Source organism: Nonomuraea sp. NPDC050786, assembly GCF_040654115.1.
In the GTDB taxonomy this organism is placed as follows: Bacteria; Actinomycetota; Actinomycetes; order Streptosporangiales; family Streptosporangiaceae; genus Nonomuraea.
In genome coordinates, this window is record NZ_JBFAHJ010000010.1 from 1 (window position 1) to 57,671 (window position 57,671).

Sequence of the window (57,671 nt, forward strand, 5' to 3'; positions counted from 1 at the left end):
TTCGCCGCCCTCGGCGTCGACGTGCAGATCACCGAGCTGGACATCCAGGGCGCCTCCCCGCAGACCTACGCCGCCGTGGTGAACGACTGCCTGGCGGTGGCCCGTTGCGCCGGCATCACCACCTGGGGCGTGCGCGACAGCGACTCCTGGCGTTCGGGCGACACCCCGCTGCTCTTCGACGGCAACGGCAACAAGAAGCCGGCCTACACCTCCGTGCTCAACGCCCTCAACGCCGCCGACCCCAACCCCAACCCCACGCCCACGGTGACCCCGACGGTGCCCGGTGGCGCCGGGCAGATCAAGGGTGTGGCCTCCGGCCGCTGCCTGGACGTGCCCAACGCCAGCACCAACGACGGCACCCAGGTGCAGTTGTGGGACTGCAACGGCCAGTCCAACCAGCAGTGGAGCTCGACCTCCGCGGGCGAGCTCAGGGTCTACGGCAACAAGTGCCTGGACGCCGGCGGCACCGGGAACGGCGCGAAGGTGCAGATCTACGGCTGCTGGGGTGGCGACAACCAGAAGTGGCGCGTCAACTCCGACGGGACCATCGTCGGCGTGCAGTCCGGACGGTGCCTGGACGCCGCCGGCTCGGGCACCGGCAACGGCACCCAGATCCAGCTGTACGACTGCTGGGGCGGCAGCAACCAGAAATGGACCGTGAGCTGACGTTCCTCCAGTAAAGGCTCGTGACTTCGCCGCAACCGGCCACCGGTTGCGGCGAAGTCCGCGCGGGAGCCGGTTCAGACGCCCGTGATCGTCCACTGGTTGTTGGTGCTGCTGTTCGGCGTCCACATGCCCACGGTGGAGCCGGCGGTGCTGTTGCCCATGCCGTCGAGGGCCGTGCCGGTGCCGCGGTTGATGATCTGGTAGCGGCCGTTGGCGACGCTGTTGAGCCGCCACTGCTGGTTGTTGCTGCCACTCCACGCCGACTGCCTGGCGGCGGCGCCGTTGGAGGTGTTGCCGTAGCTGTCGATGACCATGCCGTTGGTGCGGTTGACGATGCGGTACCACCCGCCGCCCAGGTCCACGAGCTGCCACTGCAGGTTGTTGCTGCCGTCCCAGTTCCACTGCTTGAGGTTCGCCCCGGAGGCGACGTTCCCGCCGCTGTCGAGCACCAGGCCGGTGGTGCCGTTGGCGATCCGCATGTAGCTCGCCGGTGCGGGGCCGCCGGACCCGGTCATGCGGTACGTACGGCCGGCCTGGCCGGTCAGCCCGATGACGTCGCTCTCGGGCTTGGTGACGGTGACGGCCTCGCCGGTCGTGGCGTCGACCACCTGGTAGGTCCCGGCGAAGATGCGGTTGCGCACGTTGACCGTCCCGTCACGGTCGAACTTGACGAGGATCTCGGTCCCGCTCGAGCCCCACGTCGCGTCCACGGTGTAGCCGCCGCGCCCCCGAAGGCCCTGCACCTTCCCGCTCGCCCAGGCCGCCGGCAGCGCCGGCAGCACGTGCAGCTCGCCGTTCTGGCTCTGCAGCAGCATCTCGGCGATGCCGGACGTGGCGCCGAAGTTGCCGTCGATCTGGAACGGCGGGTGCAGGTCGAACATGTTCGGCGCGAGCCGGGCCGTGGTCACGAGGGCGCGGATCAGGTCGTGCGCCCGCGAGCCCTCCTCCATCCGCGCCCAGTAGTTGATCTTCCAGGCCAGTGACCAGCCCGTGCCGTCGTCACCGCGCAGTTCGAGCGTCCGTCGCGCGGCGGTGTACAGGGCGGGGGTGCCGCGCTTGGTGATCTGGTTGCTGGGGTGCAGGCCGTACAGGTGGGAGATGTGCCGGTGGTTCTGCTCGGTCTCGACCCAGTCGTACAGCCACTCCTGGATGTTGCCGCGTGAGCCGACCCGCATCGGCGGGAGCCGGTCCCGGGCGGCCAGGACCTGCGTACGGAAGGTCGCGTCCGTGCCCAGGAGCTCGCTCGCCTTGGCGCAGCCGTTGAACAGGTCCCGCAGGATCTGGTTGTCCATCGTGGGACCGGCGCAGACGCTGACGCCCGAGTGGTGGGTCAGCTCCGGGGAGTTCGACGGGTTCGTGACCAGGTATTTGAGGCTCGGCTCCTCCACGAGGGTCTCCAGGAAGAACTGCGCGGCCCCCTTCATGGCCGGGTAGTACTGCCGCAGGAAGTCGAGGTCGCCGGTGAAGAGGTAGTGCTCCCAGATCATGGTGGCCAGCCACGCGCCGCCGGTCTGCCACATGCCCCAGGTCGCGCCGTCGACGACCGAGCTGCCCCGCCAGCCGTCGGTGTTGTGGTGGGTCACCCAACCGCCGGCGTTGTACTGCACCCGGGCCGTGCGGGCGCCGCTGACCGTGAGGTCGTTGATCATCCTGAACACCGGCTCGTAGCACTCCGACAGGTTGGTCGTGTCGGCCGGCCAGTAGTTCATGGGCAGGTTGGCGTTGAGGGTGTACTTCGAGTCCCACGACGGGGTCAGCGAGTCGTTCCAGATGCCCTGCAGGTTGGCGGGCTGGGTGCCCGGCCGCGAGGAGGAGATCAGCAGGTAGCGGCCGAACTGGAACAGCAGCGCCGAGAACTGCGGGTCGTTGCTGCTCGCGTGCTGCGCGATCCGTACGTCGGTCGGCTGGTCGGCCGCCGCGGTGCGGCCGAGGTCGAGCGTGGTGCGCCCGAACAGCCGCTGGTAGTCGGCGACGTGCCGGCCGCGCAGGTCGTCGTAGGTCCTGGGGGCGGCGGCGTCGAGGTGGCGCCGGGCGATGCCCTGGTAGTCGCCGCTGACGTCCTTGTGGTTCACGTAGCTGGAGCCGATGGAGATCAGCACCGTCACGCTGTCGGCGGACCTCACCTGCAGCGTGCCGCCGGAGCTGCTGACAGTGCCGCCGTCGGCGACGGCTCGGGCCAGTGCCAGGAATTTGACCTTGCCGGCCAGGCCCCTCTGGTCGCCGGAGATGCCGTCGAGTCCCACCGTCGTGCCGTCCGGGCTGGAGCGCGTCGTCCGCTGCGGGCTGTCGAAGGTCGCGGAGAACGTGATCGAGCCGGGCTTGTCGGCGGTCAGCCGGATGGCGATCACTTGGTCGGGCGCGCTCGCGAGCACCTCGCGCCGGTACCGCACGCCGTTCTGCAGGTACGTCAATGTCGTGGTGGCCGTGGTCAGGTCCAGGAAACGGTTGTACTCCGAAACCCCGGACGCGCTGCCGAAAGTGAGCCGCAGGTTGCCCACCGGCTGGTAGGCCAGCTGAGCCGAAGGGTTGCCCAGCATGTTCTGGTCGATCAGGCTCTGGGCCTGGCTCCACTGGTTCTGGAAGACCAGCTGCCGGATCTGGCCCAGCGCCGCCGCGCCCTTGGTGTTGCTCTGGTCGTACGGCCCGCCGGCCCAGATGGTGTCCTCGTTGAGCTGCAGGCGCTCGGTGTCGACGTTGCCGAACACCATGGCGCCCAGGCGGCCGTTGCCGATCGGAAGCGCGCGCAGCCACTCCGTGCCGGCGCTTTCGTCGTACCACAGCGCCAGGTCGTTCGCGGCGCGCACCTCCGGAGGAGGTGCCGAAGCGGCCCGGGCCGCGGCCGTCCACTGCAACGGCAACAGCGCGGCGCCGGCACCGGCCGCGCCGAATCTCAGCACTTGTCTACGCGATAAATCAGCCATTTCGGTTCTCCAAGCGGGTGCGAGCATGAGCCCCTGGACCGGGTACGTGCCTACGTGCTCATGGCCGTCGCCGGGACGATGACTCGCCCCGGCGATGGCTCGTGGTCAGCGGATACGGGCTGTCAGACGCGGGTCCATTGCTGGTTGGCGCCGCCGTGGCAGGCCCAGATCTGCAGCCTGCTGCCGTTGGCGGTGCCGGCGCCGCTGACGTCCAGGCACTTGTTCGCGCCTACCGCCGTGATCGTGCCGTCGGCGTTGATGCGCCACTTCTGGTTGTTCTGGCCGTTGCAGTCCCAGATGATCACGCTGGTGCCGTCCGCCGTCCCGGCCCCGTTCACGTCCAGGCACTTGCCGCCGTAGACCCGCAGCTCTTGCGCGGCGGTCGAGGTCCACTGCTGGTTCGACTGGCCGTTGCAGTCCCAGATCTGCGCCTGCGCGCCATTGGACTGCGAGGCGCCGCTGACGTCCAGGCACCGGCCGGAGCCCACGCCCTTGATCGCGCCCGTCCCCGGCGTGACCGTGGGAGTCGGCGTCGGCGTCGGCGTCGGATTCGGGTCGCTGCCTCCGAACTGCGTGAAGAAGTTCCACACCACGGGCCTGGTCCAGGAGAGCTCGCCGGGCTCCAGGTCGCCGGGCCTTCCGTCCACGGGACCGGGGGTGTGGCCGGCGTCGAACGCCGCCCAGGCGACCGGATAGCCGGCCCGGCACCCCGAGTAGTAGGTGACGATGTGCGTCAGGCTGCCCTGTGCCGGCTCCGGCGGGTTCTGCGGCGTGCAGCCGTTGTTCCTGACGAACCTGTCACGCAGCGACCGGCCCGTGGAGATGTTGAGCACCGGGTCCCTGAGGCCGTGCAGTCCGATGTACGCGATGGGGTCGTTGCCGCCGCTGCACCCGCTGAGCTGCCCGCCGGAGTAGACCGCCACCGCGCGGAAGACTGTCGCCCTGCTGCACGCGAGCGAGTAGCTCATGCCGCCGCCGTAGCTGAAGCCCATGGCGAAGCGCTGGGAGGTGTCCACACAGAGGTCCGCCTCGATCCGGCGGAGCATGTCGTCGACGAAGGTGACGTCCTCACCGCCCGAGTTGGCCCAGCCGTTGTTGAAGCCCTGGGGCGCGACGAAGATCGTGGTGTTGTTCGACAATGCCCTGAGCCCGTAATAGGACCAGGGGTATCCACTGGTTCCGCCCGAGTCGACGTCGTTGGCGGTGCCGCCATTCCAGTGGAATCCGAAGATCAGCCGGTACGGGGTGGCATTGTTGTAATTGTCGGGAATTCTCAGGATATAGTTCCGATTTTTCCCGCTGGTGGTAATCGACTGCGGACCGCTTCTCAGCGTCGGGGTCTTGCCGCATCCCGCGGTGCCCGCCAGGGCGCTCTTCTGGGCGAGGGCCGGGGGCGCGCTGTCGCCCAGCGCCGTATGCACCGTGGCCAGGACGACGAGCAGTACAGCGGACGCGACAGCGGTGAAGAGGTACTTAAGCCTCGACATCACGCAATTTCCTTTGCCGTTCTCGTGGTGACACGCGTAAAGGGGGGATCCATTTCCAGGGCGTCGACAGCCGGCCGGTCGATTTCCCGAAGTGTTAGCGCTCACTCAACGCCGCCGTAATCGGATCTCCTTTCTTCCGGGCGGCTGGAGGCGATGGTGCAGCGGAGCAAATATGACCGTGACAAGACCTGTCAAGGCTCGGCCTGGTCGACGTCGGGAGGTCGCGCCTGAGACGACCCCATCGCTCCGGCGTCTGACCAGGAGAAGCGGCCGTGGTCACCACTCACAGCCGCGATGAAACTTTCACCGTCCTCGATCGAATCGGTTCCGAGGCCGCGAACGGGGGCTAACGCCGCAGCCGTACGGGGTCGGCCGTGCCGCTGCGGCGGACGATCCAGGCCTCGGTGATGTGCTGGAACATCGCCTCGGCGGCGCCTGCGGGATCGTGGGCGGCGATGCGTTCGTAGACGCGGCGGTGACCGAGGTTGGACGCCACGCAGAGCGCCCGCTCGGTGCGGCCCAGGTAGCGGGCGGTGTTGACGACCTGGCCTTCCAGCGACCGTACGACGCCGCGGGCGATGCGGTTGCCCGACGCCCGCATGATCGTGTCGTGGAAGGCGCGGTCGCTCTCGGCGTACGTGGCGGGATCGTCCACGAGCTCGTCCATCCGATCAACCAGTGCGCGCAGCTGCTCCACGGTGTCCGGCCCGGCCACGCGGGCGGCGACGTTGGCCATGTCGGACTCCAGCACGCGCCGGGTGACGACGAGGTCGTCGAGAATCGCCAGGCTCTCGTCCTCGGCGATGGTCGCGGCGAGGACCAGCTCGTCGAGCATGTCCCACATCGCCGGTGGGGTCACCATGGTGCCGGAGCCCTGGCGGACCCGTACCAGGCCCTTCTCCTGCAGGAGCTTCACCGCTTCGCGCACGACGGTGCGGCTCACGGAGAAGGCCTCGCACAGCGCGGGCTCGGGGGGCAGCGGGGTGCCTGGCGGGTGCACGCCGCGCACGATGCGCTCCACCAGCTCGGCTGTCACCGCTCCGGCGAGACTGGCCGGGCGTCGAACCCAGGCCGGTGGCGCCGGGACACTGCCGGCCGTTTCCTGCGATGCCGTCATATCGCCTCCGGTGACCTGGCAAGTGGCCGCGCCACCGCGCCAGTATACGGGAGATCCATTGACGTTATACGTCATACGAATTACGTTTGCCCGGAGACGTCGGGGTCCAGCGGCCGCTCCCGGGAGGCGCGCAGCAAATGAAGCATCGAGCGTTATGGTCGGCCTTGGTGGTCGTGTCACTGGCCGTGGCCGGCTGCGGGGGCGCGGCCAGGACGGACTCTCCCTCCGGAGGATCGCAGCAGAAGCAGCAGAAACTCGTGGTCTGGGACTGGAAGTCCAGTGAGCCGGCCGCCGGCCCCTACATCGAGAAGGCGAAGGCCGACTTCGCCAAGCGGCATCCGGGCGTCACCGTCGAGTTCGTCGCCCAGCCGTTCGACCAGTACTACACCCTGCTCGGCACGGCGATCCAGGCCGGCAAGGGGCCGGACGTCATGCTCTTCAACGGGGGAGGGCAGATCCGCGACCGGGTCGGCGCGCTCCTTCCGCTGGACCAGTACGTGGCCGAGGACAAGAGCCGGCTGGCGGGCTGGGACGCGTTCGGCAAGGACGGCAAGATCTACGCCGCGCCGGTGACCCTGCAGGGGCACCCGATCTACTACAACAAGACGCTCTACGAGAAGGCCGGCCTCGACCCGGCGAACCCGCCGAAGACCTGGAACGACTTCCTCAGCGGCTGCGCCGCCATCAAGAAGGCGACCGGGGCCACCTGCTTCGCGCTCGGCAACAAGGAGGGCTTCGGCATCCAGTTCTTCCTGTCGGGCCTCGGATCCGGCGTCCTGACGCCTCAGGAGTACGACGCCTGGATCGCCGGGAAGCGCGACTGGACCTCTCCTCACGTGAAGCGGATCTTCCAGCTCTGGAAAGAAGCCGGCGACAAGGGGCTGAACAACGACGGCGCCAACTCCACCGCCATGTTCACCGACATCTTCAGAGTCTTCGAGACCGGTAAGGCCGCTCACATCATCGGGCTGATGTCGGACGTCGGGCACTGGAAGGACTTCGGCGAGTTCCTGCCGCCCGACAAGATCGGCGTCATGCTGGCCCCCGTCGTCACCGGCGGAGCCACCCCGAGCCTTCCGTACGACGGCGGCATCGGCTACGCGGTCGCCAAGTGGACGAAGGACCCCGCACTGGCCGCCGATCTGGTGCGCTCCCTGACCTCGACCGACGCCTTGACGGCCTTCTACGCCAAGGCCGGCGCGATCGCGGCCGACACGACGATCGACGTCTCGCAGGCCGGCCCGGCCGCCACCACGATCGTCTCCGAGATCAAGACCGGCAAGCCCGCCCTGCACGTGGCGCTCTCCTCCAAGACCCTGGACCTGATGGGAAGGCTCTCCCAGCAGCTCCTGAGCGGGTCGACCACCGTGGACAAGGCGGTGGAGCAGCTGGCCGCCTCCGACCGGGCGGGCTGACCGCGTGCCGATCGGAAGTCCATCGTCGTTGGTCCGCCCGGCCGGCTCCGGGCGGGCCGGGGGAGCGACCGGCACGCACCGGGGCACCCGTACCACGCGTGGGGCGCGGGCCGAGCGCCTCGCGCCCTACGTCCTGGTGGCCCCGGCCGTACTGATCATCGTGGTGCTGCGCCTGTGGCCGCTGGTCCTGGGCGTCAACTTCTCCTTCACAGGTGACGGCGAGCTTAACGGAGTCCCCGTCGGCCTGAGCAACTATCTGGAACTGGCCGGCGACCCGCTGTTCCGCACCGCGCTGCGGAACGTCGGGCTGCTGGTGCTGCTGCTTCCGGTGGCGGTGGCGATCCCGGGACTGCTCGCCACCTTCATCTATCTGCGCGTGCCGGGGCACCGGGTCTACCGCAGCGTCTATTTCTTCCCGGCCGTGCTCTCACCGGTGATCGTCGGCGCGATCTTCAACCTCATGCTCGGGTACGACGGCCCGGTGAACGTCGTCCTCGGGGCCATCGGCGCCGGCCCCGTCGACTGGCTCGGTGATCCGGACATCGCCATGTTCTCGGTGGTCGGCGTGCACATATGGGCGACGTTCGGGATGGCCCTGGTGGTGTTCCTCGCCGGTTTCAGCACCCTGGACGCCTCGCTGCTGGACGCCGCCCGCGTGGACGGCGCGTCGCTCGGCCGGACCGTCTGGCACGTGATCATCCCCGCCCTGACGCGCACCATCCAGTTCGTCTTCGTGACCACGATGATCGGGATGCTGACGTCCATGTTCGGCCTGCTCTTCGTCATGACCAACGGAGGCCCGGAGGGCGCGACCTACCTGCCGGAGTACTACATCTGGCACCAGCAGGGACAGATGAACCGGCCGGCGCTCGCCTCGGCCGCCTCGACGGTGCTCTTCGTCGTCATGCTCGTGGTGGGACTCCTGCAGATCACCCTGCTCCGCCGCGCGGGGAGGCAGGACTGATGCCCGGCAGACGCCTGGCCAGGTGGGCGGCCGCTGTCCCGATGGCCGGTCTCGCGCTGGCGACGATCTATCCTCTCGTCTTCACCGCCAACGTCGCGATGAAGACCCGCCGCGACTACGTCCTCGACAGGTTCTCCCCGGCGCACTCCTTGCGCTTGGAGAACCTCGCCGAGGCGTGGGCCGGCGCCGGGATGGCGCGCTACTTCGTCAACTCGTTCGTCGTCGTGGCGTTCGCCGTGGCCCTGCTGCTGCTGTTCGGGTCGATGGCGGGCTTCGCGCTCAGCCGGCTGCGCTTCCGCGGTTCTTCGCTGATCTTCCTGGGCTGTCTGGCGGGGCTCTTCATCCCGTTCCAAGTGATCATGGTGCCGCTCACCAAAGTCATGGCCGACGGCGGGCTCATCGACACCTATCCGGGGCTGATCCTGGCCTATGTCGCGCAGTTCCTCCCGTTCACCGTCTTCCTGATGACCAGCCACTACCGGACCATTCCGGCGGAGATCGTGGACGCGGCCAGGATCGACGGGAACACGGTGTACGGCGTGTACCGGCGGATCATGCTCCCGCTGGGCGTCCCCGCACTGCTGTCGGTCGGCATCCTGGACGCCCTGTTCTGCTGGAACGACGTGCTCATCTCCCTGCTCATGATGCCGTCGCCCGAGCATCGCACCCTTATGATCGGGGTCAACGCGCTGCGCGGACAGTACTCCGACGACATCCCCACCTTCGCCTCGGGGGTTCTGATCGCCGCGGTACCCGTGCTGATGATCTATCTGTTCCTCCAGCGCCAGATCGCCGACGGCGTCACGGCCGGTTCCACGAAGGGCTGACATGCGGATCACGGGGTATCGCACCATGACGACGGTCCAGGAATGGGGCCGTCCCGTCGGTGACGCCAACGGCGTCTTCGCCGACGGAGCCGTCTCGGTGCCAGTCGTCATGGTGGACACCGACGCGGGGATCACCGGCATCGGCCTCGGGCCGCACGTGGAGATCGAGGCCGTCTTCGCCGCGATCGAGGGCGAGGATCCGCGCGGCGTGACGGCGCTCTACGACCGCATGCTGCGGCGGACCTTCAAGGCGGGCCACGCCGGCGCCGTGTTCGGCACGATCGGCGCACTCGACACCGCCCTGTGGGACATCAAGGCGCAGGCGGCCGGTGAACCGCTCTGGCGGCTGCTCGGCGGGCGCGACCGGCGGGTGCCCGCCTATGCCTCGGGCCTCGACATCGGCCTGACCGACGACGAACTCGTCTCGGTCTACCAGGTCTACGCCCAGCACGGTCTGCGCGCGGCCAAGATCAAGGGCGGCCTCGACATCGAACGCGACCGGCGCCGCCTGACGCTGGTGCGGGATGTCCTGACCGAGGCCGGGCACGGATCGCGGCCGGGCCTGATGCTCGACGTGAACGAGGCCTGGACCCGCAAGCAGGCGGTCCGGCACGTCTGCGAGCTCGAACGCGCGCTGGATCTCACCTGGATCGAGGAGCCGGTCCGGCGGTGGGACGCCGAGGGCCTGGCCGCCGTCGGTCGCGGGATCCGCGCCTCCGTCGCCACGGGCGAGAACCTCACCGGGCTCGAGCAGTTCCGTCCGCTGCTGGCCGCGGGGGCCGTCGACATCGTGCAGACGGCCGTGGTCTGGGGGGTGACGCACTTCCTCCGGGTGTCCGCGCTGGCGCACGCCCATGACCTGCCGGTCAGCCCGATCGGCAGCACGCCGGTCGCGCTGCTGCACGCCGCCACGTCGGTGCCGAACCACCTGGCCAGCGAGTTGCAGGACCTGCGCCCGCCGCTCGGACTCTCGCTCGACCTGTACGTCGAGGACGGCGCGTTCATCCTCGGGGACTCGCCGGGCCTCGGCATCACGGTCGACGAGCCCGCCATCAACGCCTTCACCCGCCGGCCGGACGCGAGGGCCGCGGAGGGCCCCCACATCCGGCCGGAGCACGCCGGACGGCGGCTGCTGGCGGTCGCCGGTGGCCTCCAGCAGGCCTGATGTCATGCGTGCGGGTTCGCCATAGGTCCGTATAACAGGGTCAGCGGTAGCCGGCGGCGATGATGTTGGCCTGGACGGCGTTCTCCGTGGCGTCGGTGGGGTAGCCGGCGACCATGGCTCCTTCGTAGAAGGTTCCGGCGCTGAGATTGGCGCCGCCGTCGGGCTTGCAGCAGTCGCCGCCGCTGCCCAGGATGATGGCCCCCTGCTTCTTCATGGGGCTGTAGCCGTTGGGGAGCGACCCGTCATACAGGGTGTACAGGCTGCCGGACTGGGCGTTGCTGCCCTTCATGGCGAACCGGCTCGTGCCGTTGTTCTTCAGCGTGGCGGTGACGAACTTGTGGGGGAAGGCCCGCTGGTTGGGGTTCCACGACTGGCTGCCGCCGGGGTAGAGCCCCCATTCGAGGTCGGCCTGGACCCACGGGCCGCCTCCCTGGCAGCCGCCGAACCAGCACTGGGTGCTGAAGTTGATGGCGTCCATGGCGCCGGCGGCGTCGGCCTTCCTGGTCGTCTCGCTGTTGCCGTAGTCGAAGCAGCAGCCGCCGTTGACGTGGGTGCCGCTGGTGACCATGTACATGCCCTCGGGCGCGCTGCCGGTGGGCACGCCGGTCAGGTGGCCGTCCCGCCAGTAGCTGTTGCCGGGATTGATGTAGAGCGAGTACGCCTTGCCGCCGCCGACGGTGAGCGACTCGGTGGTCGCGACCGCGGGCCTGCTCTGCGGGGAGCCGGGGACCACGCTGGAGCCCTGGTACCACAGGTCGTTGCCGCGTCCGGACTGGTCGTACACGACGGTGATGACGCACGTGGCGCCGGCGCAGAAGGAGTCCTGGGCCGCGGCGTCGGCGACACCGCCCGCGCTCAGCACGCCGATGTTCCTGGTCGTGCTGTCGGAGGAGCGCCTGACCTGGTAGAGGTTGCCGCTGTAGGAGCCGTAGAGCGCACGGGTCGTGCTGTGCGCGGCCACGCACGGCGTGCCGCCGGAGGCGTAGATGTCGCACGGGCGCGCGCCGGGCGGCTGCGGGGTCGGGGTCGTGGTCGGGGTCGGCGTCGGGGTGGGCTCGGCTCCGGTGCTCCATTTCTGGTTGGTGCCGCCGTGGCAGGTCCAGATCTGCACCTTGGTGCCGTTGGCGGTGCCGGCGCCGCTGACGTCCAGGCACTTGTTCGCGCCGACCGCGGTGATCGTGCCGTCGGCGTTGAGCCGCCACTTCTGGTTGTTCTGGCCGTTGCAGTCCCAGATGATCACGCTGGTGCCGTCGGCGGCGCCGGCGCCGTAGACGTCCAGGCACTTGCCGCCGTAGACCCGCAGCTCACTCGCGGTGGTGGAGGTCCACTGCTGGTTGGGCTGGCCGTTGCAGTCCCAGATCTGCGCCTGCGCGCCGTTGGACTGCGACGCGCCGCTCACGTCCAGGCACCGCCCCGACCCCGCGCCCACCAGGGGCGCGGTCGCCGCCGAGGCCGGCGCCGACCAGGTCAGGGCGGTGGCCACGAGCGTTGCCAGCGCCGCCACCACAGATGCGATCAGGGCCGTCCGGGAGCGCCGTTCACGCCTCGCACGGCCCGGTAAGGGAACGGATGAAGGCTGCATTGTCGTACTCCTTGGAGGTAGGGCGAGACGGAGGCAGCCGCGCTCGGAGACCGGTGCGAATCGATTCGCCAACGCACGGCATCAACTGAGGAGGGGAAGACAGCGGTGTCGAGCGAAGCACATACGACGTGCGGACCGCCTGTCAAGGCTCCGCCCTCTCCGGCTGCCTGCCGGAAGTCCTGCCCGGCGGCACTCATCGGCGGTGCTCGTGGTCCGGCTCGATGAAACGTTCATCCGCCGCCGGCTCGGCTGATCAAGCCCGTCGGTTCCCTGCTGAACGAACCGGTTCGGAGGGCGGGATCACTGGGACGAGAAGAGGCGCTGCTGGATCTCTCTCCGGTAGTCGTCCAGGGTGTTGTCGATGTGTGTGGCCGCGGCCTGGGCGGCCGCTTCCGGGTCGCCCGCGCGGATGGCCCGGTAGATGGCGTCGTGCTCGTCGACGGCCTTGGCGGCGTGCCCGCCCACCGAGCCGCGCAGCCCGATGAGGCTGGACTGCGCCTGCAACCTGCGGGCCTCCCGCACCGCGACCTGGAGGAACATGTTGTGCGAGGCCGTGGCGATGGCGGTGTGGAAGGTGTCGTCGCCCTCGTTGAACAGGTCTTCCTGCCCGGTCTCGAAGCCGTGGCGGCACAGGCCGGCCGCCTCCTCGATGGCCCTCAGCTCCGCGGGGGTGGCGCGGCGGGCGGCCAGCCGGCTGGTCTCCATCTCCTGCGCCCGGCGGAACTCGAACAGCATGTAGACGTGGTCGAGGTCGGTCGGCAGGAAGAAGGAGGCCCAGCGGCCGGTGCCGAACATCCCCTCGTCGTCGGCCACGTACAGGCCGCGGCCCTTCTGGGCGCGAACCCGGCCGAGCGCGGACAGGATCTTCACCGCCTCGCGGACGACGGTGCGGCTGGTGCCCAGTTGCCGGGCCAGCTCCAGCTCGGTCGGCATGCGGTCGCCCGGACGCAGGCCGAGCCGGACGATGTACTCCAGTACCTGCTCGGCGGCCACCTCGTAGCCCGGCCGGTATCCGCTCTCGCGCGGGGTGTCGGTCACCGTGCGTCCTCCTCGCCGTTCCCCTGCAAAGTATGACGGATGAGGGGTTCTCCCAATGCTCGGGCGTCGTGCCGATTAGTACGACATATATGAACGGTTCATTCGAGGGGCGATCGGCGCGGCCTACGAGATGACGGATATATCCGCTGATGAAGGCGGAAAATCGGCTAACTATGGCCGAGTTGCGGGTGTGCAAATGGTGAAATAAGCGGGCTTAAGGTCTTGACGGCGATCAATGCTCACCACGTAATTAGAAGCGATGACCCTCGGAAGGACGTCACCTGCCTGAGCCGCAGGGCGTGACCTGGCCCCACCCGCACCCCCCAAAGGAACCACCGTGCAGTCATCTTCGCCCGTCACGGCGCTGAGACCGTTTCTGATCGGCATCGTCGCCGCGGCGCTGGCCGCGGCGTTCGCACTCGTCGCCCCTGCCACCCCGGCCCTCGCCGCCACCACGACCCTGTACGCGTCACCCGCCGGCACCGGCACCGACTGCACGTCCGCCCAGCCCTGCTCGCTGGCCGCGGCGCAGACGGCGGTGCGTTCGCTGAACGGCGCGATGTCCGGTGACATCGTCGTGGAGCTGGCCGACGGGGCCTACCGGCTCTCCACGCCGTTCCGCCTGACCGCCGCCGACTCAGGCAGCAACGGCTACTCCGTCAAATGGCAGGCCGCGGCGGGCGCCCATCCCGTCATCACCGGAGCCAGGGCGGTCACCGGATGGACCGTGGCCGATTCCGGGAAGAACATCTGGCGCGCCGACGTCGGCACCGGGATCGACACCCGGCAGCTGTACGTCAACGGCGCCCTCGCCACGCGGGCGCGCACGACCGTGAACCGGTCCGACTTCACCGCGACCACCACCGGCCTGAGGTTCGGCAACAGCGCGCTGAACTATCTGAACAACCTGGCCAACCAGAACCGGGTCGAGATGGAGAGCGTGGGCTCGTTCACGGACCGTTACGTGACGGTGCAGAGCATCAGCGGGAACTTCATCACGATGCAGCAGCCCGGCTGGAACAACAACACCTTCGGGTACGACACCTTCACGAAGCCGCACCGGGCGGGTCCGCTCTACCTGGAGAACGCGTACGAGTTCCTGGACGCGCCGGGGGAGTGGTACATCAACCCCGGGACCGGCGTCCTGTACTACATCCCGGCGGCCGGGCAGAACATGAGCAGCGTCAGCGTCGAGCTGCCGCTGCTCCAGTCCCTGGTGAACGTCGGAGGCACCTACGACGCGCCCGCCCACCACATCACGTTCAGCGGGATCACGTTCACCGGCACGACCTGGCTCGGCCCCAGCAGCAACCAGGGCTACGCGGACCAGCAGACCGGCGCGTACATCGCGGGCAACTGGAACTGGCCCGCCGACAGGCTGACCTCCTGCCAGGAGGGCTGCCAGCAGTTCGAGGCCGCGCGGCCCAACTGGTATCAGATGCCGGCAGCCGTCCAGGTGTCCGCGGCCCACCACATCACCTTCACCGACTCCCAGTTCGTCAACCTCGGCCAGACGGCCGTGGGCATCGGCAACGACGCCAACGCGCACGCCAGCGGGGTCGGCCTGGGCGCGAGCGACATCACGGTCACCCGGTCCGAGATCGCCCGCAGCTCGGCCGGCGGCATCGTGGCCGGCGGCGTGCGCGCCGACGCGCACCACCCCAGTGACCAGCGGATGGTCAACCGGAACATCATCGTCAGCAACAACCGCATCCATGACCTCGGCCTGGACTACCGGGGCATCGTCTCGGTCCTGACCACCTACGTCACCGGCACCGACGTGTCGCACAACGAGGTCTACAACCTGCCGTACACCGGCATGTCGATCGGATTCGGCTGGGGCGCCAACGAGCCGGGCGGCAGCAACAACTACGCCAACCGCGGCCTGTACAACTACCAGCCGCGCTACACCACTGCCACCACCGCGTCCGGCAACCGGCTCACCGGCAACTACGTGCATGACGTCATGCAGCAGATGACCGACGGGGGCTGTATCTACACGCTGTCGTGGAACCCGAACGCGGTGATCAGCGGCAACCACTGCCTGCGGACCAACGGCTGGTTCGGGATCTACTTCGACGAGGGCTCCAAGTACTACACCGTCACGGGCAACGTGCTCAACAACACCGGCACCTGGGCCACCGCCAACTACTGGGGTGGCGAGAACATGGGGAACTTCACCGTCACCGGCAACTGGTCGACCAACGGCAGCACCAACGTGACCAACGGCGACCGCGGCAATGTGGTGAACAACAACGTCACCGTCACCAACGGCGCCTGGCCGGCGGGCGCCCAGGCCGTGATGGCCTCCGCCGGTCCCCAGGGCCAGCCTTCTGGGAGCACGAGCGCGATCAAGGGCGTGGGCTCCGGCCGGTGCCTGGACGTCAGCGGCGCTTCGCAGTCCAACGGCGCGCAGGCGCAGATCTGGGACTGCAACGGCCAGTCCAACCAGCAGTGGACCTCGACCGGTTCGGGTGAGCTGCGGGTCTACGGCGGCAAGTGCCTGGATGTGAACGGGGCCGGGACGGCGGACGGCACCAGTGTGATCATCTGGGACTGCAACGGCCAGAGCAACCAGCAGTGGCGGCTCAACGCCGACGGCACCATCACCGCCGTCGGAGCGAACAAGTGCCTGGACGTCAGCGGCGCAGGCACCGCCAACGGCAGCAAGGTGCAGATCTGGACCTGCACCGGCGGCACCAACCAGAAGTGGGCCCGCGTCTGACGACGTGCCCCCGGTACCCACTTGCAGGAGGGAACACGCATGTTCCGACGTCCATGGCTCACCTTGCTCACCACGATGGCGCTGGTCATCCCGGGAGCGATCGCGCTCGAGGCCGCCCCGGCGAACGCCATCGTCATCCCGGCGTCCGACTACCAGCAGGTGTCTCTCGCGTCAGGAGGCGCGGAGCTGGGTGAGGCGATGTCGCTGGCCGTGATGCCGAACCGGTCGGTGGTGCACACGGCGCGCGACGGCACGGTGCGCGTCACCGATGTCAACGGCAACACCAAGGTGGCCGGCAAACTCAACGTCTACAGTCACGACGAGGAGGGTCTGCAGGGTGTCGCGGTGGACCCCGACTTCGCGACTAACCGGTACATATGGCTCTACTACTCGCCGCGGCTGAGCACGCCGAACGGTGATGCGCCGAGCACCGGCACGCAGGCCCAGTTCGACCAGTGGAAGGGCGAGCTGTACCTGTCCCGGTTCACCCTCAAGTCGGACGACACCCTCGACCTGGCCAGCGAGAAGGTGGTCCTGCGGGTCCAGAACGACCGCGGCCTCTGCTGTCACGTGGGCGGGGACCTCGACTTCGACGCCGCCGGAAACCTCTATCTGACCACCGGCGACGACAGCAACCCGTTCGAGTCGAGCGGGTACGCCCCGCTGGACGAGCGGACCAACCGCAACCCGCAGTACGACGTCCAGCGCACCGCCGCCAACACCAACGACCTGCGCGGCAAGCTCCTGCGCATCAAGCCGCAGCCCGACGGCACCTACACGATCCCCAGCGGCAACCTGTTCCCGCCGGGGACGGCGAAGACCCGGCCGGAGATCTACGCGATGGGCTTACGCAACCCGTTCCGGATGAGCGTCGACAAGGCGACCGGCATCGTCTACCTCGGCGACTACGGGCCGGACGCGGGTGTCACCGACCCCAACCGGGGGCCGAGCGGGCAGGTGGAGTTCGACCGCATCACCGGTCCGGGCAACTACGGATGGCCGTACTGCACGGGCACGAACACCACCAGCGAGACCTACAACGAATGGAACTTCGCCACCAACAGCACCGGTCCGAAGTACAACTGCGCGGGCGGCCCCACCAACAACTCCTTCCGTAACACCGGCTTGACCACGCTGCCTCCGGCGAAGCCGGCGTGGATCAAGTACGCAGGCGACTCGGGAAGCCCGCCGGAGTTCGGCTCCGGGTCGGAGTCGCCGATGGGCGGTCCGGTCTACCGTTACGACCCCAACCTGAACTCGGCCGTCAAGTTCCCGCAGACGCTCGACGGGCGGTTCTTCGCCGGCGAGTACGGCCGGCGCTGGATCAAGGCGATCGAGGTCAAGGCGGACGGCGGCTACGGGGAGATCTCGGCGTTCCCCTGGTCGGGGACGCAGGTGATGGACATGGCCTTCGGCCCTGACGGGGCCCTGTACGTCCTCGACTACGGCACCGGTAACAACAACCAGGCGCTGTACCGCATCGAGTACATCGGCACCGCCAACCGCAACCCGATCGCCAAGGCGTCCGCCGACAAGACCTCCGGACCGGCTCCGCTCACGGTGAACTTCTCCTCGGCGGGCAGCTCCGACCCCGAGGGCGGCGCGCTGACGTACTCGTGGAACTTCGGCGACGGCACCACCTCCACGGCGGCGAACCCGAGCAAGACCTACACCACGGACGGCAGCTACACGGCGACGCTCACGGTCCGGGACCCGCAGGGTCTCACCGGCACGGCGAACGTGATCGTGAACGTCGGCAACACCGCCCCGACGGTCAACCTCACCACCCCTGCCAACGGGCAGCTCTTCTCCTTCGGCGACACCGTGCCCTTCCAGGTCACCGTCAGCGACCCGGAGGACGGCACGATCGACTGCGCCGGGGTCACCGTCGCCTACTTCCTCGGCCACGACAGCCACCGCCACCAGATCACCTCAACGACCGGCTGCTCGGGCTCCATCGCGGTGCCGGTCGACGGTGAGCATGACGCCGCGGCCAACATCTACGGCGTCTTCGAGGCCTCCTACACCGACAAGGGCGGCCTGACCTCCACGAGCGCCCGCACGCTCCAGCCGCGGCACCGGCAGGCCGAGCACTTCGGCGCCCAGCAGGGCATCCAGACGGCCGACCACACCACGGCGGAGGGCGGCAAGACGGTCGGCTTCACCGACGACGGCGACTGGATCTCCTTCCAGCCGTACAACCTGGGCAACGCGACGCGGATCACCGCCCGGGTGTCGTCGGCCGGCGCGGGCGGCCGGATCGAGGTGCGGGCAGGCTCGGCGACGGGCACGCTGCTGGGAACGGTGAACGTGGCGAGCACCGGCAGCTGGGACACCTTCGCCGACGTCTCGGCGAGCCTCAGCGGCGCGCCGGCCGGCACGACGACGCTCTACCTGGTCTTCCGCGGCCCGACCGGACAGGGCTACCTGTTCGACCTGGACGCCTTCACCTTCGACACCGGCACCCCGCCCTCGGGGAGCACGAGCGCGATCAAGGGCGTGGGCTCGGGCCGGTGCCTGGATGTCAGCGGCGCCTCGCAGTCCAATGGCGCGCAGGCGCAGATCTGGGACTGCAACGGGCAGTCGAACCAGCAGTGGACGTCGACTGCCGCAACTGAGCTGCGGGTGTACGGCAACAAGTGCCTGGACGTGAACGGGGCCGGGACGGCGGACGGCACCAGCGTGATCATCTGGGACTGCAACGGCCAGAACAACCAGAAGTGGCGCATCAACGCCGACGGCACGATCACGGCGGTAGGCGCGAACAAGTGCCTGGACGTCAGCGCCACCGCCAACGGCACCAAGGCGCGCATCTGGACCTGCAACGGAGGGTCCAACCAGCGCTGGACCCGAGTCTGAAGGGACACCCATGCTGCGACATCTGACCCCCGCCGCGCTCGGGCGCACCGCGGGGAGCGACCGCAAGAGATCCGTGCTGAGACGCCTGTCGGCCACGGTGGCGGCGATCACCGCCGCCGCGACGGTGATCCCCGCCATCCCCGCCCAGGCCGCCGCCTTCAAGGTGCTGGTGTTCTCCAAGACGGCCGGGTTCCGCCACGACTCGATCCCCAACGGGATCCAGGCCATCCGCGACCTGGGGGCGGCCAACGACTTCGCCGTCGACGCCACCGAGGACTCGAACGCCTTCAGCACCGCCAACCTGGCCCAGTACAAGGCGGTGGTGTTCCTCAGCACCACCGGTGACGTGCTGAACGACACCCAGCAGGCCGCCTTCCAGACGTACGTGGACGGCGGGGGCGGTTACGTGGGGGTGCATTCGGCCGCGGACACCGAGTACAACTGGCCGTACTACGGGCAGCTGATGGGGGCCTGGTTCAACAACCACCCGGCGATCCAGCAGGCCACCGTACGGACCGAGGACCGGGCGAACGCCGCGACCGCCCACCTGGGGGCGACCTGGTCACGTACCGACGAGTGGTACAACTACCGCACCAACCCCCGCCCGAACGTCCGGGTGCTGCAGAGCCTGGACGAGGGGAGCTACAGCGGCGGCAACATGGGCGACCACCCGATCACCTGGTGCCACCCCCAGTCCTCCGGCCGCGCCTTCTACACCGGCCTGGGGCACACCCAGGAGTCGTACGCCGATCCGAACTTCCGCACGCTGCTGCTCGGCGGAATCCGGTACGCGGCCAAGGCCGTCAACGCCGACTGCCGCCCGGAGACCGGATACACGACGTTGTACAACGGCTCGACGGCGGGCTGGTCGCAGGCCGGGCCGGGGTCGTTCGCCAACAGCGACGCCACGCTGACCTCCCAGGGCGGCATGGGCATGCTGTGGTACAGCGCCAAGGAGCTCCACTCCTACTCCCTCAAGCTCGACTGGAAGCTGACCGGCGACTCCAACTCCGGCGTGATCGTCGGGTTCCCGGCCACCAGTGACCCCGACGCGGCGCTCAACACCGGATATGAGGTGCAGATCGACGCGACCGACACCCCGGACAAGACGACCGGGGCGATCTACGGGTTCAAGAGCGCCGACATCGCCGCCCGCGACGCGGCGCTGAACCCGCCGGGTCAGTGGAACACCTATGAGCTGCTGGTGGAGGGCGAGCGGCTGCAGGTGTTCCTGAACGGCACCAGGATCAATGATTTCACCAACACCGATCCGGTCCGCTCGCTCCAGCAGGGCTACATCGGCATCCAGAACCACGGCCCCGGCGACGTGGTGTCGTTCCGCAACGTGCGCATCAAGGAACTGGGCACCCCGCCCACCGATAGCACGAGCGCGATCAAGGGCGTGGGCTCCGGCCGGTGCCTGGATGTCAGCGGCGCCTCGCAGTCCAATGGCGCGCAGGCGCAGATCTGGGACTGCAACGGCCAGAACAACCAGAAGTGGACCTCGACCGCCGCAACTGAGCTGCGGGTCTACGGCGGCAAGTGCCTGGATGTGAACGGGGCCGGGACGGCGGACGGCACCGGTGTGATCATCTGGGACTGCAACGGCCAGAACAACCAGAAGTGGCGCATCAACGCCGACGGCACGATCACGGCGGTAGGCGCGAACAAGTGCCTGGAGGTCAGCGGCACCGCCAACGGCACCAAGGCGCGCATCTGGACCTGCAACGGAGGGTCCAACCAGCGCTGGAGCCGCGTCTGAGGCCACCTGACAGCGATCAACAGGTGGCCGCGGTCACGGCCCCGGGGCGCTGAACACGAGGTTGCGGCGCAACCGTTCGGCGCACCACCGGAAGTGCCCGTCGCTCTCGCCCATGCCGAACAGATCGTACGTCGTGAGGGCATATACGGCCTGGTAGGCGGTGAGGGCGGCGGGCGCGTGGCCGAGTTCTCGTGCGAAGAGCCGGGTGAGCTCCGCGGTGTGCTCCTCGGCGTACGGGCCGTACATGTCCCAGACGGCCGCGGTGACGGCCGCCTCGAAGGCCGGATCGCCGGCGGTCGTGTAGAAGCCGAAGTCGAGCACGGCGACGGGCCGGCCGGCGTCGTCGATGTGGATGTTGGGCGGCACGAGGTCACCGTGGATCGCCGTGACCGGGGCATCCGGGAGCGACCGCAAGGCGTCCAGCGTGCGTTCGACTCCCGCGCCGAAGTCCGGCACCCGTGTCGCCAGCGCGGCGCCGTTCCGGCCCACGGCTCGGACGACCACGGCGGCGAGCGCGTCCTGGAAGCGGTCGTGACCCTGCCAGAGCGGGCGGTCGTCGCCCTGGACGGCCAGCCGGCGCATGGCGTCCGTACCTGGCACCGAGGCGAGGCCACGCAGGACGGCGAGGAGTGCGTTCCTGTGGCGAACGGGGAGCTCGCGCCCGTAATTTTCGTGCGCGGAGTCGCCCTGTATGGGGACGCCCGGCAGCTCACGCTCGTACGTCACCACGACATCCTCGTGCTCGTGGATCTCGAAGATCTCGGGGGTGGCGAAGGGCAGCCGGTGTCGTGCGATGTCGGCGTACACCTGGCGGGTGAGCTCGGTCGGCGGCCGGCCGGTCCACACCTTGGCGACCTGGCCGTCGCCAAGCCGGTAGACGACGCCCTCGACGCCGGCGCCGATGCGGTGGGCACCTGGGTGTCCGCGCTCCGCGAAGTACGCGGGCCACGGATCGGCGACGCCGTCCGTCTCGGCCTTCAGCGAGATCTCCATATGCGCATTAGATCACCAGCTGTGCCGGTCCCGCCGCCCGCGTCAGCGCTGGGACTCCTCGCGGATCGGGTGCTCCTCGCCCCACACGAGCATCGCGTACAGGATGCCGCTCAGGCTCCGGCCCTGCTCGGTCAGCTCGTAGACGACCCGGGGCGGCACCTCCGCGTAGACCGTGCGGGTGAGGATCTGCTGGTTCTCCAGGGCGCGCAGCCGGTCGGTGAGCGTCTTGGCGCTGGGGTCGCCCATGGCCGAGCGCAGCTCGCCGAACCGCTTGGGGCCGGTCAGCAGCTCCCGGATGATCAGGGTCGCCCACTTGCCGTCGAGAACCTTCAGCGTGCGCTCCACACCGCACGGACGCCGGCCCGCCTCTGCCAAGCGAGAGAGCACGTCAACGCCATTGGTTTCCATCGGAAAACTATATTCCATCCTAGGTACTGCTTCATTTGAGAAACTAAAGTCCCGCTCCATGAACACCTTCACCGTCGTCGTCCATGGAGCAACCGGCACCCAGGGCGCCCCCATCGTCCGGCGTCTCCTGGCCGCCGGCCACCACGTCCGCGCCGCCGTCCGCGACACCTCCACGCCCGCCCTGCCCGCGGGCATTGAACCCGTCTTCGCGGACCTGTCCGTTCCCGCGTCCCTCACCGAGGCCTACGCCGGAGCCGACGCCGTCGTCGTGCAACTGCCGCTGGTTTTCGCCGCCCACGCGGCCGTGCCGCAGGCGGAGGCGATACTTGCCGCGCTGAAGGGCGGGGTGGTGCCCAGGGCGGTGTTCAACAGCGGCGGCCCGCCGGTGCTCGAGGCCACGGGGGTGCCGTTCCTGGACGCCCGAGCCCTGCTGGCCGCCGAACTGCCGCGAGTCGTGGACGCCGCGACCGTCGTCGGACCGGCGTTCACCTATATGGAGAACCTGATGGCTCCCTGGTCGCTCCCGCACCTGGCCGCCGGGGAGATCGCCTACCCGCTGCCCGCGGACCTGCCGGTGCCCTGGCTGGCGCTCGACGACCTGGCCGGCACCATCGCCGCGCTGATCACCGAAACTGTTCCGTCGCCGCCGCGGATCGTGGCCGGTCCGCAGACTCTTACCGGTCACCAGGTCGCCGCGGAGCTCGCCGCCGCACTCGGGCACGAGGTGCGATGGCGTACGGTCGAGCCGGGCGACTACGAGCGGATGCTGGCCCCGTTCCTCGGCGCCGAGGCCGCCGCGGGCATCGCCGCCGCCTACACTCCGCCCCCGCCGGGCACGCCTGCGTCTCCCGCGCCGGACCCGGTGATGACCGAGACCGGGACGACGACCCTGCGCGAGTGGGCCACGCGGCAGGACCGGCGCCCCTGAGGAACCGGGCCTCAGCGCAGGCCGGTACGGCCGGAAGACGGCGTGGCCGCCCGGCCGGCCACCGGCACGCGGTCAGCGGCCTCTCCTGGCCAGGCCGGCCAGGAGGTCCTTGACCTCGGTCGCCTCGTAGGAGTCACGGTCGAAGGGGCCGATGATCAGCGGGCCGTCGTCGGGGTCGTCGGGCAGCCGGCCGTGGCTGCCCCGCACCGGCGCCGGATCGAGCGGCACCACCCGCATCGTGTAGCGGAAGCCCAGCTTCTTCCTGGCCAGCGCCGCCGCCGCGCGGAGCTTGACGAACGGATCCCGCGGGTCCATGAAGAGCTCGGCGGGGTCGTAGCCGGGTTTGCGGTGGATGTCCACGAGCCTGGCGAAATCCGGGGCGCGGTCGTCGGAGAGCCAGTAGTAGTAGGTGAACCAGGCGTCGGGTTCGGCCACCGCGACGAGCTCACCGGCGCGTTCGTGGTCGAGGCCGTACTTCGCCTTCCCCGCCTGGTCGAGCACCTCGTCCACGCCGGGCAGCTCGGCGATGACGGCGCGGGTGCGGTCGAGGTCGGCGGGGTCGCGGACGTACACGTGGGCCACCTGGTGGTCGGCGACGGCGAAGGCCCGGGACGTCCACGGGTCGAGGTACTCCATCCCGGCCTGGGTGTGGACCTCCAGGAGGCCCGCGCTGCGCAGCGCCCGGTTGATGTCCACCGGGCGGGACGCCGGGGTGATGCCGTATTCGGAGAGCACGACCACCTCGGCCTCCTCGGCCAGGAGCGGAGCCAGCGCGGCGTCGACGGCCCGGGCCGCCGCGATCGCCTCGGGACCGTCGGGGCCGTACCGCTGGAGGTCGTAGTCGAGGTGAGGCACGTAGACCAGCAGCAGGTCCGGCCGCTCGCGGGCCAGGATGCGGCGGGCCGCGGCGATGATCCATTCGGAGGAGGCGATCCCCGCGTTGGGGCCCCAGTAGGTGAACAGGGGGAACGGCCCCAGCGCCGCCTCGAGGTCGTCGTGGAGTGCGGGCGGGCGCGTGTAGCAGTCGGGCGACTTGCGGCCGTCGGCGTGGTAGACGGGGCGCGGGGTGACAAGCAGGTCGGTCGGCGCGCCCATCGCGTACCACCAGCAGACGTTGGCGGTACGCAGGCCGGGCGCGGCGGTCCACAGCTGGTCGCCCTGGATGAGCGCGTTGTGCTGGCGCCACAGGAGCACCTCGCCGAGATCCCGGAAGTACCACCCGTTGCCGACGATCCCGTGGTCGCGGGGCATGGCACCGGTCAGCAGGGTGGCCTGCATCGAGCAGGTGACGGCCGGGAGCACGGGCCGCAGCGCGGCGGCCGCGCCCGCCTTCGCCATGTTCGCCACGTTCGGCATGTGCGCGAGCAGGCGCGGGGTGAGCCCGACGACATTGATCACGATCAGCGGTGCCATCACGTCTCCTTCAGCCCGAGGGCGGCGAGCTGCCCCCGCATCCAGTCGAGCTCGGCGGCGATGCCTTCGGCGATGTCGGCCGGCGCGCCGGGGAGCACGTTCCACGTGTAGGTCTCGACCTCGACGTGCCGGGTCAGCGGCCGTTCCCCGCCGAGGAGCACGGCCAGCAGGTCACGCAGGTAGGGGGCGCTGGTGGAGAGCGGTGGGGGCGGCGCGCCGTGCAGCGGGACGTGGAAGTGCACGCGCCAGCTCTCGTCCGCGGGCAGGCCACCGGCCAGGGCCTCGCCCAGGTCGTCGGCGTATCCGGTGGCGGAGCGCGTCTGGTGGAGGAAACGGGCCTCGTCGAACGCGGCCAGCGCCCCGTGCGCCTCCGGCGGGGCCACCAGGGCGCACGACGCCTGGAGCTTCACGATCGGCAGCCCGCTGCGAATGCCCGCATCGGGTTCCTCGAAACCCACGGCCATGTGACAGGCGTCCAGGCAGAGGCCGAGGTGGTCATGGTCCACGCCGCCCAGCAGGGCGCTCGCCTGGGGCGTCGTCTCGACGACGCAGCCGGGCTCCGGCTCGAAGCCCAGCCGGATCACCTTGCCGGTACGGCCGGCCAGCGCGCGCAGCCCCTGGGCGGCCACGTCGAGATTGGCCATGACCGCCGCCGCCTTCTCGCTCGTCCACCCGGTCCGCCAGGCGAGGGGGAGGGTCGAGATCGTGCCCTCGGTGACGTCGTCCGGCAGCAGCGCGGCGAGGATCTCGGCGAGCCCGAGCGTGTGGCGCAGCCGCTCCGCGTCGGCCCAGTCAGGGGTGTAGACGCGGTACTTCACGATCTCGTCGTGGAAGCCACGGTAGGGGAACCCGTTGAGGGTCACGACCTCCAGGCCGAGCGCGCACAGCCGCTCGCGCAGCGCGGCGAGCTCCGCGGGCCGGGCGAGGAGGTCGGCGGCGGCGTGCCGGGACAGCCACAGCCCGAGCCCGAGCCGTTCGACGCCGAGCAGGCGCCTGACCCGCGCGGCGACGCCGGACAGCTGAGCGTGGATGCCGGGGAGATCCTCGGCGGCGTGGACGTTGGTGCAGTAGGACAGGTGCACTGTCGAGCCGTCCGGATGGCGCAGCCGCATGGTCAGCCCCGCTTGATCGTGTTGCCGGCGTAGTCGGGGCCGGCTTCCGAGCCGGTCTCGAGGTCGAGGCGGCCGCTCTGGCCGTAGAACGCGACCGGGTTGCGCCACAGCACCTGATCCACGTCGTCCGCGTCGAAGCCGGCCGCGAGCATGGCGTCGGCCACCTCGCGCGTCTTGAGCGGGTCGCTCCGTCCCCAGTCGGCGGCCGAGTTCACCAGCATCCTTTCGGTGCCGTACTCGCTGAGCAGGGCCACCATCCGGTCCGGGTCCATCTTGGTGTCGGGGTAGATGGAGAACCCCATCCAGCAGCCCGAGTCCGCGACCATGCCGACGGTCATCTCGTTGAGGTGGTCGATGAGCACCCGCCCGGGGGGTAGCCCGGCGGCCCGGACCACGTCGAGCGTCCGGCGGGTGCCCGCGGCCTTGTCCCGGTGCGGAGTGTGCACGAGCACCGGAAGGTCATTCTCCTGCGCCAGGGCGAGCTGGGCCTCGAAGACCCGCTCCTCCGCCGCCGTCATCGAGTCGTAGCCGACCTCGCCGACCGCGACGACGGACTCCTTCAGCAGGTACCGCGGCAACTCGGACAGCACCCCCGCGCACCGGGGATCGTTCGCCTCCTTCGGGTTGAGCGCGAGCGCGCAGTGGTGGTGGATGCCGTACTGCGCGGCGCGGTACGGCTCCCAGCCGAGCAGCGCGTCGAAGTAGTCGAGGAAGCTGCCCACGTTGGTACGGGGCTGACCCAGCCAGAAGGCGGGTTCGACGACGGCCCGGACCCCCGCGGCGTGCATACGCTGGTAGTCGTCGGTGGTCCGGGAGGTCATGTGGACGTGGGGGTCGAAGATACGCATTCAGCACCTCTCCAGGACGTCGCGCGGGACGGGCCGGCCTGCCGCCCGTAGCTCCGCCGCGTAGTCCGACAGCATCCGGGCCAGTTCGGCGTCGAAGCGGCGGTCCAGCTCGGCCACCGCCGCCAGCGGGATCGACATGAAGACGCACTTGAGCACCCCTTGCCGGAAGGAGTGGTCGTCCAGCCACGCCGAGCCGTACGGGCCGAGGGCCGCGGCGACCAGCCGCGCGTCATTGGTGCGCAGCGCGTCCTCCACCAGCCCGACCGCCGCCCCGTCCAGGTCGAGCTCATGCAGGGCGGTCAGGATCGCCAGCCGCTCGCCGCTGTCGCCCGCCTCGTACAGGCCCCGGATCACCGCGTGGTGGCCGCGCGCCGCGACGAGCAGCGCGCGCCGGGCGCCGGGGCCGCCCCGCCGTTCGGCCTGCGGGAAGAGCCGGTGGATCGCGTACGGGTCAGCCTCGATCTGCCGGATGGCCTGTGCCAGCCACTCCTGTGCCGGCTCCGTCATGTGCCCTCCTCAAGAAGTCGATCGAGCGGCGGGCGACCTGCGGAGCCGCATGGCTGTGCCCGGACAGCTCCACGGCCACCAGGCCCGGGTAGCCGTGCAGGGCCGCGAGCACCGGCGCGAAGTCGATCTCACCTTCGCCGAATTCCAGGTGCTCGTGGACTCCCCGGCGCATGTCCTCGATCTGCACGTGCACGGTGTACGGCAGCGCCCGGCGGACGCAGCTCTCCAGGTCCGCCCGCTCCACGCAGTAGCAGTGCCCGATGTCGAGGGTGAGACCGAACCGGGGATGGCCGCCGAGCATCGCACGCAGCCGCTCGAACCCGTCCAGATCGGCGACGAGCATCCCGGGTTCGGTTTCGAATCCCAGCGTGACGCCCAGTTGGTCGGCCTGGTCGAGCAGCCGCGCGCACTGGCCGGCCAGTCGCGTGTACGCCTCCGCCTCCGGCATGCCGTCGGGCCGGGCCCCGCTCCACAGATGCACCACGGGAGCGCCCAGGTCGGCGGCGACCCGCATCGCGGTGATCAGGAAGTCCACCCTGCGCTCGGCGTCGTCGCTGATGAGGGTGGGATGGTGGTCGCGCCGGGGATCGAGGGTGTAACGCCCGCCCGTCTCGACGACGGCGTCGAGGCCGAGGCGTTCGAGGAGTCCGGCGATTCGCGACACCTCCGCGGCCAGGCCGGGGGAGTGGGGATCGAGATGACCGTGGTCGAGCGTTATGGCCGCACCGGTGTACCCCAGCTCGGCCAGGACCGCGAGCGCTTCGGGGAGCCGGTGGCCGGCGAAGCCGTTGGTGCAGTAGGCCCACTTCACGATGTCGCCAGCCGGGACGAGAGCCACCTTCCCAGGGGCAGCGAACAGAGCAGCGCGCCCGCCGTCGCGAACCGCCCGCCACCGGCCACCGCCGCCGCCTGGAGCGGGATCAGGGCGAGGATGCTCAGGCGGACGGCCTGCCGGACGTTCTCGGGATCGGGCCGGGCCCGTAAGCCGGCCTGGACCGGGAGGGTGGAGGCGAGATAGCCGGCGATGAGGGCGTACGATCCGGCCCTGGCGGCGGCTCCGCCCCGCACGCAGGAGAGTGCCGCGAGCCCGGCCGCCGCGGTGCTCGCCACGAGCGCGCGCTCGGCGGTCCCGTGTGCCGCCCCCGTCACCTCGGCCCGGCCCAGGACGCTGATCCCGTAGGTGTGCGCGCCTATCGCGAGCGCCGCCGGCACAGCGGCCCTGGCCTGCTCGCCGGCGCCCAGGAGCACGTCCAGCACGCGGCAGGCCGCCATCGACGCCGGTCCCGCCGCCGTCCGTTTGAGGCCCAGGTCGTAGGCCCACACCGCGCCGGCCAGCAGGCCGGCGACGGAGAGACCGCGACGGCCGCCGGCGACGGCGGCGGTGGCCAGGCCCGCGCCGGTCAACACGGCTGCGAGCCCGAGCGCGGCGCCCGGGCGGACCCGGCCTGACGGGATCGGGCGTTCAGGACGCTCGACGGCGTCCGCCTCACGGTCCGCCCAGTCGTTGAGCGCCATTCCCGACCAGTACATGAGCACCGACGCCACGGCCAGGCCGGCTGCCGGACGCCGTCCCGCGGCGGCGGCTCCTGCCATGGTGTCCCCCGGCACCGACAGTGCGGCCGGCGCGCGGACCAGCTCGAGCAGCGCCCTCATAGCCACACACCGAGCTTGTCCATGAAAGCTCCATCGTGTCGGGACTACCCCCGCATGCGAAGGCATCCGGTATGTAAGTATTCGCGATGTTAAGAGCTATTTTCGGCGATGGTCAAGCATAAGTAGGCTAATTTCTGTCGTATCATCCGCCGATTACGGCCATCCCCGCCGGATCCATCGCCTCGGGTACCTACGCGTGCTCGAGCGCCATCTGACGAACGGGGCGCGGGGGTTATGTCGTTTCGGTGCAAGCTTTTGCTTGACCATCGACATAAGCCCGCTTAGCATCCCGCAGCATGAGGGATAAGCGCGGCAAATCGCCATCCCTCCAGGCTCGCTCTCATGGTGCGGAAGCGGGGGAGGTGGACCGAGTGCTGAGCATGCGGGGCATCGGCAAGAGCTTTCTGGGCGTACGGGTGCTGTCCCACGTGGACCTGGACGTGACGGCCGGCGAGGTCCACGCCGTCGTCGGCGAGAACGGCGCCGGCAAATCCACCCTGATGAAGATCATCTGTGGGGTGCACGCGCCGGACGAGGGCACGATCGAGATCGACGGCCGGCCCGTCTCCTTCGGCCATCCGCTCGAGGCGCGGCGCTCGGGCATCGCGATCATCTACCAGGAGTTCAACCTGCTGCCCGAGCGCACCGTCGCCGAGAACGTCTTCCTCGGGCGCGAGCCCGTCAGGCGCGGGCTGGTGGACCGGGCCGCCATGGAGGAGGCGACCGCGCGCCTCCTCGACGAGCTGGGCGAGGACCCCTTCGGCCCGCGCGACGCGGTCAAGCGCCTGTCGGTGGCCCAGCAGCAGATCGTCGAGATCGTCAAGGCGCTGTCGCTGAACGCCCGGCTCGTCGTCATGGACGAGCCCAGCGCGGCGCTCGCCGAGCACGAGGTCGAACTGCTCTACCGGCTGATCGGGCGGCTGAGGGAACGCGGCGTCGCCGTCGTGTACATCTCCCACCGATTACGCGAGGTGTTCGACCTCGCCGACCGGGTCACCGTGCTCAAGGACGGCTCGCGCGTCACCACGCTCCCGATCGGCGAGGTGACGCCCGACGAGCTGATCCGCCTGATGGTGGGGCGCGACCTCGGCACCTACTTCCCGCCCCGCTCCGCGGGCGCCGGAGAGGTACGGCTCAGCCTGCGCGGAGCGGGCAACCACAAGCTCCACGACATCGATCTGGAGCTGCGTGCCGGGGAGATCGTCGGCATCGCGGGCCTGCAGGGATCCGGCAGATCCGAACTCGCCAGAGCGATCTTCGGCGCCGAGCCGTTCACCACGGGTGAGATGACCCCGTCGCGCCCGCGCTCGGTCCGTGAAGGCGTGGCCATGGGCATCGGGCTGGTGACCGAGGACCGCAAGGCCGAAGGGCTCGCCCTGCGCCAGTCCGTGCGCGACAACGCCCTGCTCGTGGCCCGCGCGGTGGGGGCCAAGCGCCGTGACGGTGCCGGCGCGGTGGGCGCCAGGGGCCGCGACGGCGCCGGCGCGGGAGGCGCCAGGGGCCGCGACCGCCTCCGCGACCTGCTCGAACGGGTACGCCTCTCGCCTCCGCGCCAGGAACAGGAGGTCCGCTACCTGTCCGGAGGCAACCAGCAGAAGGTCGTGCTCGCCAAATGGCTGACGATGGCGCCACGGGTGCTGCTGTTCGACGAACCGACCCGGGGCGTCGACGTCGGGGCCAAGGCCGCGATCCACGACCTGATGCGTGAACTGGCGAATGACGGCATGGCCATCATGATGATCTCCTCCGAGCTGCCCGAGCTCATCGGCATGAGCGATCGCGTCGTCGTCCTGCGGGACGGCCGCATCGCGGGCACGCTGCCGGCCGGAGCCTCCGAGGAGGCCGTCATGCGCCTGGCCGCGGGAGGGGTGGCCTGAAATGAACCTGCCCGTACGCGTGCGCCGTCCCGCCCGCCGCGGCGAGGCGTACGGCGGCCTGTCAGCGCGGTTGCGCGAACCCACGCAGGTGGTCTTCCTCGCGCTGCTCGGCCTGGTCGCGGTCGGCTGGGTCCTCGTCGCGCTCGACGGCGAGCAGTTCCTCACCCTGGAGAGCGTCGTCGGGATCCAGCAGCGCTCGGCGGCCCTCGGCATCGTGGCGGTCGGGCAGACGCTGGCGATCCTGGCCGGGTCGCTGGACCTGTCCGTGGCGTACCTGATCAGCCTGGTCTCGCTGGTCGCGGCGGAGATCATGGCGGGCCAGGACGGGAACATCGTGCCGGCGGTGGCCGCGGCGCTGGCCGTCAGCGCGCTGGTGGGGCTGGTCAACGGGCTGGTCATCACCAGGCTCCGGGTCCATGCCTTCATCGCCACGCTCGGCGTCGCCCTGATCATCAAGGGCATCGTCGACCACCTGTACGACGGCCCGGCGGGCAAGGTGCCCGAGTCGTTCCAGCTCCTCGGCTACTCCCGCATCGGGCCGATTCCCGTCTCCGCCGTGCTCTGGGCGGGCGTGGCCGTCGTGGCCTGGTTCCTGCTGAGCAGGACCCGGCTGGGCTACCGGGTCTACGCGGTGGGCGGGAACGAGGAGGTCGCCCGGCTGTCGGGGATCCGTACGGGCCGGGTCATCGTGATCACCCACGTGCTCTGCTCGCTCTGCGCCGGCATCGCGGGCCTGCTGCTGGCCGGCAGGCTCGGGGCGGGCGCGCCCACGGTGGGCACCGACGGCGGCTACGACCTGGAGTCCATCGCCGCGGTCGTGCTCGGCGGGACCGCACTGGCCGGCGGCAAGGGCGGGGTAGCCGGAACCGTGGGCGGCGTCCTGCTGCTGGCCGTCCTGGACACCATCTTCAACCAGCTCGAAGTCAACTCCTTTGTCAAGGACGTGGTCCGCGGCGTGGTCATCGTCATCGCGGTGGCCGTCTACGCCCGGCGCGGAACAGGGCGGTCACAATGAGGTGGGCGGCATGAAGCGGGCACTTCCCATCTTCGCGGTCCTCGTGGTGCTGCTCGCCGCGATCGCGGTCGTCAACCCCTTCTTCCTGGAGCCCGCCGGGTTCCTGGCGTTCCTCAAACGGGCCGCGCCGCTGGTGATCCTGGCCGCGGGACAGTATTTCGTCATCGTCTCCGGCGAGTTCGACCTGTCGGTCGGCTCGCTGGTGACGGCCGAAGTGGTGATCGCCGCGCGGCTCATCGACGGCGACGAGTCCGCCACCTGGCCGGTCCTCGCCCTGCTGATCGTCGTCGGGCTGCTCGTCGGGCTGGTCAACGGCGTGGTCACCACCAAGCTGCGGGTGCCCTCGTTCATCGTGACGCTCGGCATGCTGCTCGTCCTCAGCGGGGCGGTCTTCCTCTGGACCGGCGGCGCGCCGCGTGGCGCGCTGTCGGAGGGCTTCCGGATGTTCGGCCGCGGCGGTCTCGGGCCGCTGCCGTGGTCGGTGCTGATCCTGCTGGCCGTGGGCGCGGTGGCGATCTGGCTGATGCGCGCCGACTTCGGCAGGACCCTCATCGCCACCGGTGACAACGAGCGTGCCGCGGCACTGTCCGGGGTCCGGGTCGACCGGGCCAAGATCTTCGCCTTTATGCTCTCCGGCCTGGCCTCCGCCGTCGCGGCGATCCTGCTCGGCGGCTTCGCCGGGGTCTCGGCGCAGGTCGGCCAGGGGCTGGAGTTCTCCGCCATCACCGCGGTCGTCCTCGGCGGCGTGGTGCTCGGCGGCGGCCGCGGCTCCGTGCCGGCCGCCATGGCCGGGGCCTTCACGCTGGAGGCGCTGTTCACCCTGCTCAACCTGTACGGCATCTCGGGGGCGCTGGAGTTCACCGTGCAGGGCGTCATCATCATCGCCGCGGTCGCGGCGGGAGCCATCCGACTTCCCCGGAAGTTCACCCCCCGAAGAGGAGACGCACATGCCGCGTCATAAGGCCGCAGTCGCCGTGTTCGCCGCGCTCGCCCTTGCCGGCTGCACCACCGACAAACCGACGGCCGCCACCGGGCCCGCGGCGCCTGCCACCAGCGCTCAGGGTTCGGGCACCGGCACGCAGTCGAAGTTCTTCGTGCAGGCGGACTTCGACGCCCAGCTGGCCATGCGCTCCCAGACGCCGCAGGGCCCCGCGGACAAGCCCTGGGAGCAGGCCATCGCCCCGAAGATGACCGACACGGCGAAGTACAAGAAGAACGGGCCGTACCACCTGTGCTTCTCCAACGCGGCGGTCGACAACCCCTGGCGCCAGGTCGGGTGGAAGACGATGCAGGCCGAGGTCGGCCTGCACAAGGAGATCGCGAAATTCACCGCCCTGGACGCCGAGGGCAAGGACGACAAGCAGATCTCCGACATCGCCGAGTTGCAGGCCAAGGGGTGCGACGCGCTGATCGTCTCACCGAACACCACGGCCACGCTCACCCCCGCCGTGACGGCCGCCTGCGGGAAGGTGCCCGTTATCGTGTTCGACCGGGGCGTGCAGACGGACTGCCCGGTGACGTTCATCAAGCCCATCGGCGGCTACGCCTTCGGCGCCGACGCCGCCGAGTTCCTGGTCGAGAAGGTGCCGGCGGGCGGGAAGGTGCTGGCGCTGCGCATCCTGCCCGGCGTGGACGTGCTGGAGACCCGCTGGTCGGCGGCGAAGGTGGTCTTCGACAAGAGCCAGCTCAAGGTGGTGGGGGTGGAGTTCACCGACGGCGACGCCGCCAAGACCAAGAGCATCGTCAGCGACTACATCCAGCGGTACGGCAAGATCGACGGCGTCTGGATGGACTCGGGCGCCACGGCGGTGGCGGCGATCGAGGCGTTCGAGGACGCGGGCGTGCCGGTGCCGCCGATCAACGGCGAGGACCAGCAGGACTTCCTGCAGAAGTGGAAGGATGCCAAGCTCACCGCCGTCGCGCCCACGTACCCGACCTACCAGTGGCGCACCCCGATCATCGCCGCGCTGAAGATCCTCAAGGGCGAGGAGGTGCCCAAGATGTGGAACCTGCCGCAGCCGAAGGTCACCAGCGAGAACCTGTCCACCTATCTCAAGCCCAACATGCCGCCGCTGCACTACGCGCTGTGCGGTTGCGAGAATCTGCCCGGGTTCCCGGAGGCCTGGGGCGGGAAGAAGAGCTGATCGGCCCCTTCCGCGGACCGACGACGAAGAGGGGACGCCATGTTCTCGATCGGAGTGAACACCTGGGTCTGGGTCTCCCCGCTGACCGACGACGACCTGGCGCGGCTCGCGCCCCGCATCGCCGGGTGGGGCTTCGACGTCATCGAACTGCCCGTCGAGCAGCCCGGCGACTGGAACCCGGACAAGGCCGCGGCGGTGCTGGCCGAGCAGGGGCTGGCGGCGTCCGTGGTGCTGGTCATGCCACCGGGCCGCGAGCTCGTGGCCGCCTCACCGGAAACCGTCCGCGACACCCAGGACTATCTGCGGCACTGCGTCGACGTGGCGGTGAGCGTCGGCTCCCCGGTGATCGGGGGACCGGCGTACGCCTCGGTCGGCCGTACGTGGCGGCTGTCACCGGACGAGCGCCGGGGGATCTACGCCGAGCTGCGTGAGTCGCTGCGGCCCGTCCTGGACCATGCGGCCGAGCGCGGGGTGAAGCTCGCGGTCGAGCCGCTCAACCGGTATGAGACCAGCCTCGTCAACACCGTCGAGCAGGCGCTGGAGGCGCTGCCCGAGGACTGCCACCTGGCACTCGACATCTACCACATGAACATCGAGGAGAAGGACCCCGCCCAGGCGGTGCGGGCCGCGGGGGACCGGATCGCGCACGTGCAGGTGTGCGGCACCGATCGCGGCACGCCGGGGGCCGACCGCTTCGACTGGCCCGGCTTCACCCGGGCCCTGCACGACGTCGGCTATCGCGGGCCGCTCGTCATCGAGTCCTTCACCGCGCACAACCAGACCATCGCCACCGCGGCCTCCATCTGGCGGCCCCTCGCGGAGAGCCAGGACGCGCTCGCCGTGGACGGCCTCGCCTACCTGCGCACCCTGTGAAAGTTTCAGACTTATCGAGCGGTATGAGGAAAGGCAGCGAGAGTTTCGCCTGGTGGAAGAGCCAAGCCGATCCGGGGTTCGCTGGATAAGCATGCTTCTTGACACCTTAGTTTTACCCGACCTACTTTCGTTCCGAATCGATTCGATATCTGGCCCCTGGCCAGGCCTCGCCGCCCGGGTCGATGGGCGGGCCACGTGCTGAAGACGACCGGCATCGGCGGAGACGACGCAGGCCTTCCTCATCCTTCAACTCCGACCGTCGCCGGTAACCCCCCAGGAGATCCTTCATGCGAACGTCACGCCTGTTATCCGCCCTTTTTGCAGCCTTATTAGGGCTGTGGCTGTCCGCGGTGCCGCTTGCGGCCCACGCGGCCGCTCCGCAGTTCAAGGTGCTGCTGTTCAGCAAGACCGCGAGCGGCGCCTACCGGCACGACTCCATCCCCGCCGGTATCGCGATGTTCCAGCAGCTGGCGGCCGACAACAACTTCCAGCTCGACCAGAGCGAGGACTCCGCCGTCTTCACGAGCGCGACCCTGAACACGTACGACGCGGTGATCATGCTCCAGACCAGCGGCATGGTGTGGGACAACGACGCCCAGCGTCAGGCCTTCCAGGCGTACGTGCGCGCCGGCCACGGCGTCGTCGCGATCCACAACGCGACCGACATGAACATCGAGTCGCAGTTCCCCTGGTGGGACCAGGTCGCCCTGGCCGGCGCGCACATGACCGCGCATTCATCGATCCTGCAGGGCACCGCCAAGGTGGCCGACAAGGTGCACCCCTCCACGAAGGGGCTGCCGGATCGCTGGGTGCGCACGGAGGAGTGGTACAACTTCGACAAGAACATGCGCGGCTCGGTGCACGTCCTGGTGACCGCGGACGAGACCACCTATGACGCGGGGCCGAACAAGATGGGCGCCGACCACCCGATCTCCTGGTGCCACAACCCGGAGGGCGGCCGGGTGTGGGCCACCGCGATGGGCCACCAGGCGTCCGCCTATTCGGAGCCGCTCTTCAAGCAGCACCTGCTGGGCGGGGTGAAGTGGGCGGCGGGCGCGGCTGCGGGCGACTGCGGCGGCACGGTCGGGGCCCGGTTCCAGAAGGTGACCCTCGACGGCGCACCGGACCAGCCGATGGAGCTGGACGTGGCCGCCGACGGCCGGGTCTTCTACATCTCGCGCTCGGGCAAGGTGAACCTGATCCCGGCCAACGGCGGCGGCACGCGCGTCATCGCCACCCTGTCGGTGTACGACGGCGGCGAGGACGGCGGCATCGGACTGGCCCTGGACCCGAACTTCGCCACCAACGGCTGGATCTACGTCAACTATTCGCCGTCCAACGGCGGTGAGGTGAACCGGGTGTCGCGGTTCACCTTCAACGGCACCAGCCTCGACCTGGCGAGCGAGAAGAAGATCATCGAGGTGCCGGCGTACCGCAACGTCGACGAGCCCGGACACACCGGCGGCTACCTCGCGTTCGGGCCGGGCGGGAACCTGTACATCGGCCCGGGTGACGACACCAACCCCAACGGGTCCAGCGGCTACGCCCCGATCGACGAGCGGCCGGGCCGGGAGCACTTCGACGCCCAGCGCTCCGCGGCCAACACCAACGACCTGCGCGGCAAGATCCTGCGCATCCACCCCGAGCCCGACGGCACCTACACGGTTCCGTCCGGCAACCTGTTCGCGCCCGGCACCGCCAAGACGCGGCCGGAGATCTACGCGATGGGCTTCCGCAACCCGTTCCGCTTCTCCGTCGACAAGGTGACGGGCTGGATCTCGGTGGGTGACTACGGCCCCGACGCGGGCGCCGCGAACTCCACCCGCGGACCTGAGGGCACCGTCGAGTGGAACCTGATCAAGCAGCCGGGCTACTACGGCTGGCCGTACTGCGTCGGAAACAACATCCCGTTCAACGACTTCAACTTCGCCACCAACACCTCCGGCGCGAAGTTCAACTGCTCGGCGCCGGTCAACGACTCGCCCAACAACACCGGCCTGACCAATCTGCCCGCGGCCAAGCCCGCGACCGTCTGGTACAACTACCACGCCTCGCCCGAGTTCCCCGAGATCGACTGCTGCGGCGGTGCCGCTCCGATGGGCGGCCCGTTCTACCACTACGACCCGGCCGGCTCCGACCGCAAGTTCCCCGAGTATTTCGACGGCACGCCGTTCTTCTACGAATGGAGCCGCAACTTCGTCAAGGAGTTCCGCCTGGACTCCTCGGGCAACCTGCTGAAGATCAACCCCTTTGTGGCACAGCTCGCCCCGCATGCGCCGGTCGACATGAAGTTCGGTCCGGACGGCGCCCTGTACATGGCCGACTGGGGCAACGGCTTCGGCCACACGAACACCGATGACAGCATCTACCGGGTCGACTATGTCGCCGGAAACCGCGCACCCCTGGCCAAGGCGAGCGCCAACCCTGACTCGGGCGCGGCGCCGCTGACGGTGGCGTTCTCCTCGGCCGGCTCGTCCGACCCCGACGGCGACGCGATCACCTACGCGTGGGACTTCGGCGACGGCGGGACCTCCACCAGCGCCAACCCGTCCCACACCTACAACGCCAACGGCACCTACACGGCCACGCTGACCGTACGGGACTCCGGCGGGAAGACGGGCAGCGTCACGTTGTCCATCGTCATCGGCAACACCAGACCCAAGGTCGCCTTCTCGGCTCCGCCCGACGGCGGGTTCATCAACTTCGGCGACCAGGTGGCGTACACGGTGAACGTCACCGACCCAGAGGACGGCACCGTCGACTGCGCCAAGGTCAACGTGATCACGGCGCTCGGGCATGACCAGCACGCCCACGACACCGGCCAGTACACCGGTTGCTCCGGCACGGTCACGACCACCGCCTCCGGCCACGACGAGGCCTCCAACGTCTACTACGTCCTGTCCGCCGACTACACCGACAAGGGCGGCCTGAAGGGCAGCGCCGGCATCACCCTGCAGCCCAAGCACAAGCAGGCCGAGCACTTCACCGGCTCGTCCGGAGTCCGGATCGTCGATGAGCCCGGAGCCGAAGGCGGCAGGCGCATCGGCGACATCTCCAACAACGACTGGATCTCCTTCACCCCGGTCAGCCTGTCGGGGATCGACTCGGTGTCCTTCCGGGTCTCGGCGCCGTCCAGCACCGGGGCGTCCATCGAGCTGCACGCCGACTCACCGACCGGGACGCTCATCGCCTCCAGCCCGGTGACGGCGACCGGGGGCTGGAACACGTACGCGTCCTTGCCCGCGGCGCAGGTCACCGACCCCGGTGGCACCCACAACGTCTACGTCGTGTTCAAGGCGCCGTCCGCGAACGCGTTCGACGTGGACTCGTTCACCTTCAACGGCAAGGGAGTCGGGCAGGGTGACGGCCAGCCTCCGGGCAGCACGAGCGCGCTGCGGGGCGTCGGGTCGAACCGGTGCCTCAACGGAGCCTCGTCGACGAACGGCACCCAGGTGCAGATCTACGACTGCAACGGGCAGACCGGCCAGCAGTGGACGTCGACTGCCGCGGGTGAGCTGCGGGTGTACGGCAACAAGTGCCTGGATGTGAACGGGGCCGGGACGGCGGACGGCACCGCCGTGATCCTCTGGGACTGCAACGGCCAGAACAACCAGAAGTGGCGACTCAACACTGACGGCAGCATCACCGCCGTCGGAGCGAACAAGTGCCTGGACGTCAACGGCGCAGGCACCGCCAACGGCACCAAGGTGCAGATCTGGACGTGCAACGGCCAGAACAACCAGAAGTGGACCCGCGTCTGATCCCCATGTGACGCCCGGACCCTGGAGCCGGCCCGCCCGTTGGCGGCCGGCTCCAGCGGCCCGCCCGACGGGCGAGGCGCACCGCGGAGAGGGCACGGCCGCCGGTCCGCTCCAGCATCACAAGGAGCAGGCCGCGGTCGGCCGTCCCAGGCTCGTCGCCTGGACCGATCGTACTGACGGAGCAGGGTCCGCCCGGCCCGGGCGGGCGGAAGCCGACACTGCCGGGAACGGCTTCCGCCCGTGGAGGGCGCCCCGCCGGGGAGCCGTGGAGGGCGCCGCTCCGGGAGTCAGCGTGGCCGGCTCGCCGAGCGGACCGGGCCGACCGGCGATCGGTTCATCCCGAACATCGCCCCGAGTCCGAGGAGCAAGATCACCGCGCCGGTGACCACGTTGCTCCAGATCGTCCCCGTGGTGGCCACGCTGCCACTGACGACCCAGGGAGCGATGATCGTCCACACGCCGATCAGCGGCGTGATCCAGACGATGCCGTGAGTGCGCTCCGATGCCGAGGCGAACCCGAGAGCCAGCATCGCCACCGCGATACCGACGATCAGGTTGTTCACGGCCAGGGTCGTGAAACCGTTGAACCCGACGACCCACGGAGAGATCGCGAGGTAGAGCCCGGCCAGGAACGTCAGACCGGTGACCGCCCTGAGCGTGGGCGCCTCCGCGGCGAGCTCGTATTTCGCCCGCAGTTCCATGAGATCGGGGTGCATCCCCATCGTCTCGCCAGCCATGTCTTCCACCACCTTCGCGCATGCACAGGCATGCGCACCTGAGGTTGTGAGGTCGGCGGCCGTGGATGGTGGCGGCCCCAGAACCGTACTCACTCGTCCGGCCGCCCGATTTGTACCACTTACTGTGATATTATCACATTAAGAGGTTTTTGGCATGGGGCGACTATCCGCACGGCTCACCGCGCGCGACTACGCGAACCTCCTCTCGTTCCGGGTCGGGCTGCGCCGTTTCCTGCGGTGGAGCGAAGAGCGGGCGGCCGAGGTGGGACTCACCTCCACCCAGCACCAGCTCCTGCTGGCCATCCGCGGGCATCCCGACGTGCGCGGGCCCACCATCGGAGAGGTCGCCGACTACCTGTGCACCCGGCATCACAGCGCCGTACAGCTGGTCGATCGCGTGGAGCGGCTCGGTCTGATCCGCCGCAACCGCGGAGGGGTCAGGGACCGCCGGGAGGTGCGCCTGACCCTGACCGAGGCGGGCCAGGCGAAGCTGGCCCTGCTGAGCGCCGCCCATCTGGAGGAGCTGCAGCGGATGGCGCCCATGATCGACACGCTGGTCGATTCGGCCGCGACGTCGGCGGCCGGATGCCATGCCGCCGGCTCGCTGCACTGAGCCGGGGCGCCAGGGCAGGGAACCGAAGAATCCGGCATACGCGAAGCGGGGGCAGGGCGCCCTGCCCCCGCTTCGGTGGTCACTTCACGAGATAGGCGTCGGAGAAGGTCTGCTGGACGGAGTTGCCGTCCCTGTCCTTCGCCTCGACCTTGATCGAGACGCTGCCCGGGCCCTTCGGGTTGAGCACGAGCACCTTGCCGCCGGGCAGCACGGCGGCCTGCGTCCAGTGCGCGCCCTTGTCGCCCGAGATCCACACTCCGCGCAGCGACGGAGACCTGCCGCCCTCGGCCTTGACGGTGAAGGTGAACGGCCTGCCGCCCTGGACCGTGTCGTTCTCCGGCAGCCCGAGCTCGTAACCCAGCCGGATCAGCGGCACCTGGGCGCAGGGCTGCTTGTCATCCCACAGCACGGCGTCCAGGCAGGCGTACGGGGAGTTGGCGCCCGTCGGGCGGGCAGAGCGGAACGTCCAGGTGGTTTCGATGCTGGAGCCGGAGTGCTTCCCGGCGAACGCGTCCTTCCACGAGTCCGTCAACCGGTACGTGCCCGGCCCGGCGGGGACGGTGTAGTAGGGCACACCCAGGTCGTCGTACTCCGGCTTGACCTCGGTGTCACCGCTGAACAGGCGGATCTCCTCGGTCCCCGGGGCGCCCTGGTACATGTGGGTCGGGTCGGAGGCGTCGGAGTAGTACCCGAAGCCGACGGGGCTGAGCGCGCGCAGCCGCAGCCGGTCGCCCTGGCGGCAGCCGTCGCAGTAGAGGGCCTGGCTGACCCAGTCCGGCAGGCCGGGACCGGACGCGAACTGCGCGGGCACGATGGCCTCGTTCCAGTCCTCCCGCTCGTGGGTGGCGCGGGTGAAGCCCCGGGCGGAGGTCGCGAAGCGCGAGCCGTATGTGGCGGGGTCCAAGAACACGTACTCGCGCTCCCACAGCACGTCCCGGCCGGGGTCGTTGTAGAACTCGGTCCTCGCCGTGGGCCCGGCGAAGCCGTGCGAGCCGCGGACACTGAGGCGCTGCTCGCTCGTGTAGGTGTGGTTGACCTCGGTGAAGTTCGTCTTCGGCCCCCACGTGCCCGCCTCCGGCGGGAACTGCGCGTGGTAGGTGGTGTCGATCTCGGTGAGGTCCCGGGCCTTCGGGGCGAAGCTCAGGCGGCCCGCCGTGGTCCCCTTCACGTAGTAGGCCAGCTTGTACTCGAACGGGGTGTTCGGCGTGGAGTGCAGAGCGGCGCTCGGGTACGGCTTGCGGGCCAGGGCCTTGCCGAGCCGGTCGGCCTCGCCGCTGTCGATCCACAGCACCGGGATCTTGTTCTGTGCCGTGTAGTGCGAGTCGCTGAGCAGCCAGGCGAACCGGTCGCTGGTGACCACGCCCGCGGCGCCGGCCTTGATGGCCAGCTCCAGGTCGGCCAGGAGGAGCTGGAGCGAGTCCCTGGCCGGGAGGTAGACGAGCTTGCCGCGGGTGTCCGCGCCGCCGCGCATGTCGTCGCCCGTGGTCAGGTTCAGCCGCCTGTCGTCGGTGAACTTGGGCACCAGCGGGTCGTGCTCGCTGACGTAGTGGGGGTTGAGCTGGAGTCCCGGCACGGTCAGCTCGACCTCGGGGGCGCGGCGGATCTGGTCGAACAGCAACGTGTAGGTGCCCACCGTGGGCGCCTTCCGCACCCGTGAGACCCAGTACCTGCCCGTGTTGACCGGCTCGTAGCTGAGCAGCGACGCGCCCGCGTACAGCCGGCCCGACGCGGTCGTGCGGGCGGTCATCACGTTCATGAACACCGGCTCGGACCTGCGCGGCGTGCTCACCTGGATCGGCTCGACATCGGCCGTGTCCAGGGTCACCGTGGTGTCGCCGTCGAGCTTGATCTCGGGGGCGAGCAGCAGGCCGTACTGGAGTTGCCGGTCGGGCTTGGTGTACCACCAGGGCGCGTCGCCGATGGAGTAGACGCCGCCGTGGGCGAGCTTGAGCTCGGTCTCCAGCGTGCCCGGCGTGTCAGTGGTCCGCCAGTTCTCGGTGACCACGGTCATCGGCTCGCCGTCGAGGAGCGGGTCGGTGTCGCTGACGCGGACGGCGGACAGGATGCCAGGGTAGAGCGTCCATTCCGGCTTGCCGACGAGCCTGACGCGCACGGTGTCCATCTCGGCCCCCTTGTGCAGGGCGATGGGCGCCGTCAACCGGGCCGTGCCGGCGGTGGCCGTCACGCGGCCCTCGTACCAGCCGGGGTCGCCGAGCGTGGGCTCGATGGTGAGGTCCGCGCTCGCGGTGCCGCCCGCCGGGACGGTCAGCGACGACGGGGTGAGCGTGGCCATCCCCGAGGGCGCCTGGGCCTCACCTCGCTTCAGCGTCAAGGAAAGGGCCAGCGTGACGGGCTCCTTGCCGGTGTTGCGGAAGGTCACCTTCCTGGTCAGGGTCTGGCCGGTGTACGGGTCGCTGAACGCCGCGTACACCGTCGCCAGGTCGGCGAAGACCTGCTGGGTGACGGCCCGCCCGATGTCGAGGCGGCCCGCGCCCTGGTCGTAGGCGGCGGCGTCGCCCGGCTTCGCGGTGCCCGTCAGCGCGGTCTTGAGCTGGTCGGGCGTCCAGTCGGGGTGCTGGGCGGCGAGGATGCCCGCGGCGGCCGCCACGTGCGGCGTGGCCATCGAGGTGCCGGACGCCGCGGTGTAGTGGTCGTCCACCGGGCCGCCGCCCGGGACGCTGCTGCCGGCTCCCAGCGAGGTGCCCGCCGCGCGCGCCGCGATAATGTTCACGCCCGGCGCGGTGATCTCCGGCTTGATCGCGAAGTCGTCGCTCAGGCGCGGGCCGCGGCTGGAGAACTCAGCGATCTTGTCGGAGGAGTCGACCGCGCCGACGGTGAGCGCCGAGGTCGCCGCGCCGGGGGAGGCGATGGTGTACCGGCCGGGGCCCGAGTTGCCCGCCGCGACCACGAAGAGCGTGCCGTACGCGGCGGTCAGCTCGTCGGCCGCCTGGCTCAGCGGGTCGGTGCCGTCGGTCGGGGTGCTGCTGCCCAGGCTCATGTTGACCACCCGGGCGTGCTCGGTGGCCGCCTGCCACTGCATCGCCGCGATGATCTCGGAGTTGCTGCCGCTGCCCGTGTCGTCCAGCGCCTTGGCGATGGTCAGCCGGGCGCCGGGGGCGACGCCCTTGTACTTGCCGTTCGAGGCGGCGCCGCTGCCCGCGATGATGGAGGCCACGTGCGTGCCGTGACCGACCCGGTCGGTGACCTCGTCGGGGTTGCCGCCGCCCGGGCTGCCCGCCGGGACGAAGTTGCGGGCCGAGGTGACCCTGCCCTGCAGGTCGGGATGGGTACTGTCGATGCCGGTGTCGATGACGCCCACCGTGGCGCCGGTGCCGTCGTATCCCGCCGCCCAGGCCGTGGGGGCGCCGATCTGCGGGTTGCTGACGTCGTCGAGCGCCTTCACCTTGCCGTCGAGCCACACCTTACGCAGGTCGCCCGTCAGGGCCTTGGCGCTCTTCTGGCCCGCGCCCAGCGACTGCCAGAACGTGCCGGCCTGCTTCTTGTCCACCTTGATCGCGGCGCCGTCGATGCTCTCCAGCACCACCGGCTCCGCGCCGCCCTTCAGCGACCTGGCCTTGCCCGCCAGGTCGGCGGCCTTGGTCTGGGACCGGTACTGGACGATGAGCGGAATCTGCGCGGCCTTGGCGTCGCCGTACCCGTTGGCCGCCAGGTAGTCGACGTTGAACAGCTCCTTGTCCAGCAGGCCCTTGCTGACGTAAGGCCCGGCGTCAGCGGGGATCACGTAGTAGCCGTGATCGTCCTGCTCGGCCTGGTACGTCCGCGCCTCCCGGCCGTCGCCGGGCTCCAGGGTGGCCGACGCGCGGCCCGCGCCGTCCTTCGCGTAGACGACGGTGTCCCCGGTGATCAGCGTGATCCTGACCGGCGGGGTACCGGTTACCGGCGCGTTCGCCTTGGCGGCCGTCGTCGTCGCGGCCGTCCCAGTGGCCGTCCCAGTGGCTGTTGCTGCGGCTGTCGCTGTGGCCGCTTCGGGGACCGCGGCGAGCGGTACGGCGAGCGCGGCCGCGAATAACGCGACCAGTCTGCGGCGCCGGGGGGTGGACAGCATGCACACACCTTTCTCCAGACATGGGAAACGCCCGCCATCGTCGCGCGCGCGATGAGATCGTTTCCTCGCTGACCTAATCTGGGATTGAGTCAGGGCACAAGTCCGCCGAACGGGCCAAAACCCGCCAGGTGGCGGTAACCCGCCATCCCCGTCACCGGGAGAAAGGGTGTCGCCGATGCTCGAAGCGATCGGCCTGTCACCGGCCGAGAGCCGTCTGTACGCGACGCTCGTCGAGAACCCGCGGTCGTCCGCCGCCGAACTCGCCACGCACTGCGGCGTCTCCACGCTCCTGGCGGCCCGCACGCTGGCGGCCTTCGCGCGGCGCGGACTGGCCAGCAGGCTGCCGGGCCGCCGCGCCCGTTACGTCGCCGTCGCCCCCGACATCGCCATCAGGCCGCTGCTCACCCGCCAGGAGGAGGAGCTCCACCAGGTGCGGCAGGCGATCCACGAGCTCACCACCTCGTTCCACCTGGCCTCCCGCTACGCGACGCATCCGGCCGAGCAGGTCGAGGTCGTCACGGGGACCGACAACATCATCAGCAGGGCGTACGCGCTGCAGGACAGCGCGCAGAGCATGTTCCGCAACATCGACAAGCCCCCGTACGTGATGCACGGGCACGCCGACAACGTCGAGCGCGAGCGGCGGATGCTCAAGTCGGGCATCGACTACCGCAGCGTGTACGACCTCGAGTCCCTGGCGATCCCCGGCAAGATGCGGCTCATCCAGGACGCCATGGCACGCGGCGAGAAGGCCCGCGTGGTGACCGGGGCGGCGGCCAAGATGTGGATCGCCGACGACTCGCTCGCGCTGATCCCCATCCGCAACGGGGCGTACTCCATCGACGCGGCGTTCATCCTGCACCAGTCCGCCCTGCTCGACGCGCTGATCGCGCTGTTCGAGCTGGAGTGGCAGCGGGGGTTCCCGTTACGCGCGGCAGCCCGCCCCGCCGCCGCCCCCGACGGGCCCGGCAAGCCCGGCGAGCCGGACGAGCTGACCAGGGATCTGCTGGTGCTGCTCGCGGGCGGCCTGACGGACGAGGCCATCGCCCGGGCACTGGGGCTCGGGCTGCGTACGGTGCAGCGCCGCATCCACGCCGTCATGCAGGACTTGAACGCCATCACCCGCTTCCAGGCGGGGCTGGCGGCCCGGGAGCGCGGCTGGATCTAGACAGGCGGGAAGCCGGCGTTCATGTCCGCTCTCCTCTCCGCAAGGCGTACGTCAGCTGGTCAGGACTTGACCTGTTCCTTGCCGACGCGGGTGCGTACCCGGATCTAGCCTTGAATGGAGGGACAAGACCATGATCATCAATATCGTGCTCGGACTGATCGTCTTGATCACCATCTGGCTGGCGGTCGGGAGCATCAGAGTCGTCAACCAGGTCGAACGTGGCGTGGTCTTCCGCTTCGGCAAGGCCCAGCGGGAGGTCCGCCAGCCAGGGCTCACCTTCCTCATCCCGGTCGTGGACCGGATGAAGAAGGTGAACGTGCAGATCATCACGATGCCGGTCCCCACGCAGGAGGGCATCACCCGCGACAACGTCTCCGTACAGGTCGACGCCGTCGCCTACTTCCGGGTCGAGGAGCCGCTGCGGGCGGCCATCGCGGTGCAGAACTACCTGTTCGCGATCGAGCAGGTGGCGCAGACCTCACTGCGCTCGATCATCGGCAAGAGCGATCTGGACGACCTGCTCTCCAACCGCGAGGAGCTGAACAGGGGCCTGGCGCTGATGCTCGACAGCCCCGCGCTGGGCTGGGGCATCCACATCGACCGCGTGGAGATCAAGGATGTCCATCTTCCCGATCCCATGAAGCGATCCATCGCCCGCCAGGCCGAGGCCGAACGGGAGCGCAGGGCCCGGGTGATCACCGCGGACGGAGAGTTCCAGGCGGCGCGGAAGCTCGCCGATGCCTCGGCCATCATGACCGAGACTCCGGGCGCGCTTCAGCTGCGCCTGCTGCAGACCGTGGTGGAGGTGGCGGCGGAGAAGACCTCCACGCTGGTCATGCCGCTGCCCGTGGAGCTGCTGCGCTTCTTCGAGCGCTCAGGAGGGGCCGGGGCCGCCTCGGCAGGTGAGCAGGCCGCCAGTCCTTCGGAGCGGAAGCAGGAGGAGCGGGAGCTGGAGGAGCGGAAGCCGGAGGAGCGGAAGCCGGAGGAGCGGGAGCCGGAGGAACGGAAGCCGGAGGAACGGAAGCTGGAGGAGCGGCCGGCCGTGACGGACTCGGGCGTGCCGGAGCTGGCCCCGCCGGAGCCGTCCTTCGAGCGTGCCGCCGCGGGGCCGGCCGTGAAGAGCGGCGTATCGCGTACGACATAGGCTCAGGACGCGGGTGTCCAGCGTTCGCCCGGCCTCAGATCCACGACCCGCAGGCGCGGCCCGGCCAGCGCCACCGCGACCTGCTGCGCCGTCACATCGTGGAGCTGGAGGAGCGCATCTCGCGGGCGAGCGCGGCCAAGGAGCTCATCGAGCACGCCATGGCCTGCCCGGAGAGCTTCGCCGAATGCGAGCACGCCCGCGAGCGGATCGCCGCCCATGTTCCGCCGCCCGCAGGCACCGCGCACTCAGGAGTCTGACCCGACGGCGCAGGGCGCTCCGCGCGTCCGGCCTCCGCGAGGTAGCTTCGGATCATGGAGAGCACCGGCACGGGCCCCGGCCCCATCACCCCTGACGGATCCCCGGTCGAGTTCTACACGCTCCTCAGCGCCGACGGCGAGGCCGAGATCGTCGCCCAGGTGACCCCGCCCGGCGGGTCCGTGCTGGAGCTCGGCGCGGGCGTCGGCAGGGTGACGCACCCGCTCATCGGGCTCGGCTTCGAGGTCGTGGCCGTGGACGAGTCCGCCGAGATGCTCGCCCACGTGCGCGGCGCCACGACGGTCGTGGCGCGGGTGCAGGAGCTCCGGCTGGACCGGCGGTTCGACACGGTCACGCTGGCCTCCCACCTCGTCAACACGGTGGACGACGCGGCCAGGCGCGAGCTGATCGCGGCCTGCGCGCGGCACGTCAAGCCCGGCGGCGCGGTGCTGATCCAGTGGACGACCGCCGAGGGGCACGACCGGTGGCAGGTCGGCAGGGGCAGGCAGGACGGCGACATCACGATCACGATGGCCGCCGTGGAGGAGGTCGCACCCGGCGTCTTCCACGCCACGATGCGCTACACGTACGGTGACGACAAGGTGTGGACGCAGTCGTTCGCCTCCAAGCGGCTCACCGACGACGAGCTGTCGGCCGAACTGGCCGCTGAGGGGCTGAGGCTGGAGCGCTTCGTCACCGACGACCGCACCTGGGTGCTGGCGGTCCCCGGTCCGGACCGGCCGGCGGGTGGGAACAGATCATGACCACCGCACGGTACGACGGCCAGGCCGAGTGGTACGACGAGTACATCGGGTCCAACGCCGGCGCCACCATCGCCGACCTCGGCGACCTGCTCGGCCCCGGCGAAGGGCTCTGTCTGGACCTGGGCTGCGGCACCGGCCTCTACCTCGACGCCATCCGCTCCACCGGCCGGACCGTGGTCGGCCTGGACCGCTCGGGCGACCAGCTGCGTCTGGCCCGCAGGAGGGACGGCGCCCCTCTCCTCCAGGGCGACGCGACGGAGCTTCCCTTCGGCGGCGGCACGTTCGACGCCGTCACCGCGCTCTGGATCTCCACCGACATCGGCGACTTCGCCGGACTGCTGAAGGAGGCGGCGCGGGTCCTGCGCCCGGGCGGGCTGCTGCTGTTCTACGGCGTGCACCCGTGCTTCAACGGCCCGCACATCGAGACCCGCGAGGACGAGGCGGTGATCATCCATCCCACGTACCGGATCAAGGGCTGGCACAGGAGCTCGCCGTGGTGGCGCAAGGGCGGAGTCCGTGACCGGGTCGGGATGAGCCACGTGCCGCTGGCCGACCTGATCAACGCCTTCATCGACGCGGGGCTGACGATCGAGCGCGTGTACGAGCCCCAGCGCCGGCCCGTTCCGTTCGTGCTGGCCGTGCGGGCGTTCCGCCGCGACTGAAGCCGGCAGGGGTTTCAGGGGGCACTGCCCGCGTACGGCGCCGGATGCCGGGGCGAGTGGCCGGCCGCCTTGAGAGTGTGCAGGACCGGCGCGGTCTCCAGGGCGCTGATCCGGTCCAGCGCGCCGAGCCGGTGGGTCAGGTAGCGGTGCAGGTCGGCGGGGGTGGAGCAGAGCGCGTGGGCGAGCAGGTTGGTCTGGCCGGTGGTGGCGGCGACGACGGCGAGCTCATGGTGGGTGGCCAGGGCGGTCGCGACCTGGTCGAGGTGCGCCGGCGCGACGGTCATCCACAGCAGGGCCTGGGTGGTGACGCCGTACGCGGCGGCCTGGACCTCGACGTCGAAGAAGACCAGCTCCCGGGCGCGCAGGTCGGCCAGGCGGCGGGCCACGGTGGCCTGGGACCAGCCGGTCGCGGCGGCCAGCTCGGCGTAGCCGGCCCGGCCGTCGTGGCGCAGGGCGTCGATGAGGCCGTGGTCCGCGGCGCTGAGTGACGTCGGGCTCGCGGCGCTGAGTGAGGCGGGGTCTGCGGCGGCGAGTGAGGCCGGGTCCGTGGCGGCGAGTGCGGCCGGGTCCGTGGCGGCGAGTGCGGCCGGGTCCGTGGCGGGGTCGGTGGCGGCGTGAGCGCGTGGGGCCAGGCGCTCTCTCTGCCGCTCGTCGAGTGCCTGGAGGCGTCCGTGCCAGGCGGTCGGGCCGCCCAGGTACGTGTGGAGCAGCAGTTGCGCGGAGACCGCGGTGATCCCGGACGTACGGGGGATGTCGTGCAGCAGCAGCGACCGGGACAACCGGCTGTCGTGCGGCGCCTGGACGACCGCGAAGATCTCCGTGCCTCCGGAGGCCAGCTTGACCCAGGAGGTGTCGGGCCGCCGGGCCAGCGCGTGCGCCAGAGCCTGCGAGGCGGCCGGTGCGGCGGTGAGCCGCACCACCCATTGCGCCTGGCCGGTGTGGTCCGGCGCGGGGAGGCCGACGACGCGCAGCCCGGCCTCGGCACGCAGCCGCCGGTAGCGGCGCGCCACGGTCTGCGTGGACACGCCGAGCACCTCCGCGATCCGGCTGAACGGGGCCCGCCCGTCGATGTGCAGGGCATGGATGAGACCCCGGTCCAGATCATCGAGCATGGTCGCATTCTCTCGCCTGCCGGGCTCCGATGGAAGAAATCCTCCAACGGAGCCCGGTGACTGGAACGCCGACGCCTTCCGGCCGCACGCTGCTGCCGGGAAACACGAGCCCGGCAAGAGGAGTAGCGATGCTCGTACGAGAGGAAGCCGCGACCGCGGTGGCGTACCGGTGGCGGTGGCTCGCCCTGGTCGCGCTGTTGATCGCCGAGGCGATGAACCTGCTGGACGCCACGATCGTGACCGTGGCCGCACCGGTGATCCACCACGATTTCGGCGGCGCCGGATCCGACATCCAGTGGTTCGGCGCCGCCTACACGCTTCCGTTCGCCGTCCTGCTGATCCCCGGCGGGCGTCTCGGGGACCTGGCCGGTCGCAGGCGGATGTTCGCGGTGGGGGTCGCGGCCTTCGCGCTGGCATCCGTGGCGTGCGCGTGCGCCACCGGGCCGGGAATGCTGATCGGCACGCGCGCGATCCAGGGCGCCGCGGCCGCGCTGATCATTCCGCAGACCATCGGGCTGATCCGGTCCATGTTCGAGGGGGCCGAGCTGGCCAAGGCGATGGGCAGCATAGGGCCGGTGATGGGTCTGGCCGCCATCTGCGGGCCGGTGCTGGGGGCGGTGCTCACCCACGCCGACCTGTTCGGCGCGTCGTGGCGGGCGGCGTTCCTGGTGAACGTCCCGCTCGCCGCCGCCGTCCTGGCCGTCGTTCCGGCGCTGCGGGAGAGCAGGTCGTCCCGGCCGGTACGCCTGGACCTGAGCGGCACCGCCCTGGCCATGCTCGGAACCGGCCTGGTCGTCCACCCCCTCATCCAGGGCAACACGGCCGGCTGGCCGGCCTGGAGCTGGGCCGCGCTGGGCGCCGGCGTCGTGGTCCTGGTGGCGTTCGGCCGGCAGCAGCGCCGCCGCGCCCGCCAAGGCCGCAGCGCGCTGGTCGAGCCGAGCCTGTTCCGCGGCCGGGCCTTTCCCGCCGCGCTGGCGACCTCCACGCTCTTCTTCGCGGCGATGAACGGCCTGACGGTGGTGATCGTCCTGCAGGTGCAGCTCGGCCTGGGCGCCGACGTCCTCGCGGCGGGCCTGACCCTGCTGCCGTGGTCGGCCGCGATGGCCGTCGGCTCCTGGGTCTGCGGCACCCGCCTGTTCCCCAGGTACGGGGCCAGGGTCATGTTCGCGGGGCTGGCCACCCTGCTCGCCGGGGTGATCTGCGCCATCGCCGCCTACCACGCCGCCCGTACCGGCTCCCACGGCTGGGCCCTGCCGGCCGCGCTGCCGGCCGCGCTGCCGGCCGCGCTGGCGCTGGGCGGGCTCGGGAACGGGCTGTTCACCGTCCCGTTCTTCACCACGGCCCTGTCGCGGGTCCGTCCCCACGAGACCGGCTCGGCGGCGGGGCTGCTCAACGCGGTCCAGCAGTTCGGCGGCACGCTGGGCACCGCCGTGCTCGGCACCGCGTTCCTCCACTTCTTCGGCCGGGCGGGCGTCGCGCCGGGGGCGGGTGCCCTCGACGGGGCCCAGGTGGCGTTCTGGACCGCCGCGGGCCTCATCGTCGCCACCGCCGTCACGGCGGTGCTCATGAACGCCAGAGATAGTCACTAAACTTGACTGTATGGATTTATGACCATATAGTGACTCGTATGGGAGCACGAGCAATGGAGGCAGAGATGACCGCGGTGGAGTTGACCCGCTTCAGGGTGGCGCCGGACAGGACCGATGAGATGCTGGCCGCCCGGCCCGGGATGGTGGCGGATTTCCGTGCTGACCGGGAGGGCTTCCTGGGCGCCCGGTTGGTGCGGCTGCCCAGCGACGAATGGCTGGACGTGGTGGAGTGGCGATCCCCGGAGGACTTCGCCGCCTCACGTGCCAAGGGTGCCAACCTTCCTGGCATCGCCGCGTTCTTCGCCACGCTCGGCGAGCTCGTCAGCGACGAACTGGGCACGCTGGGGGCCGGATGACGGTCGGCTGGGTCTCCTTCTTGGTCGGCGGCCAAAGTTGAACTCTGTCCAAGTTTGTCCTATGGTCAAGATGTGACCGAAGAGCAGAAGCTGGGGCTGCGCGAGCGGAAGAAGCTGGAGACCTGGCGGTCCATCAGGGCCGCCGCGCTGCGGCTGATCAACGAGCGGGGCTACGAGGCGGTCAACGTCGACGACATCGCCGCCGCGGCCAACGTCTCGCGCAGCACCTTCTTCAACTACTTCGCCACCAAGGAAGCCACCGTGTTCGACCCCGACCCCATGGAGACGGACGCGTGGCGCAAGCTCATGAACGACCGGCCGGAGGACGAGCCGCTGTGGGTCTCGCTGCAGGAGATCCAGCTGGGTTACATGTCGCTGCTGGCGGACCGCCTGGCGGTGCAGAAGCGGCTCAAGGCGGCCTCGCCGGCCCTGGCGGAGTCCAAGCGTGACTACTCCGACCGGTTCTACGCCGAGCTTCGCGAGTGGGTCGCCTCCCGTACGCCGCCCGGCGCGGAGATGCAGGCCGCGCTGCAGGCCAACACCGCGCTCGCCGTGCTGAGGACCGCGTACGGCGCCTGGTCGCCCGAGGACGGATTCGAGCGGTTCCTGCAGCTCGCCCGCGAATGCTTCGACCGGGCCGGCCGCGGGCTGGCCCCGGACCAATACCACTGATCAGCAGAAGGACACCGCACCATGAGCAAGGTCTGGTTCATCACCGGCACTTCGCGCGGCTTCGGCCGCAGCTGGGCCATCGCCGCGCTGGAGCGCGGCGACAAGGTCGCCGCCACGGCCCGCGACACCGCGACCCTCAAGGACCTCGTCGAAAGGCACGGCGAGGCGATCCTGCCGATCGCCCTGGACGTCACCGACCGCGAGGCCGCCTTCGCCGCCGTACGGCAGGCCCACGCCCACTTCGGCCGCCTGGACGTCGTCGTCAACAACGCCGGCTACGGCCACTTCGGCATGGTCGAGGAGCTCACCGAGGCCGAGGCCCGCGCGCAGATCGAGACCAACGTGTTCGGCGCGCTGTGGGTCACCCAGGCGGCGATCCCGCTGCTGCGCGAGCAGGGCGGCGGGCACATCATGCAGGTCTCCAGCATCGGCGGCGTCGCCGCGTTCGCCGGCCTGGGCATCTACCACGCCTCCAAGTGGGCGCTGGAGGCCTTCTCCGAATCGCTCGCCCAGGAGGTCGCCCCGGCCGGGATCAAGGTGACCATCATCGAGCCGGGCGGGTACGCCACCGACTGGGCCGGCGACTCCGCCGTCCGCTCGGAGCCCAACCCCGTCTACGAGCCCATCCGCGAGGCCCGGGCCAGGTCGCGCGCCGGCATGACCGCGCCGGGGCCGGACGTCACCGTCCCGGCCGTGCTCGCCGCCGCCGACGCCGCGGAGCCGCCGCTGCGCCTGCTGCTGTCGGGCACGGCGTACGACATCGCCAAGAGCGTGTACGCCCAGCGGCTGCAGACCTGGGCCGAGTGGGAGGACACCTCCCGCGCCGCCGGCTGACCCGCCGGCGCGCTGGTGTCGCCCGGCTCGTGTGGACTGGCTGCCTCGCCCGGCGATGCCACGGACGCCGCCGGGCGTGAGCTGACCGGCGGGGCGTGCGGCGTCATGAGGGTGCGCGCAGGTCCGCCATGAGGTCGTCGGCGGACGGCGTCGCGGGCGAGGCGAGCCGGTGCTCGATGACCTCGGCGAGGTTGGCGTCCATGTCGGGCCCGTAGAACTCCTCGGCGAGGCCCAAGTGGCGCCGCATCGCCTCGCGCGCCCCGTCGGGGTCGCGGTCGAGGATGTGCTCCAGGATCACGGTGTGCAGGGGCTCGCCGGCCTCCCGCACCTCGCGGTCGCTGAGGCTGCGCAGCATCAGCCCGTACGTGAGGTCCTGGATCGAGGTGAACATCATGTGGATGACCGGATTGCCCGAGGCCCTGGCGATGGTCTCGTGGAAGGTGAGGTCCACCCGCGCCCTGGCGTGCACGTCGCCCGGCAGGGCGAAGAGCTGGTGGACGCGGAGCAGATCGGTGCGGTCGCGCTTGGTGGCGTTGACGGCGGCCAGGCCCGCGGCTTCGGTCTCCAGCATCACGCGCGCCCGCATGAGCTGGCGCGCGGTCACGCCGGCGGCGCGGGCCGCGAGGTACATCGGCCGCATCAGGTTCTCGGCCGTGTAGCGGCGCACGAAGCTGCCGCGCTGCGGCGAGACCTCGATCAGCCCCCGCTCCTGCAGGGCCCTGAGCACCTCCCTGATGACCGGGCGGCTGACCGCGAACTCGGTCGCCAGGTCACGCTCGGACGGCAGCCGCACGCCGGCGGCCCAGTGCCCGGTCAGGATCCGGTCCTCGAGGACGGCGATCAACGCTCCCGGGCTGGTCTTACCAGTCTCCGTGGCCGTGCTCTCGGGCGATGGCTTCTTCCCGGCATCGGTGGCCGTGCTCTCGGGCGACGGTCTCTTCCCGCCAGCGGCGGTCATGCTCTCGGGCGACGGCTTCTTCCCGCCATCAGCGGTCATGCCGACCACGGTAGCGGCTCGTCGCCGGTCGCGAGCCCCGTGCCGTGCCAGCACGCCCGCCCGTCCGGCCGGAAGAGGTGGAGATCGGTGAGCGGCACGTGGAAGGACCCGTGCTCCCCGTCCCGCGGCCCGGTGCGCGGCGGGACGCGGGCGACGAGCGCCCGTCCACTGCGGTCTCGGAGATGGAGGATGCGCTCGTTGCCGAGATTCTCCCCGTACGACACGGTTGCCGCGAGCTCGAAGGACGGCGACGCGGCGTCGGGACGCACACGTACGGACTCGGGCCTGAAGCCGATCCGCACCGACTCGGGCAGGTCGTCCGGCAGCACCTCGCGCGGCAGCCGCCAGCGCAGATCGCCGCTGGTCAGCTCGAACCAGTCCGCGTCCGCGCGCGCGGTGGCGTCGAGCAGGTTCATCCGCGGGCTGCCGAGGAAGGTGGCGACGAACTCGTCGGCAGGCTGCTCGTAGATCTCGGCCGGGGTGCCGATCTGCGCGAACTCGCCCTCGTTGAGCACCGCGACCCGGTGGCCCATGGTCATGGCCTCGACCTGGTCGTGGGTCACGTACAGGACGGTGCCCTCGGTGCGGCGGTGGAACTCGATCAGCTCGGCACGCATCTGCACCCGCAGCGCCGCGTCCAGGTTGGACAGCGGCTCGTCCATGAGGTACGCGGCCGGCTCCCGGATCATGGCCCGGCCCAGCGCGACCCGCTGGCGCTGGCCGCCGGAGAGCTGTCCCGGCTTCTTCCTGAGCTGGTCGGCGAGCCCGAGCGCGCGGCTGGTGTCGGCGATCCGCTGCCGGATGACGTCCTTCGGCACGCGGTGGGCGCGAAGCCCGAACGCCAGGTTGCCCTCGACGCTGAGGTGCGGGTAGAGGGCGTAGTCCTGGAACACCATGCCGATCCCGCGGTCGCCCGGGTGGGCGTGGGTGACGTCACGGCCGCCGACCGTCACCCGACCGGCGCTGACCGGCTCGATCCCGGCGACGATGCGCATCAGCGTGGACTTCCCGCACCCGGACGGGCCGACGATCACCAGGAACTCCCCGTCGCGCACGTGCAGGTCGATGTCGGTGAACAGCACCTGGCTGCCGTAACGCTTGGTGACCCGCTCGATGCGGATGCCGTCGGTCATCGCTTGATTCCTCCGAGGGTGAGGCCCGAGACGTAGTAGCGCTGCAGCAGGGCGAACAGGGCCAGCGGCGGCAGGATCGACAGCAGCGCGGCCGCGGTCTGCAGGTGGTAGACGATCCCGTGCTCGCCCTCGAACGACGAGAGCGCGAGCGGCAGCGTCCACAGCTCCTGCTCACTGGCGGCGATCAGCGGCCAGATGAGGTTGTCCCACTGCGCCAGGAACTGCAGCAGCAGCACGGTGAGCAGGGCGGGACGCAGCAGCGGGACCGCGATGAGGAAGAAGATGCGCAGCTCGCCCGCGCCGTCCACGCGCGCGGCGTGCAGCATCTGCGCCGGGATGCCCAGCGCGAACTGGCGGACCAGGAAGACGCCGAGCGCGCTGGCCAGGAACGGCGCGATGAGGCCCTGGTAGCTGTTGAGCCAGCCGATCTCGCTGAGCGCCACGAACACCGGGATCATGACGACCGCCGGGGTGAGGGACAGCGCGATGATCACCAGGTTGAGCAGGGCGGCCCTGCCGGGGAAGCGCAGCCGGGCCAGCGCGTACCCGGCGGCGGCCGAGATCGCCACGTCGAGCACCGAGACCGCCGAGGCGATCAGGACGCTGTTCAGCAGGTAGCGCGGGAACCGGCCGTCGGTCATGATCTGGCCGATGTTGTCGAACAGCGCGAACCCGTGAAAGCGCAGCCCGGACAGGTCGCTGTCGTCCGGCGCCGACGCGAGCACGACCATGGAGTAGAGCGGCAGCAACATCAGCGCCACGAAGCCGATGAGGGCCAGGGTGGTGAGCGCGCGGCTGATTCTCATTCCTCGTCACTCCTGATCAGCTTGAACTGGGTGAAGGCGAAGACCAGCAGCGCCACCAGCAGGACGATCGCGATCGCCGACGCGTAGCCGAACCGGGAGTAGGAGAACGCGTTGTTGTACAGGTAGAGGGGCAGCACCTGGGTGGCGTTGACCGGCCCGCCCTTGGTCAGCAGGTAGGCGGGGACGAAGGACTGCATGGCCCCGGTGACGGCCACCACGATCACGAAGGTGAACGTGCGGCGCAGCAGCGGCACGGTGACGAGGAAGAACGTACGCAGCGCGCGGGCGCCGTCGATGGCCGCGGCCTCGAACACGTTCGCCGACAGTGCCTGCAGCCCGGCCACGAAGATGATCACGTAGAGGCCGACGTACTTCCAGATGACCATCACGAGCAGCGCCCAGATGGCGTAGCCGGAGTCGGTGAGCCACGGGTGGGCCCCGGCCAGGGTGTCGGCGAGCCCGCCGGTCGAGTAGATGACCTGCCACAGCACCGTGGCGCCGACCAGCGGCATCACCGCGGGGATGAAGACGAGGCCGCGCAGCCAGGCGCGCAGCCGCCCTGGCTTGGCCAGCGGCACGGCCACGACCAGGGCGATCACGATGGTCGGGCCCACGGCGAAGACCGTGTAGAGCAGGGTCACCCGCACGCTGGCCCAGAACTCGTCGTTCGCCCACATCTGGCGGTAGTTCTCCAGGCCCACCCACTCGGGGGTGCCCGACAGGTCGTACGAGGTGAAGCTCAGGTAGAGGGCGGCCAGCGCGGGCAGCGCCCAGAACAGGACGAAGTACACGATCGCCGGGGCGGCGAGGCCCGCGCCCGCGCGGGCCTCGCTCCCCGTCATGCTGCGAGTCATAACGCGGGTCATTTGAGTATCCGCGCCACAGCCGCATCGAACGCTGCCGCGGCGTCCTTGGCCGGCCGCTGCTTGTGGATCACGGACTCGAGCGCGTCGAGCAGCGCTTTGATCGTCTCGGTCCACTGCGGCAGCACCGGGCCGAAGTCGGTGTACGGTAGCTGCTCCTCCAGCTGCTGACTGGCCTTGTCACGGGCGCTGGGGAGCTTCTGCCAGCCGGCCGTCGGCGTGACCAGGCCGGTGGCGGAGAGCTGCTGGTCGACGTTGGCGGAGCTGGAGAGCCAATTGACGAAATGCCAAGCCGTATACGGATTTTTCGCCTTTTTGGCTACCAGCCATCCCCACGAGTAGCCGGAGGCCACCTTCTCCTTGCCCGCCCAGGAGGGCACCACGGCGCTGTCGAAGGTCTCGCCCAGCTTGGCCTTGGGATTGAGCGCCGGGATGAGGCTGGAGGTGAACCGGCCGGACACCAGCATGGCCGAGGTGCCCTTGGCGAACAGGCCGAACGCGCCCACCGGGTCGCTCAGCCTCGGGTTGCCCTGGCGGCCGTAGTACTCCAGGGCCTGGATGCCCTCCGGGGTGTTCAGGCCGCCGCGTCCCGAGGTCTCGTCGACGATGCGCCCGCCCAGGCCGTTGATCAGCGGAAGGAAGTTCAGCATCGCCCAGATGTTGTCGGCGAGCTGCCACTGGAGGCCGACCTGGGAGCCCGTGGTGAGCTTGCGGCCGAGCTCCTCGACCTCCTCCCAGGTGGCCGGGGGCTTGTCGGGGTCGAGCCCGGCCTGCTCGAAGCGGTCGCGGCGGTACCACAGGTGGACCGAGTTGAAGTCGATCGGCACTCCGTAGACCTGGTCCTTGTAGGTCAGGGCGGCGAAGGCGTTGGTGTCGAACCTGCTCTTGAGCTCGTCGAGGGAGCCCGCGCCGAACTCCGCCGGCGGCAGCGGCGCGACCTGCCCCTTGGACGCCCGCTCCGCGAGGGTCCAGGCGCCGACCTTGATGAGGTCCGGCGGCGAGCCCGTGGTGAACGCGGTGGAGAGCTTGGTGTCGAGGTTGGCGATCGGGACGTAGAGCGGTTTGATCGTCACCTTCGGGAACTGGCGCTGATACTCGGCGATCTTGGCGTTGAAGTACTTGTCGTTCGCCTCCTCATGGTGCATCCAGGCGATGACCGGGCCCTGCGGCCCGGCCTCCTTGGAGCCGACCGGCTCGCCGCCCGATCCGCAGGCGGCCAGCGGGCTCGCCAGCCCCAGCAGGGCGGCGCCGCGGAGAAGGTCTCGGCGGGGGATTGCAGTCATGTGTCCGGTTCCTCTCAGGAGACGGCCGCGAACTCGGTGACCCCCGCGTGGATGGCGTCGGTCATGCGCCGGTGCCAGGCGATGTCACGCCACATGCCGGTGAACTGGGGACCGCAGAAGTTGCTGGTGGACAGCGCCTCCCAGCGGCCGGTGGCCAGCGCGGCGCGTACCCCGATCTCGCACAACTCCTTGACCCAGCCCCAGTCGCGGCCGGGGCCGTCCTTGTAGTTGACGATCCCCCAGCACTCGGTGGTCACCAGCGGCTTGCCGGCCGACCGCGACCACTCCGCGACCTTCCCGATGTGCTCCGTCAGGACGGCGGCCCACCGCTCGGGCTCCGCCCGGTACAGGCGCTCGGCCGGGCCTGACAGCGGCTCGTAGGCGCGCGGGTCGAACTGGGAGTGGTGCAGGTCGTAGCCGATCCGGGTGTAGAAGTCGGTGGTGGCCTGGGGGGTCAGCCACACGTGCGGCTCGAGCAGATCCAGCTCGGACAGGTCCTCGCCGTCGGCGCCGGTGGTCTCGGTGCAGACGGACAGCGTGTAGCGGTGGCGGGGATG

At 70.2% G+C, this 57,671-nt stretch carries 47 protein-coding genes (1 of these 47 running past the window's edge); 25 read left to right on the forward strand and 22 right to left on the reverse strand.

What is annotated here, in order from left to right; all coding sequences use genetic code 11:
* A partial coding sequence (locus tag AB0H84_RS20120; protein ID WP_357605866.1) for a ricin-type beta-trefoil lectin domain protein occupies positions 1-666 on the forward strand: 666 nt, incomplete at its 5' end.
* Between the two features lie 74 nt (positions 667-740).
* Here the strand turns inward: AB0H84_RS20120 and AB0H84_RS20125 are convergent.
* From AB0H84_RS20125 to AB0H84_RS20135, 3 genes are all read right to left on the reverse strand, one after another.
* Positions 741-3,563, reverse strand: a complete 2,823-nt coding sequence (locus AB0H84_RS20125) for a glycoside hydrolase N-terminal domain-containing protein (protein ID WP_357605869.1) — start codon at positions 3,561-3,563, stop codon at positions 741-743.
* Between the two features lie 146 nt (positions 3,564-3,709).
* Entirely contained in the window at positions 3,710-5,074 is a 1,365-nt protein-coding gene (locus tag AB0H84_RS20130; RefSeq protein WP_357605872.1) for a ricin-type beta-trefoil lectin domain protein, read from the reverse strand.
* A gap of 346 nt (positions 5,075-5,420) precedes the next feature.
* Positions 5,421-6,110, reverse strand: coding sequence for an FCD domain-containing protein (locus tag AB0H84_RS20135; RefSeq protein ID WP_357605875.1), 690 nt, complete (start codon positions 6,108-6,110; stop codon positions 5,421-5,423).
* A gap of 248 nt (positions 6,111-6,358) precedes the next feature.
* On the opposite strand from AB0H84_RS20135, the gene AB0H84_RS20140 reads away from it, so the two are divergent.
* From AB0H84_RS20140 to AB0H84_RS20155, 4 genes are read left to right on the forward strand one after another with little or no spacing between them, the layout of a single operon-like run.
* Positions 6,359-7,606, forward strand: a complete 1,248-nt coding sequence (locus AB0H84_RS20140) for an extracellular solute-binding protein (RefSeq protein ID WP_357605877.1) — start codon at positions 6,359-6,361, stop codon at positions 7,604-7,606.
* A 4-nt stretch (positions 7,607-7,610) separates the two neighbouring features.
* Positions 7,611-8,570, forward strand: a complete 960-nt coding sequence (locus tag AB0H84_RS20145; RefSeq protein WP_357605880.1) for a sugar ABC transporter permease — start codon at positions 7,611-7,613, stop codon at positions 8,568-8,570.
* The gene (locus AB0H84_RS20150) at positions 8,570-9,397 is read left to right on the forward strand and encodes a carbohydrate ABC transporter permease (protein WP_357605882.1); all 828 of its coding nucleotides are present in this window, start codon (positions 8,570-8,572) and stop codon (positions 9,395-9,397) included. Before AB0H84_RS20145 ends, AB0H84_RS20150 begins: the two co-directional genes overlap by 1 nt.
* 25 nt (positions 9,398-9,422) lie before the next feature.
* Positions 9,423-10,562, forward strand: a complete 1,140-nt coding sequence (locus tag AB0H84_RS20155; protein WP_357605885.1) for a mandelate racemase/muconate lactonizing enzyme family protein — start codon at positions 9,423-9,425, stop codon at positions 10,560-10,562.
* A gap of 40 nt (positions 10,563-10,602) precedes the next feature.
* On the opposite strand, the gene AB0H84_RS20160 is transcribed toward AB0H84_RS20155, so the two are convergent.
* Both AB0H84_RS20160 and AB0H84_RS20165 read right to left on the reverse strand, forming a co-directional pair.
* Positions 10,603-12,066, reverse strand: a complete 1,464-nt coding sequence (locus AB0H84_RS20160; RefSeq protein WP_357605888.1) for an arabinofuranosidase catalytic domain-containing protein — start codon at positions 12,064-12,066, stop codon at positions 10,603-10,605.
* Between the two features lie 378 nt (positions 12,067-12,444).
* Positions 12,445-13,182 carry a FadR/GntR family transcriptional regulator gene (locus tag AB0H84_RS20165; RefSeq protein WP_357605890.1) on the reverse strand — a complete coding sequence of 246 codons (738 nt, stop codon included), beginning with the start codon at positions 13,180-13,182 and terminating at the stop codon, positions 12,445-12,447.
* A 337-nt stretch (positions 13,183-13,519) separates the two neighbouring features.
* Between AB0H84_RS20165 and AB0H84_RS20170 the strand changes: the two genes are divergently transcribed.
* From AB0H84_RS20170 to AB0H84_RS20180, 3 genes are read left to right on the forward strand one after another with little or no spacing between them, the layout of a single operon-like run.
* The gene (locus AB0H84_RS20170; protein WP_357605892.1) at positions 13,520-15,907 is read left to right on the forward strand and encodes a ricin-type beta-trefoil lectin domain protein; all 2,388 of its coding nucleotides are present in this window, start codon (positions 13,520-13,522) and stop codon (positions 15,905-15,907) included.
* Positions 15,908-15,946: 39 nt separating this feature from the next.
* Positions 15,947-18,766, forward strand: a complete 2,820-nt coding sequence (locus AB0H84_RS20175; RefSeq protein ID WP_357605895.1) for a carbohydrate-binding protein — start codon at positions 15,947-15,949, stop codon at positions 18,764-18,766.
* A gap of 10 nt (positions 18,767-18,776) precedes the next feature.
* Positions 18,777-20,528, forward strand: a complete 1,752-nt coding sequence (locus AB0H84_RS20180; protein WP_357605898.1) for a ThuA domain-containing protein — start codon at positions 18,777-18,779, stop codon at positions 20,526-20,528.
* Positions 20,529-20,561: 33 nt separating this feature from the next.
* Here AB0H84_RS20180 and AB0H84_RS20185 read toward each other — a convergent pair whose 3' ends face one another.
* Positions 20,562-21,521, reverse strand: coding sequence for a phosphotransferase (locus AB0H84_RS20185; protein WP_357605901.1), 960 nt, complete (start codon positions 21,519-21,521; stop codon positions 20,562-20,564).
* 42 nt (positions 21,522-21,563) lie between these two features.
* A complete protein-coding gene (locus AB0H84_RS20190) occupies positions 21,564-21,929 on the reverse strand; it encodes a helix-turn-helix domain-containing protein (protein WP_357605904.1) in 366 nt (121 codons plus the stop codon).
* A gap of 58 nt (positions 21,930-21,987) precedes the next feature.
* On the opposite strand from AB0H84_RS20190, the gene AB0H84_RS20195 reads away from it, so the two are divergent.
* Positions 21,988-22,857: an NmrA family NAD(P)-binding protein gene (locus tag AB0H84_RS20195; RefSeq protein ID WP_357605907.1), complete on the forward strand. Its 870-nt coding sequence runs from the start codon at positions 21,988-21,990 to the stop codon at positions 22,855-22,857.
* Positions 22,858-22,929: 72 nt separating this feature from the next.
* On the opposite strand, the gene AB0H84_RS20200 is transcribed toward AB0H84_RS20195, so the two are convergent.
* From AB0H84_RS20200 to AB0H84_RS20225, 6 genes are read right to left on the reverse strand one after another with little or no spacing between them, the layout of a single operon-like run.
* Positions 22,930-24,270: a nucleotide pyrophosphatase/phosphodiesterase family protein gene (locus AB0H84_RS20200; protein WP_357605910.1), complete on the reverse strand. Its 1,341-nt coding sequence runs from the start codon at positions 24,268-24,270 to the stop codon at positions 22,930-22,932.
* Positions 24,270-25,382, reverse strand: a complete 1,113-nt coding sequence (eboE, locus tag AB0H84_RS20205; protein ID WP_357605913.1) for a metabolite traffic protein EboE — start codon at positions 25,380-25,382, stop codon at positions 24,270-24,272. The genes AB0H84_RS20200 and eboE overlap by 1 nt, the downstream gene beginning before the upstream one ends.
* A gap of 2 nt (positions 25,383-25,384) precedes the next feature.
* The gene (locus AB0H84_RS20210) at positions 25,385-26,230 is read right to left on the reverse strand and encodes a TatD family hydrolase (protein WP_357605916.1); all 846 of its coding nucleotides are present in this window, start codon (positions 26,228-26,230) and stop codon (positions 25,385-25,387) included.
* The gene (locus AB0H84_RS20215) at positions 26,231-26,737 is read right to left on the reverse strand and encodes an EboA domain-containing protein (protein ID WP_357605919.1); all 507 of its coding nucleotides are present in this window, start codon (positions 26,735-26,737) and stop codon (positions 26,231-26,233) included. It lies immediately after the preceding gene.
* The gene (locus AB0H84_RS20220) at positions 26,682-27,548 is read right to left on the reverse strand and encodes a sugar phosphate isomerase/epimerase family protein (protein WP_357605922.1); all 867 of its coding nucleotides are present in this window, start codon (positions 27,546-27,548) and stop codon (positions 26,682-26,684) included. Before AB0H84_RS20220 ends, AB0H84_RS20215 begins: the two co-directional genes overlap by 56 nt.
* Positions 27,545-28,390: an SCO3242 family prenyltransferase gene (locus tag AB0H84_RS20225; RefSeq protein ID WP_357606563.1), complete on the reverse strand. Its 846-nt coding sequence runs from the start codon at positions 28,388-28,390 to the stop codon at positions 27,545-27,547. The genes AB0H84_RS20220 and AB0H84_RS20225 overlap by 4 nt, the downstream gene beginning before the upstream one ends.
* A 380-nt stretch (positions 28,391-28,770) precedes the next feature.
* Here AB0H84_RS20225 and AB0H84_RS20230 point away from each other — a divergent pair, with 380 nt between their 5' ends.
* From AB0H84_RS20230 to AB0H84_RS20255, 6 genes are all read left to right on the forward strand, one after another.
* Complete coding sequence (locus AB0H84_RS20230) at positions 28,771-30,267, forward strand: sugar ABC transporter ATP-binding protein (protein WP_357606566.1); 1,497 nt, start codon at positions 28,771-28,773, stop codon at positions 30,265-30,267.
* A 1-nt stretch (position 30,268) separates the two neighbouring features.
* Entirely contained in the window at positions 30,269-31,282 is a 1,014-nt protein-coding gene (locus AB0H84_RS20235) for an ABC transporter permease (RefSeq protein WP_357605925.1), read from the forward strand.
* A gap of 10 nt (positions 31,283-31,292) precedes the next feature.
* Positions 31,293-32,243: an ABC transporter permease gene (locus AB0H84_RS20240; protein WP_357605928.1), complete on the forward strand. Its 951-nt coding sequence runs from the start codon at positions 31,293-31,295 to the stop codon at positions 32,241-32,243.
* A complete protein-coding gene (locus tag AB0H84_RS20245; RefSeq protein WP_357605931.1) occupies positions 32,230-33,426 on the forward strand; it encodes an ABC transporter substrate-binding protein in 1,197 nt (398 codons plus the stop codon). Before AB0H84_RS20240 ends, AB0H84_RS20245 begins: the two co-directional genes overlap by 14 nt.
* 39 nt (positions 33,427-33,465) lie before the next feature.
* Positions 33,466-34,299, forward strand: coding sequence for a sugar phosphate isomerase/epimerase family protein (locus AB0H84_RS20250; RefSeq protein ID WP_357605935.1), 834 nt, complete (start codon positions 33,466-33,468; stop codon positions 34,297-34,299).
* A 287-nt stretch (positions 34,300-34,586) separates the two neighbouring features.
* On the forward strand, positions 34,587-38,060 hold the full coding sequence (locus AB0H84_RS20255) for a ThuA domain-containing protein (protein WP_357605938.1): 3,474 nt from the start codon (positions 34,587-34,589) through the stop codon (positions 38,058-38,060).
* A gap of 287 nt (positions 38,061-38,347) precedes the next feature.
* On the opposite strand, the gene AB0H84_RS20260 is transcribed toward AB0H84_RS20255, so the two are convergent.
* Positions 38,348-38,797 (reverse strand): SPW repeat protein, encoded by a 450-nt coding sequence (locus AB0H84_RS20260; RefSeq protein ID WP_357605941.1) that lies wholly within the window; start codon positions 38,795-38,797, stop codon positions 38,348-38,350.
* Between the two features lie 154 nt (positions 38,798-38,951).
* On the opposite strand from AB0H84_RS20260, the gene AB0H84_RS20265 reads away from it, so the two are divergent.
* Positions 38,952-39,410: a MarR family transcriptional regulator gene (locus AB0H84_RS20265; protein ID WP_357605944.1), complete on the forward strand. Its 459-nt coding sequence runs from the start codon at positions 38,952-38,954 to the stop codon at positions 39,408-39,410.
* A gap of 79 nt (positions 39,411-39,489) precedes the next feature.
* On the opposite strand, the gene AB0H84_RS20270 is transcribed toward AB0H84_RS20265, so the two are convergent.
* The gene (locus tag AB0H84_RS20270; protein ID WP_357605947.1) at positions 39,490-43,476 is read right to left on the reverse strand and encodes a S8 family serine peptidase; all 3,987 of its coding nucleotides are present in this window, start codon (positions 43,474-43,476) and stop codon (positions 39,490-39,492) included.
* 175 nt (positions 43,477-43,651) lie between these two features.
* Here AB0H84_RS20270 and AB0H84_RS20275 point away from each other — a divergent pair, with 175 nt between their 5' ends.
* The 5 genes from AB0H84_RS20275 (at position 43,652) to AB0H84_RS20295 (ending at position 47,469) form a co-directional block, all read left to right on the forward strand.
* On the forward strand, positions 43,652-44,644 hold the full coding sequence (locus tag AB0H84_RS20275) for a helix-turn-helix transcriptional regulator (RefSeq protein ID WP_357605950.1): 993 nt from the start codon (positions 43,652-43,654) through the stop codon (positions 44,642-44,644).
* 130 nt (positions 44,645-44,774) lie between these two features.
* Positions 44,775-45,788, forward strand: a complete 1,014-nt coding sequence (locus AB0H84_RS20280; protein WP_357605953.1) for an SPFH domain-containing protein — start codon at positions 44,775-44,777, stop codon at positions 45,786-45,788.
* A 98-nt stretch (positions 45,789-45,886) separates the two neighbouring features.
* Positions 45,887-46,045 carry a hypothetical protein gene (locus AB0H84_RS20285; protein WP_357605956.1) on the forward strand — a complete coding sequence of 53 codons (159 nt, stop codon included), beginning with the start codon at positions 45,887-45,889 and terminating at the stop codon, positions 46,043-46,045.
* A 54-nt stretch (positions 46,046-46,099) separates the two neighbouring features.
* The gene (locus AB0H84_RS20290; RefSeq protein ID WP_357605958.1) at positions 46,100-46,807 is read left to right on the forward strand and encodes a class I SAM-dependent methyltransferase; all 708 of its coding nucleotides are present in this window, start codon (positions 46,100-46,102) and stop codon (positions 46,805-46,807) included.
* Positions 46,804-47,469, forward strand: coding sequence for a class I SAM-dependent methyltransferase (locus AB0H84_RS20295; protein WP_357605961.1), 666 nt, complete (start codon positions 46,804-46,806; stop codon positions 47,467-47,469). Before AB0H84_RS20290 ends, AB0H84_RS20295 begins: the two co-directional genes overlap by 4 nt.
* 14 nt (positions 47,470-47,483) lie before the next feature.
* On the opposite strand, the gene AB0H84_RS20300 is transcribed toward AB0H84_RS20295, so the two are convergent.
* Positions 47,484-48,581 (reverse strand): AsnC family transcriptional regulator, encoded by a 1,098-nt coding sequence (locus AB0H84_RS20300; protein ID WP_357605965.1) that lies wholly within the window; start codon positions 48,579-48,581, stop codon positions 47,484-47,486.
* A gap of 128 nt (positions 48,582-48,709) precedes the next feature.
* Between AB0H84_RS20300 and AB0H84_RS20305 the strand changes: the two genes are divergently transcribed.
* From AB0H84_RS20305 to AB0H84_RS20320, 4 genes are all read left to right on the forward strand, one after another.
* A complete protein-coding gene (locus AB0H84_RS20305) occupies positions 48,710-50,170 on the forward strand; it encodes an MFS transporter (RefSeq protein WP_357605967.1) in 1,461 nt (486 codons plus the stop codon).
* A 38-nt stretch (positions 50,171-50,208) separates the two neighbouring features.
* A complete protein-coding gene (locus AB0H84_RS20310; protein ID WP_357605969.1) occupies positions 50,209-50,526 on the forward strand; it encodes an antibiotic biosynthesis monooxygenase in 318 nt (105 codons plus the stop codon).
* A gap of 72 nt (positions 50,527-50,598) precedes the next feature.
* The gene (locus AB0H84_RS20315) at positions 50,599-51,198 is read left to right on the forward strand and encodes a helix-turn-helix domain-containing protein (RefSeq protein ID WP_357605972.1); all 600 of its coding nucleotides are present in this window, start codon (positions 50,599-50,601) and stop codon (positions 51,196-51,198) included.
* Positions 51,199-51,219: 21 nt separating this feature from the next.
* Positions 51,220-52,032, forward strand: coding sequence for an SDR family oxidoreductase (locus tag AB0H84_RS20320; RefSeq protein WP_357605974.1), 813 nt, complete (start codon positions 51,220-51,222; stop codon positions 52,030-52,032).
* Between the two features lie 103 nt (positions 52,033-52,135).
* Here AB0H84_RS20320 and AB0H84_RS20325 read toward each other — a convergent pair whose 3' ends face one another.
* The 6 genes in view from AB0H84_RS20325 to AB0H84_RS20350 are tightly spaced (at most 20 nt apart) and all read right to left on the reverse strand, a layout consistent with a single transcriptional unit that may run on beyond the window.
* Positions 52,136-53,029 carry a FadR/GntR family transcriptional regulator gene (locus tag AB0H84_RS20325; protein WP_357605978.1) on the reverse strand — a complete coding sequence of 298 codons (894 nt, stop codon included), beginning with the start codon at positions 53,027-53,029 and terminating at the stop codon, positions 52,136-52,138.
* Positions 53,026-54,162, reverse strand: coding sequence for an ABC transporter ATP-binding protein (locus AB0H84_RS20330; RefSeq protein ID WP_357605980.1), 1,137 nt, complete (start codon positions 54,160-54,162; stop codon positions 53,026-53,028). Before AB0H84_RS20330 ends, AB0H84_RS20325 begins: the two co-directional genes overlap by 4 nt.
* On the reverse strand, positions 54,159-54,968 hold the full coding sequence (locus tag AB0H84_RS20335) for a carbohydrate ABC transporter permease (RefSeq protein WP_357605983.1): 810 nt from the start codon (positions 54,966-54,968) through the stop codon (positions 54,159-54,161). Before AB0H84_RS20335 ends, AB0H84_RS20330 begins: the two co-directional genes overlap by 4 nt.
* Positions 54,965-55,810 (reverse strand): sugar ABC transporter permease, encoded by an 846-nt coding sequence (locus tag AB0H84_RS20340; RefSeq protein WP_357605985.1) that lies wholly within the window; start codon positions 55,808-55,810, stop codon positions 54,965-54,967. Before AB0H84_RS20340 ends, AB0H84_RS20335 begins: the two co-directional genes overlap by 4 nt.
* Before the next feature lie 20 nt (positions 55,811-55,830).
* Positions 55,831-57,114: an extracellular solute-binding protein gene (locus AB0H84_RS20345; protein ID WP_357605988.1), complete on the reverse strand. Its 1,284-nt coding sequence runs from the start codon at positions 57,112-57,114 to the stop codon at positions 55,831-55,833.
* Between the two features lie 14 nt (positions 57,115-57,128).
* Positions 57,129-57,671: the final stretch of a cellulase-like family protein gene (locus AB0H84_RS20350; RefSeq protein WP_357605991.1), read on the reverse strand. The gene runs 579 nt beyond the window's last position; only the last 543 of its 1,122 coding nucleotides appear in the window; its start codon lies beyond the right edge, outside the window; its stop codon occupies positions 57,129-57,131.

Coding starts and splice junctions, on each gene's coding strand:
- AB0H84_RS20130 (WP_357605872.1), bottom strand. CDS start 5,074: ATGTCGAGGCTTAAGTACCTCTTCACCGCTGTCGCGTCCGCTGTACTG.
- AB0H84_RS20150 (WP_357605882.1), top strand. CDS start 8,570: ATGCCCGGCAGACGCCTGGCCAGGTGGGCGGCCGCTGTCCCGATGGCC.
- AB0H84_RS20155 (WP_357605885.1), top strand. CDS start 9,423: ATGACGACGGTCCAGGAATGGGGCCGTCCCGTCGGTGACGCCAACGGC.
- AB0H84_RS20175 (WP_357605895.1), top strand. CDS start 15,947: ATGTTCCGACGTCCATGGCTCACCTTGCTCACCACGATGGCGCTGGTC.
- AB0H84_RS20180 (WP_357605898.1), top strand. CDS start 18,777: ATGCTGCGACATCTGACCCCCGCCGCGCTCGGGCGCACCGCGGGGAGC.
- AB0H84_RS20185 (WP_357605901.1), bottom strand. CDS start 21,521: ATGGAGATCTCGCTGAAGGCCGAGACGGACGGCGTCGCCGATCCGTGG.
- AB0H84_RS20190 (WP_357605904.1), bottom strand. CDS start 21,929: ATGGAAACCAATGGCGTTGACGTGCTCTCTCGCTTGGCAGAGGCGGGC.
- AB0H84_RS20195 (WP_357605907.1), top strand. CDS start 21,988: ATGAACACCTTCACCGTCGTCGTCCATGGAGCAACCGGCACCCAGGGC.
- AB0H84_RS20200 (WP_357605910.1), bottom strand. CDS start 24,270: ATGGCACCGCTGATCGTGATCAATGTCGTCGGGCTCACCCCGCGCCTG.
- eboE (WP_357605913.1), bottom strand. CDS start 25,382: ATGCGGCTGCGCCATCCGGACGGCTCGACAGTGCACCTGTCCTACTGC.
- AB0H84_RS20210 (WP_357605916.1), bottom strand. CDS start 26,230: ATGCGTATCTTCGACCCCCACGTCCACATGACCTCCCGGACCACCGAC.
- AB0H84_RS20215 (WP_357605919.1), bottom strand. CDS start 26,737: ATGACGGAGCCGGCACAGGAGTGGCTGGCACAGGCCATCCGGCAGATC.
- AB0H84_RS20225 (WP_357606563.1), bottom strand. CDS start 28,390: ATGAGGGCGCTGCTCGAGCTGGTCCGCGCGCCGGCCGCACTGTCGGTG.
- AB0H84_RS20230 (WP_357606566.1), top strand. CDS start 28,771: ATGCGGGGCATCGGCAAGAGCTTTCTGGGCGTACGGGTGCTGTCCCAC.
- AB0H84_RS20235 (WP_357605925.1), top strand. CDS start 30,269: ATGAACCTGCCCGTACGCGTGCGCCGTCCCGCCCGCCGCGGCGAGGCG.
- AB0H84_RS20240 (WP_357605928.1), top strand. CDS start 31,293: ATGAAGCGGGCACTTCCCATCTTCGCGGTCCTCGTGGTGCTGCTCGCC.
- AB0H84_RS20245 (WP_357605931.1), top strand. CDS start 32,230: ATGCCGCGTCATAAGGCCGCAGTCGCCGTGTTCGCCGCGCTCGCCCTT.
- AB0H84_RS20250 (WP_357605935.1), top strand. CDS start 33,466: ATGTTCTCGATCGGAGTGAACACCTGGGTCTGGGTCTCCCCGCTGACC.
- AB0H84_RS20255 (WP_357605938.1), top strand. CDS start 34,587: ATGCGAACGTCACGCCTGTTATCCGCCCTTTTTGCAGCCTTATTAGGG.
- AB0H84_RS20260 (WP_357605941.1), bottom strand. CDS start 38,797: ATGGCTGGCGAGACGATGGGGATGCACCCCGATCTCATGGAACTGCGG.
- AB0H84_RS20265 (WP_357605944.1), top strand. CDS start 38,952: ATGGGGCGACTATCCGCACGGCTCACCGCGCGCGACTACGCGAACCTC.
- AB0H84_RS20270 (WP_357605947.1), bottom strand. CDS start 43,476: ATGCTGTCCACCCCCCGGCGCCGCAGACTGGTCGCGTTATTCGCGGCC.
- AB0H84_RS20275 (WP_357605950.1), top strand. CDS start 43,652: ATGCTCGAAGCGATCGGCCTGTCACCGGCCGAGAGCCGTCTGTACGCG.
- AB0H84_RS20280 (WP_357605953.1), top strand. CDS start 44,775: ATGATCATCAATATCGTGCTCGGACTGATCGTCTTGATCACCATCTGG.
- AB0H84_RS20290 (WP_357605958.1), top strand. CDS start 46,100: ATGGAGAGCACCGGCACGGGCCCCGGCCCCATCACCCCTGACGGATCC.
- AB0H84_RS20295 (WP_357605961.1), top strand. CDS start 46,804: ATGACCACCGCACGGTACGACGGCCAGGCCGAGTGGTACGACGAGTAC.
- AB0H84_RS20300 (WP_357605965.1), bottom strand. CDS start 48,581: ATGCTCGATGATCTGGACCGGGGTCTCATCCATGCCCTGCACATCGAC.
- AB0H84_RS20305 (WP_357605967.1), top strand. CDS start 48,710: ATGCTCGTACGAGAGGAAGCCGCGACCGCGGTGGCGTACCGGTGGCGG.
- AB0H84_RS20310 (WP_357605969.1), top strand. CDS start 50,209: ATGGGAGCACGAGCAATGGAGGCAGAGATGACCGCGGTGGAGTTGACC.
- AB0H84_RS20320 (WP_357605974.1), top strand. CDS start 51,220: ATGAGCAAGGTCTGGTTCATCACCGGCACTTCGCGCGGCTTCGGCCGC.
- AB0H84_RS20325 (WP_357605978.1), bottom strand. CDS start 53,029: ATGACCGCTGATGGCGGGAAGAAGCCGTCGCCCGAGAGCATGACCGCC.
- AB0H84_RS20330 (WP_357605980.1), bottom strand. CDS start 54,162: ATGACCGACGGCATCCGCATCGAGCGGGTCACCAAGCGTTACGGCAGC.
- AB0H84_RS20335 (WP_357605983.1), bottom strand. CDS start 54,968: ATGAGAATCAGCCGCGCGCTCACCACCCTGGCCCTCATCGGCTTCGTG.
- AB0H84_RS20340 (WP_357605985.1), bottom strand. CDS start 55,810: ATGACGGGGAGCGAGGCCCGCGCGGGCGCGGGCCTCGCCGCCCCGGCG.
- AB0H84_RS20345 (WP_357605988.1), bottom strand. CDS start 57,114: ATGACTGCAATCCCCCGCCGAGACCTTCTCCGCGGCGCCGCCCTGCTG.